The sequence below is a fragment of the Modestobacter sp. VKM Ac-2979 genome (assembly GCF_026967995.1).
In the GTDB taxonomy this organism is placed as follows: Bacteria; Actinomycetota; Actinomycetes; order Mycobacteriales; family Geodermatophilaceae; genus Modestobacter.
On sequence record NZ_JAPVBO010000008.1, the window covers coordinates 56,769 to 112,819 of the forward strand.

The 56,051-nt window shown below is 73.7% G+C and carries 55 protein-coding genes and 2 pseudogenes (1 of these 57 only partly in view); 28 read left to right on the top strand and 29 right to left on the bottom strand.

Going from position 1 to position 56,051, the window contains the following annotated elements; all coding sequences use genetic code 11:
* Together O2W15_RS21275 and O2W15_RS21280 are read right to left on the bottom strand one after the other, a co-directional pair.
* Positions 1 to 324, bottom strand: the start of a protein-coding gene (locus O2W15_RS21275) for an arginase family protein (RefSeq protein ID WP_269180882.1). 498 nt of this gene lie to the left of the window's left edge; 324 of the gene's 822 nt are visible here — the first part of the coding sequence; the start codon lies at positions 322 to 324; the stop codon falls past the left edge of the window.
* Between the two features lie 59 nt (positions 325 to 383).
* Positions 384 to 998: a GDSL-type esterase/lipase family protein gene (locus O2W15_RS21280; RefSeq protein ID WP_269180883.1), complete on the bottom strand. Its 615-nt coding sequence runs from the start codon at positions 996 to 998 to the stop codon at positions 384 to 386.
* A 303-nt stretch (positions 999 to 1,301) separates the two neighbouring features.
* Between O2W15_RS21280 and O2W15_RS21285 the strand changes: the two genes are divergently transcribed.
* Positions 1,302 to 1,598, top strand: a complete 297-nt coding sequence (locus O2W15_RS21285; RefSeq protein WP_269180884.1) for an ArsR/SmtB family transcription factor — start codon at positions 1,302 to 1,304, stop codon at positions 1,596 to 1,598.
* A 20-nt stretch (positions 1,599 to 1,618) separates the two neighbouring features.
* Positions 1,619 to 1,982, top strand: a pseudogene (locus O2W15_RS21290) (VOC family protein).
* Positions 1,983 to 2,006: 24 nt separating this feature from the next.
* Here the strand turns inward: O2W15_RS21290 and O2W15_RS21295 are convergent.
* The gene (locus O2W15_RS21295; protein ID WP_269180885.1) at positions 2,007 to 2,468 is read right to left on the bottom strand and encodes a DUF6194 family protein; all 462 of its coding nucleotides are present in this window, start codon (positions 2,466 to 2,468) and stop codon (positions 2,007 to 2,009) included.
* Between the two features lie 65 nt (positions 2,469 to 2,533).
* On the opposite strand from O2W15_RS21295, the gene O2W15_RS21300 reads away from it, so the two are divergent.
* Positions 2,534 to 3,445, top strand: coding sequence for a MerR family transcriptional regulator (locus tag O2W15_RS21300; protein WP_269180886.1), 912 nt, complete (start codon positions 2,534 to 2,536; stop codon positions 3,443 to 3,445).
* Here O2W15_RS21300 and O2W15_RS21305 read toward each other — a convergent pair.
* Positions 3,341 to 3,931: a TetR/AcrR family transcriptional regulator gene (locus O2W15_RS21305; RefSeq protein WP_269180887.1), complete on the bottom strand. Its 591-nt coding sequence runs from the start codon at positions 3,929 to 3,931 to the stop codon at positions 3,341 to 3,343. The two genes, O2W15_RS21300 and O2W15_RS21305, sit on opposite strands and share 105 nt — an antisense overlap.
* 111 nt (positions 3,932 to 4,042) lie before the next feature.
* Here O2W15_RS21305 and O2W15_RS21310 point away from each other — a divergent pair, with 111 nt between their 5' ends.
* Complete coding sequence (locus O2W15_RS21310) at positions 4,043 to 4,615, top strand: dihydrofolate reductase family protein (RefSeq protein WP_269180888.1); 573 nt, start codon at positions 4,043 to 4,045, stop codon at positions 4,613 to 4,615.
* A gap of 56 nt (positions 4,616 to 4,671) precedes the next feature.
* Here O2W15_RS21310 and O2W15_RS21315 read toward each other — a convergent pair whose 3' ends face one another.
* Positions 4,672 to 5,160, bottom strand: a complete 489-nt coding sequence (locus tag O2W15_RS21315) for a winged helix-turn-helix transcriptional regulator (protein ID WP_269180889.1) — start codon at positions 5,158 to 5,160, stop codon at positions 4,672 to 4,674.
* A 328-nt stretch (positions 5,161 to 5,488) separates the two neighbouring features.
* On the opposite strand from O2W15_RS21315, the gene O2W15_RS21320 reads away from it, so the two are divergent.
* The 6 genes from O2W15_RS21320 to O2W15_RS21345 all read left to right on the top strand — a co-directional run bounded on the left by O2W15_RS21320 (position 5,489) and on the right by O2W15_RS21345 (position 10,960).
* Positions 5,489 to 6,052, top strand: a complete 564-nt coding sequence (locus tag O2W15_RS21320) for an alpha/beta fold hydrolase (RefSeq protein WP_269180890.1) — start codon at positions 5,489 to 5,491, stop codon at positions 6,050 to 6,052.
* 240 nt (positions 6,053 to 6,292) lie between these two features.
* Positions 6,293 to 7,372 carry a VanZ family protein gene (locus tag O2W15_RS21325; RefSeq protein ID WP_269180891.1) on the top strand — a complete coding sequence of 360 codons (1,080 nt, stop codon included), beginning with the start codon at positions 6,293 to 6,295 and terminating at the stop codon, positions 7,370 to 7,372.
* 160 nt (positions 7,373 to 7,532) lie between these two features.
* On the top strand, positions 7,533 to 8,231 hold the full coding sequence (locus O2W15_RS21330; protein ID WP_269165024.1) for a response regulator transcription factor: 699 nt from the start codon (positions 7,533 to 7,535) through the stop codon (positions 8,229 to 8,231).
* Positions 8,228 to 9,355, top strand: a complete 1,128-nt coding sequence (locus O2W15_RS21335) for a sensor histidine kinase (RefSeq protein ID WP_269180892.1) — start codon at positions 8,228 to 8,230, stop codon at positions 9,353 to 9,355. The genes O2W15_RS21330 and O2W15_RS21335 overlap by 4 nt, the downstream gene beginning before the upstream one ends.
* Entirely contained in the window at positions 9,352 to 10,566 is a 1,215-nt protein-coding gene (locus tag O2W15_RS21340; RefSeq protein WP_269180893.1) for an MFS transporter, read from the top strand. The genes O2W15_RS21335 and O2W15_RS21340 overlap by 4 nt, the downstream gene beginning before the upstream one ends.
* 43 nt (positions 10,567 to 10,609) lie before the next feature.
* Positions 10,610 to 10,960 (top strand): DUF6578 domain-containing protein, encoded by a 351-nt coding sequence (locus O2W15_RS21345; protein WP_269180894.1) that lies wholly within the window; start codon positions 10,610 to 10,612, stop codon positions 10,958 to 10,960.
* A gap of 26 nt (positions 10,961 to 10,986) precedes the next feature.
* Here O2W15_RS21345 and O2W15_RS21350 read toward each other — a convergent pair whose 3' ends face one another.
* Positions 10,987 to 11,190, bottom strand: coding sequence for a zinc-ribbon domain-containing protein (locus O2W15_RS21350; RefSeq protein WP_269180895.1), 204 nt, complete (start codon positions 11,188 to 11,190; stop codon positions 10,987 to 10,989).
* Positions 11,191 to 11,401: 211 nt separating this feature from the next.
* On the opposite strand from O2W15_RS21350, the gene O2W15_RS21355 reads away from it, so the two are divergent.
* Positions 11,402 to 12,637: a lycopene cyclase family protein gene (locus O2W15_RS21355; protein ID WP_269180896.1), complete on the top strand. Its 1,236-nt coding sequence runs from the start codon at positions 11,402 to 11,404 to the stop codon at positions 12,635 to 12,637.
* Here the strand turns inward: O2W15_RS21355 and O2W15_RS21360 are convergent.
* Entirely contained in the window at positions 12,627 to 13,706 is a 1,080-nt protein-coding gene (locus tag O2W15_RS21360; RefSeq protein WP_269180897.1) for an SDR family oxidoreductase, read from the bottom strand. The genes O2W15_RS21355 and O2W15_RS21360 overlap by 11 nt on opposite strands.
* Before the next feature lie 103 nt (positions 13,707 to 13,809).
* Positions 13,810 to 14,490 carry a TetR/AcrR family transcriptional regulator gene (locus O2W15_RS21365; protein WP_269180898.1) on the bottom strand — a complete coding sequence of 227 codons (681 nt, stop codon included), beginning with the start codon at positions 14,488 to 14,490 and terminating at the stop codon, positions 13,810 to 13,812.
* A 162-nt stretch (positions 14,491 to 14,652) separates the two neighbouring features.
* On the opposite strand from O2W15_RS21365, the gene O2W15_RS21370 reads away from it, so the two are divergent.
* Both O2W15_RS21370 and O2W15_RS21375 read left to right on the top strand, forming a co-directional pair.
* Positions 14,653 to 16,587 carry a bifunctional sugar phosphate isomerase/epimerase/4-hydroxyphenylpyruvate dioxygenase family protein gene (locus O2W15_RS21370; RefSeq protein WP_269180899.1) on the top strand — a complete coding sequence of 645 codons (1,935 nt, stop codon included), beginning with the start codon at positions 14,653 to 14,655 and terminating at the stop codon, positions 16,585 to 16,587.
* Positions 16,584 to 17,378, top strand: coding sequence for a hypothetical protein (locus O2W15_RS21375; RefSeq protein WP_269180900.1), 795 nt, complete (start codon positions 16,584 to 16,586; stop codon positions 17,376 to 17,378). Before O2W15_RS21370 ends, O2W15_RS21375 begins: the two co-directional genes overlap by 4 nt.
* A gap of 16 nt (positions 17,379 to 17,394) precedes the next feature.
* On the opposite strand, the gene aroQ is transcribed toward O2W15_RS21375, so the two are convergent.
* From aroQ to O2W15_RS21405, 6 genes are all read right to left on the bottom strand, one after another.
* Entirely contained in the window at positions 17,395 to 17,853 is a 459-nt protein-coding gene (gene aroQ, locus O2W15_RS21380; RefSeq protein WP_269165014.1) for a type II 3-dehydroquinate dehydratase, read from the bottom strand.
* The gene (locus tag O2W15_RS21385) at positions 17,850 to 18,887 is read right to left on the bottom strand and encodes a phosphotriesterase family protein (protein WP_269165013.1); all 1,038 of its coding nucleotides are present in this window, start codon (positions 18,885 to 18,887) and stop codon (positions 17,850 to 17,852) included. Before O2W15_RS21385 ends, aroQ begins: the two co-directional genes overlap by 4 nt.
* Entirely contained in the window at positions 18,884 to 19,915 is a 1,032-nt protein-coding gene (locus tag O2W15_RS21390) for a DctP family TRAP transporter solute-binding subunit (RefSeq protein WP_269180901.1), read from the bottom strand. The genes O2W15_RS21385 and O2W15_RS21390 overlap by 4 nt, the downstream gene beginning before the upstream one ends.
* Positions 19,916 to 19,986: 71 nt before the next feature.
* Entirely contained in the window at positions 19,987 to 20,892 is a 906-nt protein-coding gene (locus O2W15_RS21395; RefSeq protein WP_269180902.1) for a shikimate dehydrogenase, read from the bottom strand.
* A complete protein-coding gene (locus O2W15_RS21400; RefSeq protein WP_269180903.1) occupies positions 20,889 to 22,163 on the bottom strand; it encodes a TRAP transporter large permease in 1,275 nt (424 codons plus the stop codon). Before O2W15_RS21400 ends, O2W15_RS21395 begins: the two co-directional genes overlap by 4 nt.
* A complete protein-coding gene (locus O2W15_RS21405; protein WP_269180904.1) occupies positions 22,160 to 22,645 on the bottom strand; it encodes a TRAP transporter small permease in 486 nt (161 codons plus the stop codon). The genes O2W15_RS21400 and O2W15_RS21405 overlap by 4 nt, the downstream gene beginning before the upstream one ends.
* A gap of 179 nt (positions 22,646 to 22,824) precedes the next feature.
* On the opposite strand from O2W15_RS21405, the gene O2W15_RS21410 reads away from it, so the two are divergent.
* Entirely contained in the window at positions 22,825 to 23,829 is a 1,005-nt protein-coding gene (locus tag O2W15_RS21410; protein WP_269165008.1) for a LacI family DNA-binding transcriptional regulator, read from the top strand.
* Between the two features lie 21 nt (positions 23,830 to 23,850).
* On the opposite strand, the gene O2W15_RS21415 is transcribed toward O2W15_RS21410, so the two are convergent.
* On the bottom strand, positions 23,851 to 24,708 hold the full coding sequence (locus O2W15_RS21415; RefSeq protein WP_269181058.1) for a DUF2332 domain-containing protein: 858 nt from the start codon (positions 24,706 to 24,708) through the stop codon (positions 23,851 to 23,853).
* Entirely contained in the window at positions 24,705 to 25,544 is an 840-nt protein-coding gene (locus O2W15_RS21420; RefSeq protein ID WP_269165007.1) for a helix-turn-helix domain-containing protein, read from the bottom strand. Before O2W15_RS21420 ends, O2W15_RS21415 begins: the two co-directional genes overlap by 4 nt.
* A 126-nt stretch (positions 25,545 to 25,670) precedes the next feature.
* Here O2W15_RS21420 and O2W15_RS21425 point away from each other — a divergent pair, with 126 nt between their 5' ends.
* Positions 25,671 to 26,414, top strand: coding sequence for an SDR family oxidoreductase (locus O2W15_RS21425; RefSeq protein WP_269165006.1), 744 nt, complete (start codon positions 25,671 to 25,673; stop codon positions 26,412 to 26,414).
* A 12-nt stretch (positions 26,415 to 26,426) separates the two neighbouring features.
* Here the strand turns inward: O2W15_RS21425 and O2W15_RS21430 are convergent, their stop codons facing one another.
* Entirely contained in the window at positions 26,427 to 27,788 is a 1,362-nt protein-coding gene (locus O2W15_RS21430) for an amidase family protein (protein WP_269180905.1), read from the bottom strand.
* 10 nt (positions 27,789 to 27,798) lie between these two features.
* Between O2W15_RS21430 and O2W15_RS21435 the strand changes: the two genes are divergently transcribed.
* From O2W15_RS21435 to O2W15_RS21445, 3 genes are all read left to right on the top strand, one after another.
* Positions 27,799 to 28,515 carry a hypothetical protein gene (locus O2W15_RS21435; RefSeq protein ID WP_269180906.1) on the top strand — a complete coding sequence of 239 codons (717 nt, stop codon included), beginning with the start codon at positions 27,799 to 27,801 and terminating at the stop codon, positions 28,513 to 28,515.
* 114 nt (positions 28,516 to 28,629) lie between these two features.
* Positions 28,630 to 29,907: a HupE/UreJ family protein gene (locus O2W15_RS21440; RefSeq protein ID WP_269180907.1), complete on the top strand. Its 1,278-nt coding sequence runs from the start codon at positions 28,630 to 28,632 to the stop codon at positions 29,905 to 29,907.
* Between the two features lie 109 nt (positions 29,908 to 30,016).
* The gene (locus tag O2W15_RS21445) at positions 30,017 to 30,304 is read left to right on the top strand and encodes a hypothetical protein (protein ID WP_269180908.1); all 288 of its coding nucleotides are present in this window, start codon (positions 30,017 to 30,019) and stop codon (positions 30,302 to 30,304) included.
* On the opposite strand, the pseudogene O2W15_RS21450 reads toward O2W15_RS21445, so the two are convergent.
* From O2W15_RS21450 to O2W15_RS21460, 3 genes and pseudogenes are all read right to left on the bottom strand, one after another.
* Positions 30,226 to 30,765 (bottom strand): annotated as a pseudogene (locus tag O2W15_RS21450) (SDR family NAD(P)-dependent oxidoreductase); the annotation flags it as partial. The gene O2W15_RS21445 and the pseudogene O2W15_RS21450 sit on opposite strands and share 79 nt — an antisense overlap.
* On the bottom strand, positions 30,762 to 31,700 hold the full coding sequence (locus O2W15_RS21455) for an alpha/beta fold hydrolase (protein WP_269165001.1): 939 nt from the start codon (positions 31,698 to 31,700) through the stop codon (positions 30,762 to 30,764). The pseudogene O2W15_RS21450 and the gene O2W15_RS21455, both read right to left, overlap by 4 nt.
* Complete coding sequence (locus O2W15_RS21460) at positions 31,697 to 33,190, bottom strand: flavin-containing monooxygenase (RefSeq protein WP_269180909.1); 1,494 nt, start codon at positions 33,188 to 33,190, stop codon at positions 31,697 to 31,699. Before O2W15_RS21460 ends, O2W15_RS21455 begins: the two co-directional genes overlap by 4 nt.
* A 111-nt stretch (positions 33,191 to 33,301) precedes the next feature.
* On the opposite strand from O2W15_RS21460, the gene O2W15_RS21465 reads away from it, so the two are divergent.
* The 6 genes from O2W15_RS21465 (at position 33,302) to ppsA (ending at position 40,433) form a co-directional block, all read left to right on the top strand.
* A complete protein-coding gene (locus O2W15_RS21465; RefSeq protein ID WP_269180910.1) occupies positions 33,302 to 34,534 on the top strand; it encodes a PucR family transcriptional regulator in 1,233 nt (410 codons plus the stop codon).
* 53 nt (positions 34,535 to 34,587) lie between these two features.
* Positions 34,588 to 35,370, top strand: a complete 783-nt coding sequence (locus tag O2W15_RS21470) for an ABC transporter ATP-binding protein (protein ID WP_269180911.1) — start codon at positions 34,588 to 34,590, stop codon at positions 35,368 to 35,370.
* On the top strand, positions 35,367 to 36,128 hold the full coding sequence (locus tag O2W15_RS21475; RefSeq protein ID WP_269180912.1) for an ABC transporter permease: 762 nt from the start codon (positions 35,367 to 35,369) through the stop codon (positions 36,126 to 36,128). The genes O2W15_RS21470 and O2W15_RS21475 overlap by 4 nt, the downstream gene beginning before the upstream one ends.
* Positions 36,129 to 36,158: 30 nt before the next feature.
* Positions 36,159 to 36,932 carry a MerR family transcriptional regulator gene (locus O2W15_RS21480; protein WP_269164996.1) on the top strand — a complete coding sequence of 258 codons (774 nt, stop codon included), beginning with the start codon at positions 36,159 to 36,161 and terminating at the stop codon, positions 36,930 to 36,932.
* Between the two features lie 178 nt (positions 36,933 to 37,110).
* Positions 37,111 to 38,016: a pyruvate, water dikinase regulatory protein gene (locus tag O2W15_RS21485; RefSeq protein WP_269180913.1), complete on the top strand. Its 906-nt coding sequence runs from the start codon at positions 37,111 to 37,113 to the stop codon at positions 38,014 to 38,016.
* Positions 38,013 to 40,433 carry a phosphoenolpyruvate synthase gene (gene ppsA / locus O2W15_RS21490; protein WP_269180914.1) on the top strand — a complete coding sequence of 807 codons (2,421 nt, stop codon included), beginning with the start codon at positions 38,013 to 38,015 and terminating at the stop codon, positions 40,431 to 40,433. Before O2W15_RS21485 ends, ppsA begins: the two co-directional genes overlap by 4 nt.
* Before the next feature lie 46 nt (positions 40,434 to 40,479).
* On the opposite strand, the gene O2W15_RS21495 is transcribed toward ppsA, so the two are convergent.
* A complete protein-coding gene (locus tag O2W15_RS21495; protein ID WP_269180915.1) occupies positions 40,480 to 42,693 on the bottom strand; it encodes a diguanylate cyclase domain-containing protein in 2,214 nt (737 codons plus the stop codon).
* Positions 42,694 to 42,926: 233 nt separating this feature from the next.
* On the opposite strand from O2W15_RS21495, the gene O2W15_RS21500 reads away from it, so the two are divergent.
* Positions 42,927 to 44,144 (top strand): 3-deoxy-7-phosphoheptulonate synthase, encoded by a 1,218-nt coding sequence (locus O2W15_RS21500; protein WP_269180916.1) that lies wholly within the window; start codon positions 42,927 to 42,929, stop codon positions 44,142 to 44,144.
* A 12-nt stretch (positions 44,145 to 44,156) separates the two neighbouring features.
* On the opposite strand, the gene O2W15_RS21505 is transcribed toward O2W15_RS21500, so the two are convergent.
* Positions 44,157 to 44,435 carry a hypothetical protein gene (locus O2W15_RS21505; protein WP_269180917.1) on the bottom strand — a complete coding sequence of 93 codons (279 nt, stop codon included), beginning with the start codon at positions 44,433 to 44,435 and terminating at the stop codon, positions 44,157 to 44,159.
* 340 nt (positions 44,436 to 44,775) lie between these two features.
* On the opposite strand from O2W15_RS21505, the gene O2W15_RS21510 reads away from it, so the two are divergent.
* Positions 44,776 to 47,145, top strand: a complete 2,370-nt coding sequence (locus O2W15_RS21510; protein ID WP_269180918.1) for an excinuclease ABC subunit UvrA — start codon at positions 44,776 to 44,778, stop codon at positions 47,143 to 47,145.
* 11 nt (positions 47,146 to 47,156) lie between these two features.
* Here the strand turns inward: O2W15_RS21510 and O2W15_RS21515 are convergent, their stop codons facing one another.
* From O2W15_RS21515 to O2W15_RS21540, 6 genes are all read right to left on the bottom strand, one after another.
* Positions 47,157 to 47,849 carry an IclR family transcriptional regulator gene (locus O2W15_RS21515; protein WP_269180919.1) on the bottom strand — a complete coding sequence of 231 codons (693 nt, stop codon included), beginning with the start codon at positions 47,847 to 47,849 and terminating at the stop codon, positions 47,157 to 47,159.
* Positions 47,850 to 47,918: 69 nt separating this feature from the next.
* The gene (locus O2W15_RS21520; RefSeq protein ID WP_269180920.1) at positions 47,919 to 49,367 is read right to left on the bottom strand and encodes an aldehyde dehydrogenase family protein; all 1,449 of its coding nucleotides are present in this window, start codon (positions 49,365 to 49,367) and stop codon (positions 47,919 to 47,921) included.
* A 47-nt stretch (positions 49,368 to 49,414) separates the two neighbouring features.
* Complete coding sequence (fahA, locus tag O2W15_RS21525; RefSeq protein WP_269180921.1) at positions 49,415 to 50,611, bottom strand: fumarylacetoacetase; 1,197 nt, start codon at positions 50,609 to 50,611, stop codon at positions 49,415 to 49,417.
* Positions 50,608 to 51,813 (bottom strand): homogentisate 1,2-dioxygenase, encoded by a 1,206-nt coding sequence (locus O2W15_RS21530; RefSeq protein WP_269180922.1) that lies wholly within the window; start codon positions 51,811 to 51,813, stop codon positions 50,608 to 50,610. Before O2W15_RS21530 ends, fahA begins: the two co-directional genes overlap by 4 nt.
* Before the next feature lie 63 nt (positions 51,814 to 51,876).
* Positions 51,877 to 53,472, bottom strand: a complete 1,596-nt coding sequence (locus tag O2W15_RS21535) for an FAD-dependent monooxygenase (protein ID WP_269180923.1) — start codon at positions 53,470 to 53,472, stop codon at positions 51,877 to 51,879.
* Positions 53,473 to 53,479: 7 nt separating this feature from the next.
* On the bottom strand, positions 53,480 to 54,442 hold the full coding sequence (locus O2W15_RS21540) for an MBL fold metallo-hydrolase (RefSeq protein WP_269164984.1): 963 nt from the start codon (positions 54,440 to 54,442) through the stop codon (positions 53,480 to 53,482).
* A gap of 184 nt (positions 54,443 to 54,626) precedes the next feature.
* Between O2W15_RS21540 and O2W15_RS21545 the strand changes: the two genes are divergently transcribed.
* Positions 54,627 to 55,025 carry a YidH family protein gene (locus O2W15_RS21545; protein WP_331253888.1) on the top strand — a complete coding sequence of 133 codons (399 nt, stop codon included), beginning with the start codon at positions 54,627 to 54,629 and terminating at the stop codon, positions 55,023 to 55,025.
* Positions 55,022 to 55,366, top strand: coding sequence for a DUF202 domain-containing protein (locus tag O2W15_RS21550; RefSeq protein WP_269164983.1), 345 nt, complete (start codon positions 55,022 to 55,024; stop codon positions 55,364 to 55,366). The genes O2W15_RS21545 and O2W15_RS21550 overlap by 4 nt, the downstream gene beginning before the upstream one ends.
* 21 nt (positions 55,367 to 55,387) lie before the next feature.
* On the opposite strand, the gene O2W15_RS21555 is transcribed toward O2W15_RS21550, so the two are convergent.
* Positions 55,388 to 55,885 (bottom strand): hypothetical protein, encoded by a 498-nt coding sequence (locus O2W15_RS21555; RefSeq protein WP_269180924.1) that lies wholly within the window; start codon positions 55,883 to 55,885, stop codon positions 55,388 to 55,390.
* Positions 55,886 to 56,051 lie beyond the last annotated feature (166 nt).

The window sequence follows — 56,051 nt, forward strand, 5'->3', positions numbered from 1 at the left end:
CACCCGTGCTCCGGGGTGGTGCCGGACGACGACGGGGACGGTGGACAGGGCCACGGTGCACCGGCTGAGCGCGGTCACCGGTACCTGGCCGGCCGCGAAGATGTCCTCGTAGCGGGCCGCCATCTGCCGCAGGACCGGCATCGCGGCGTCCAGCTCGGTCTGCCAGTCGGCGTCCAACGCCGGTTCCGGCGATCCCACGGTGACCGGTGCGAGGTGCAGCCGGTCGGCGAGCTCGGCGGCCAGCAGTGGCCCGCCGGTCATCGCGCGGTCGTTGTGGTCACCGGCGCGGCCGTTGAACAGGGTCAGGGCGAGGCGGTCGGGCACGGGAGCTCCTCCGGGTGTCATGGGCGGGTGGCGCTGCGGTCGTCGATCGCCTCGGCGGCTCAGGCCGGCCGCGAGTGCACCGCGTCCCGGCGCGTCAGCTCACCCAGCCAGTCGCGGACGACCGGCGTGACGATCGCCGCCAGTCGGCCGTAGCCGGCGGTCGAGGGGTGGAAGGCATCTCCGGCGGCTACCTCCGCCACCCACACCGGGTCCTCGGCCAGGGCGCCGACGTCGACGAACCGCACGTCCCGATGGGCGCACACGGCGGCCATGTCGACGACCAGGTCGCCCGCCCGGGCGCTCATAGCGGTGTCCAGCACCGGCGGCGGGCCGACCACCAGCGGTGCCCAGCCGGCGGTGTGTGCGTCGTCCAGCATCTGCGCCAGCAGGTCCAGGGTCCGCTCGCGGGGGACCCGCCGGCGTCCCTCCTGCTCGTCGACGTCGTTGGTGCCGAAGGCCAGGACGACGCCGAACAGGTCGCCGTCCTTCAGCCGGTTGCGGGCCTCGCCGGACCAACGCCGGGCGATGTCCACCGAGGTGTCCCGGCGTACGCCGAGGTTGTAGACCGTCAGGCTCCAGCGGGGATCCTGCGCCGCGGCGGTGACCTGGCCGACCCAGCCCGCTCCGGTGCGGTCACCGACCCCAGCGGTGAAGGAGTCCCCGAAGACGCACACGCGCACATCGGGCGATGCGATCACGACGTCGCGGGACAGCCGCTCCAACTCAGGCTGCGGCGGCGTCGCGGCACGAGCGTGCACGCGGCGACGGCCAGAGCAGATAACGGGGGACACGGCATGACCGGAGCATAGTCATGCAAGGCCCTGCATGGTCAACCTCAGGCGTCGGCCGGTCCGGCAACGGGCGGACCGGGGGACCGGGTCGGGGCCTGGCCCCAGGGTGTCGTGGCGGCGGAACGTGCGACGTGACCAGCGGCGACTCCATTGACAGGCAAGCGACAACTTGCATATAAGGGACGCGTGGACGCGGACCCCGACCTGTACAAGGCCATGGGTGACGCGACGCGACGCGCGATCCTGGACGAGCTCATCGACAGGGACGGTCAGACGCTGTTCGAGATCTGCGGTCGGCTGACCATGAAGCACGGTCTGGCCTCCTCGCGCCAGGCCATCTCGCAGCACCTCGCAGTGCTCGAACAGGCCGGCCTGGTGCGCACCCGGCGACAGGGTCGCTACAAGTTCCACCACATCGACACGAGCCCGCTCCGCTCGATCGTCGAGCGGTGGCCCATCGAACGAGAGGTGCCAGACCCGTGATCCGCATCAACATCACCAGCGTGTTCGTCGACGACCAGGCCGAGGCGCTCGCCTTCTACACCGAGAAGCTGGGGTTCATCGCGAAGACCGATGTGCCCGTCGGTGAGCACCGTTGGCTCACCGTGGTCTCCCGCCGACCCGGACGGTGTCGAGCTGCTGCTGGAGCCGACCGGCCACCCGGCGGCGGGTCCGTTCAAGGAGGCGCTGGTGGCCGACGGCGTCCCGTTCACCCAGTTCGCCGTCGACGACGTGTACGCCGAGGTCGAGCGGCTCAAGGGGTTGGGCGTGCAGTTCACCCAGGACGCGACCGACTTCGGGCCGGTGGTCACTGCGGTCCTCGACGACACCTGCGGCAACCTGATCCAGCTCGCCACCATGAAGTAGTCGCCGGAGCACGGTCTGGTCGGTTCACCGGGACGGGCGTTCGGTCCTGTGGCGGCGCTGCCAGCGGCCCCAGGCGGCGGCGTGAGCCGCTTCGAGCAGGGCCATGACCCGCTCACCGGTCCGCTCGCCTGGGTTGACGACGGCGAGCCAGCCGAGGTCTCCGTAGACCGGGTGGGGCATCAACAGGTCCCGCGAGCTCGGGTCGGGTGCGGTGCTGGGGCTGGGCCCGGTGGGCTGGCGGTGGTCGCCCGCGGCGATGTTCACGCGGTAGGCGTCCGCGCCGTCCAGTCCGGAGCTGGGCTCGCCGGGGTAGTCCTTGGTGACGATGGTCGCGAACGGCTGCCCGCTGGGGACGATCCCGTCCGGGGCGACGTAGAAGAAGACGTCGCCCCAGCTGAGCTCGGGTGAGCCGTCGCCGGGACCGGGGCGAAAGGCGAGGACCCCCTCCCAGGCGGAGACGCGGTCGACGATCTCGTGCATGTCCATGGCTCCAGCGTCACACTCATGTCCCTGTGGAGACCTCGGGTGACGTGAGCAGGGCCGATGGTGTGGTGAGCCTCCACCGCGGGCTGCGCACGATCGACGTCGCCCGCCGTGTCGGCTGCTCGGTGCAGCACCTGCGCGACCTCGAGCGCGACGGCGTCATCCCACCCGCGGCGCGCACGCCCTCGGGCTACCGCTCCTGGAGCGCTGTCCACGTGCGCTCGGCGGTGGCCTACCGCGAGCTCACGCAGGCCGTCGGTCCGGTCCGGGCCAAGGAGCTGCTGCAGGCGCTGCACGATCAGCCCTTGGCGGCGTTCCTCGCCATGCTCGACGACGCCCACGCCCAGCTCGCTCGTGAGCGCCGCGACCTGCAGGCGGCGCGCGAGGCGGTGGCGTCCATCGCGGCCGAGCCGCTCGGGGAGCCCCGCCCCTCGGATGCCATGACCATCTCCGAGCTCGCCGAGGCCCTGGGGACCACCCCGGCCACGCTGCGGCACTGGGAAGCAGAGGGACTCCTGGCCCCGGATCGGGAAGGGAGCGGTCGCATCCGCACCTACTCCGCCGTCCAGGTCCGCGACGCCCGTGTGGTCCATCAACTGCGCATCGCCGGCCACCCGATCCCGCAGCTGCGCGCGGTCCTGAGGCAACTCCTGGACCCGGGGGTCTCGGGTGAGGCGCTGCACACCGCCTTCCGCGTCCGGGACCAGCAACTCACGCGTCGGTCCCACGCCCTCCTCCGCGCCGCTCCCGCGCTGACCGACGTCCTGGCGAGCAAGCAGTCGCTCATCGGCCCGGACGGCGGGCACCAGGACGTCGACTGGTCCGGCGAGAGGTGGACCGGACCAGTGGGACCCGGACAGCCGGCACGGGTGTGGTCAGCCCTCGGGGGTGGTGGCCAGGATCCGGTGGACGACGGCGGTGGTGATGGCCTCGGCGGACAGTCCGCCGAGGCCGTCGAGGACCTCGGGCAGGGTGAGTGACTCGACGACGAGCCAGTTGACGGCCAGGTACAGCAGGACGGCCGTGGTCGTGTCCCCGGGCAGGTCGGTGTCCAGGTGGTAGGCGATGGTGGCCTCGAGGTCGGCGCGCACGGTGGCGGTGAGGACCGCTCGCAGCGCCGGGCGACGGGTGGCCTCCAGGCGTAGTTCGAGCAGCGCCAGCCAGCCGGTGCGGTAGGCCTGGATCCGTTCGGTCACCGCGGTCACCAGCTCTTCGACGCGCTGCCGGTCGCGGGGGCCGGTGCGGCTGCCGGCCATCGTGGCGGCGTCCGGCGTCAGTCGTTGGTAGATGCGTCCGCCGGCCTGGGTGAGCAGGTCGTCCCGGTTCGGGAAGTAGTTCGACGCGGTCCCCGGCGGCACCCCCGCCTGGGCGTCGACGGCCCGGAAGGTGAGCCCGCGGGCGCCCTGACCGGCCAGGACCTCGATCGCCGCGTCGATGAGCGCCTGTCGCCGCGAGACGTTGAGCACGCGTTCTCCTCTCCCTGACAACCCACGTCGGCGGTGGTGCACCAGACCGCCGGGTCACTACTATGCCTGTAGTGGTTGCGTCCAGGCGCCACGGGTGAGGAGTGATCTGACGTGCGTGCGCTGACCTACTACGTGGGGGTGACCCTGGACGGGTTCATCGCCGCCCCGGACGGTTCCTACGACTTCTTCCCCGTCACGGAGCCGCTGCTGGAGTTCATCGCCCAGGAGTTCCCCGAGACGCTGCCCGCGCACGTCCGGAGCCAGCTGCAGATCACCGCCCCGGGGACGCGCTTCGATGCCGTGGTCATGGGGCGGGCCACCTACGAACCGGCCCTGCAGGCCGGGATCACCAGTCCCTATGCCCACCTGGCCCAGCACGTCGTCTCGACCACGCTGCCTGCGGACGTCGACCCGGCGGTGCAGGTCAGTCGGGACCCGGTCTCGCTCGTGCGCCGGCTGAAGGGCGAACCCGGCGCCGGGGTGTGGCTGGCCGGTGGGGGAGCGCTGGCCGGTGCGCTCCTGGACGAGATCGACGTCCTGGTGCTCAAGCGCTACCCGATCGTCCTGGGCGCCGGCATCCCGTTGTTCGGCGCCGGTGCGGCCGAGGCCCGCCCCTTCGACGTCGTGGACGAGCGCACCCTCAGCGGCGGGACCCAGGTCAGCACGTACGCGCGGCCTGCCTGACCCGAGGAGAGGGGTGCCGGGGGAGCCGGCCGCCTCCTTCCTGCTGCGCAGGAGCGTCAGTCGAGCAGGCGTGCGCCCGAGCCGGGGCGGGGGGCGATGTCGAGCACCGACAGGTGGTCGTGCCCGGCCGCGCAGCTGAGTCCGACGTCGACCGGCGACTCGCAGTCGCGATGGACCATCTGGACGGCGGGGCCCTCCGGGTCGCTGTAGTAGCGAGCTCCCCACTGGGCGAGCGCGGTGAGCACGGGGTAGAGGTCGAGGCCCTTGGCGGTCAGCCGGTACTCGTGGCGGGGGCGCGAGCCGGTCGCCTGGTAGGTGACCTTGGTGAGGATGCCCTCGGCCACCAGCAGGGCCAGCCTGTTCGAGAGCACCTGCCGTGACACGCCACTGTGCCGGTGGATCTCGTCGAAGCGACGGACGCCGACGAACACCTCGCGCAGGACGACCATGGAGTAGCGCTCGCCGAGGACCGCCATGGCGCGCTCGACCTGGCAGTTCGCAGTCGAGTAGGCCAGCGCCAGCGGTTCCTCGGGCGACACGGTCACCGGCACAACATACCGAGCGCTGCGTCTGCTTGACAGACCCAGCCGTGCCGGTGAGGCTGCGTGCGTGATCGAGACCCAGACTGTGCAGCCCGTTCCGCCGCCTGCCACCCCCGGGCCGACCCGGCCGGCTCGCGGGCGTGTCCACCGGTTCGCGGGCTGGACGGGGGCGACCTCCCGTGCCGAGCCGGACTCCTGGCGACCCGGGGCAGCGGAACTGGCGAGGCCGCCGCGGCCCCGTATGCCGCGTGAACTGTGGGGTGCCGCCGGGACAGTGCGCCTGGCCGCAGCTGTGCCGCGACTGGCCCGCGCACCGCGCGGTGACGGTCACGTGGTCGTCGACGTCCCGGGGTGGAAGGCGCCCGAGTTCGCCGGCGCGCCGCAGCGCCATTACCTCCGTCGCCTCGGCCACGACGCGCGTCCCTGGGGTCTGGGCGTCAACACCGGGAACCCCGAGCGTGACGCCGACCTCCTGGCCGAGGAGGTGCTGCGGCTCGTCGCGGAGACCGGGCGCCCGGTCTCCCTCCTCGGCTGGTCGCTGGGCGGGCTCATCGTCCGGGAGGTGGCGCGGCAGCACCCCGATGCCGTGCGCCGGGTCGTCACCTACGGCACGCCCGTCGTCGGCGGACCGTCCTGGACGGCCGGAGCCGGCGCCTGGAGCCGGGAGGAGACCTCGCGGATCGCGGATCTGATCGCCCGGCTGGACGCGGAGGAGCCGATCCAGGTGCCGCTCACCGTGATCTACACGCGCCGCGACGCGATCGTCGCCCCGGCGGCCTGCATCGACCTCACCTCACCCCGAGCCGACCACGTCGTCGTCGGCTCGACCCACCTGGGGCTGATCACGGACCCGGACGTCTGGGCCGTCGTGGCCCACCGCCTCGCCCTGCCCTGAGCGGTTCCGCGCACGGCTGATCGAGGCGACCGCGGCAGCCGCCGGTCCGGACGTCCGGCCGACGCAGCCGCTCTGCCCGGCGTCCCGAGGACGTCGCTGTCCCACGACAGGTGCGGCCCGGGATGTCGTGGGCGTATGCGGAATCGGAGACGCCCGGGCAACGGCGGCCCGCGTGCACTGGGAGCTGTCCACCAGTTCTCGATGCCGCACCGGCTCTGCCGCGCGGGGAGGAGTCCTCCCATGACGACCACCCACCACCTGCCCGCCGGCAGGGCGCCCGGCGCCCCGTCGGGCTCGCGGCGAACGGGCATCCTCGTGCTGGCCGCGGTCGCTGTGCTGGTCGTGGTCGGGGGCATCACGCTCGGTCCGACCGGGTTCGTCGCCGACGCCCGCAGGGCGGTGGTGGCCGGGGTCGAGGCCCTCGCCGCGCCCTGGCCGGGCACCGTGTCCCGGACCCAGGTCGAGGCCGCGGCGAACGCGCTGCTCTTCGTCCCGGTGGGTGCGCTGGCCGCCCTGGTCCTGCGGCGCTCCGGTCCGGAGCTGCCGCTGGCGCTCGGTGCCGCGACCTCGGTGCTGATCGAGCTGGCGCAGACCGCGCTGCCCGGCCGGGTGCCCGACCTCGTCGACGTCGCCGCCAACACCGCCGGCACGCTGGTCGGGGTCGCGCTCACCACCGTCTGCCTGGCCGTCGCGCGCTGCTCCGGGCGAGCCGGCGCGCGCCGTCCCCGGCGGGGGATCGTCGCGACGCTGGTCACCGCACCCCTGCTGATCGCGGGCCTGGCCGGGTGCTCGTCGGCCGGTCCGTCCGTCCCCCCGGGGTCCAGCGCGTTGGCCGGTGTCGCCGGCACACCGGCCCCGGGTGCGTCGGGCGGGGGGGCCATGACCGTCGAGAACGGTCACGTCGCCGACGGCGAGGAGCTGTCGGCCTTCGCCGACGTCCCGGCCATCACCGGGCTCGACGGCGCGCTGCGCACCGCCGTCCAGGACGCGGCCCGGGACGCGACGGCCGACGGGGTGGACTTCCACGTGGCAAGCGGGTGGCGCAGTGCGGCGTACCAGCAGGCGCTCTTCGACGCCGCGGTGGAGCAGTACGGCAGCCCCGAGGCAGCCCGGGAGTGGGTGCTCCGTCCCGAGGAGTCCTCCCACGTCACCGGCGACGCGGTCGACATCGGTCCCACGGACGCCATGTACTGGCTGTCCCGGTACGGGTCCGACTACGGCCTCTGCCAGACCTACGGCAACGAGATGTGGCACTACGAGCTGGCCGTCGAGCGCGGCGGTCAGTGCCCCGCGCCGGCCGCCGACCCCACCGCCGGCTGACCGCGTGACGGCCACCCGCGAACCGGCCAGCGTCGTCGCGGCCCGGCAACTCGCCGCCGAGGCGCACGCGCGTCGTCGGGTGCCCGCCCGGCGGGTCGCCCCGTCCGCCGCCCAGCGCGCCGATACGTCGAGGAGACACCCGGCTCCCTACCCTCGCCGCATGCGCGTGCTGATCGCCGAGGACGAGCCCTACCTGGCCGACGCCATCCGGGACGGGCTCCGGCTGGAGGCCATTGCCTCCGACGTCGTCCACGACGGGGACAGCGCGCTGGAGAACCTGGCCGTCAACAGCTACGACGTCGTCGTGCTCGACCGTGACCTCCCCGGCACCTCCGGGGACGAGGTCGCCCGGCGGATCGTCGCCGAGAGCCTGCCGTGCCGCATCCTCATGCTGACCGCGGCCGACCGGCTGGAGGAGAAGGTCGCCGGCTTCGAGCTCGGCGCCGACGACTACCTCACCAAGCCCTTCGCCATGCGGGAGCTGGTGGTGCGGTTGCGTGCGCTGGGCCGCCGTCCGCTCGAGGGTGCGCCCCCGGTGGTGGAGTTCGCCGGCCTCACCCTCGACCCGTTCCGCCGGGAGGTGTACCGCGACGGCCGGTACGTGGGGCTGACCCGCAAGCAGTTCGCGGTGCTGGAGGTGCTGATGGCCGCCCGCGGCGGGGTGGTCAGCGCGGAGTCGCTGCTCGAGCGGGCGTGGGACGAGAACGCGGATCCGTTCACCAACGCCGTCCGGATCACCATCTCCTCGCTGCGCAAGCGCCTCGGCGACCCGTGGCTGATCCACACCGTTCCCGGCACCGGCTACCGGGTGGGCGAGCCGACGGCCGACGACGCCGCGAGCGGTCCCGGCCTCCGGTGAGTGCCCGGCTGCGGCTGACCCTGAGCTACGCAGGCTTCCTCGGCGCCGCCGGTCTCGGCACGGTCGCGCTGTTGGCCTACGTGCTGCACTTCGTCCCCGAGGGGAACCTGAGCGACGCCGACGGCGTCCCCGTCCCGGACCGCGGCGACCTGGTGACCGCGCTGGTGCCGAAGCTGGTGGTGGTGCTCGCCCTGCTGGCGGTGGTCGGGTTGGTCGGGGGCTGGGTCCTGGCCGGCCGGATGCTCCGCCCGCTGCACTCCATCCACGGCGTGGCCCGGCAGGTGGCGGCCGGCTCGCTGGAGCACCGGGTGCGCCTGCAGGGCACCCCGGACGAGTTCGGTGAGCTCGCCGACACCTTCGACACGATGCTCGACCGGCTGCAGGCGTCCTTCGAGGAGCACCGCCGGTTCGCCGCCAACGCCTCGCACGAACTGCGCACCCCCTACGCCGTGGAGCGCGCGATGCTCGACGTGGCGCTGGCCGACCCGGCCACCGTGGACGTGCCCCGGCTGCTCGCCCGGCTGGACGAGACCAACCGCCGGGGCACCGAGACCGTGGAGGCGCTGCTCGCCCTCGCGGCCCTGGACCAGGGGCGCATGCCGCCGCGCACCCCGGTCGACCTCGCCGAGGTCACCGGGGGCGTCGTCCGGGACCTGGCCCCGCTGGCCGACCGGGCGGGCGTCGGCGTACACACCGATCTCGGCGAGGGCGACCTCGACGGTGCCGAGCCGTTGGTCCGGCAGCTGGTCACCAACCTGGTGCTCAACGGCATCCGGCACAACACCGGCCCGGGCGGGACCGTGCAGGTGACGACGGGAAGCACGAGCGAGGGCCGGGCCGAGCTGCGGGTGACCAACACCGGCCCGCGGGTGCCCCCGGACGTGCTGGGCACGCTCACCGAGCCGTTCGTCCGAGGCGGAGGACGGACGTCGGTCGGCGGCGCCGGGAGCCACGACCCCGCTCAGCCCGGCAGCGGGCTCGGGCTCGCGATCGTGGCCCGGGTGGCCGAGGTCCACGGCGCGGCCCTGGAGCTGTCCGCGCCACCGGAGGGCGGCCTGGACGTGCGCGTGGGGTTCCCCGCGCCCGGGGCAGACGGTGGGCTGCTCTCGGGCGTGTCCGGGTGAACGCCGCACCGGAGCCGCCGGGACCGGGCGCACTCGACCTGCAGGACGGTCCGCGGGCCTGGTCGGTCGTGGCAGCGGCCTTCGTCGCGATGTTCACCAGCTTCGGGGTGGCCTACAGCTTCGGGGCGTTCCTGCTCCCGATGAGCGCTGAGCTCGGCTCCGGGCCCGGGGGCACCGCCGCCGTCTTCTCCCTGACCACCCTGGCCATCTTCGGTCTGGGCGCCCTCTCCGGCCCGGCGGTCGACCGGTTCGGTCCCCGCCGGGTGGTGCTCGTGGGGGCCCTCGCGATGGGGCTCGGCCTCGTGCTCACCTCCCGCGCGACGGAACTGTGGCACGCGTACCTGGGACACGGCCTCGGCGTCGGGCTCGGAGTGGCCTGCAGCTACGTGCCGTTGGTGGCCGTGGTGGGTGGGTGGTTCACCCGGCGCCGCACCCTCGCGGTCGGCATCACGGTGTCCGGCATCGGGTTCGGCACGCTGCTCGTCGCCCCGCTGGCCGCCGACCTCATCGCCCGCTACGGCTGGCGGGAGGCCTACCTCCTCCTCGCGGCCGTCAGCACCATCGCACTCGTCGGGTGCGCCCTGTTCGTCCGCGCTGCCCCGGTGACCACGCACGACGACCCGGCGCCGTTGCTGTCCCGGCTGCGGACCCCGGCGTACCTGCGCCTCTACGTGAGCGGGCTGCTGCTCTCGATCGTGCTGTTCATCCCGTTCGTGCACCTGCCGGCGTACGCCGCGAGCCGGGGCGCGGGAGACGTCGCGGCGGCGACCCTGGTCGGGGTCATCGGTGCGGCCAGCATCGTCGGGCGGCTGGCCCTCGGCGCCGCTGCGGCCCGCACCGGAGTGCTCCGCACGTACCAGGCCTGCTTCGCGCTGATGGCCGGCAGCTTCCTGCTCTGGCTCGGCGCGCCCGGCTACCCGCGCCTCGTCGTCTTCGCCGCCCTGCTCGGCATCGGGTACGGCGGGTTCGTCGCGCTCGGCCCGGCGGTGGCCGCCAGCCTGTTCGGGGTGCGGGGACTCGGTGGGCTGCTCGGCGTCCTCTACACGTCGGCCGCCCTGGGGTCCGCGCTCGGACCCCCTGCCGCGGGCGCGGTGATCGGCGCGACCGGGGAGCACCTGCCGGTCGTCCTGGCCGCCGTGGCGATCGGGGCGCTTGCCACCGGCGTGGTGCTCACCGTCCGGGCTCCTGCCCCGGTGGACTCGAGCTCGTAGCGGGTGCGGTGACCGCCGTCGCCCAGGACGATCTGTACCCCTGGTGGACGTCGTCGTCGAGGTGGGTGGCTGGGAACACCAGTGCTGTGGGGAGGCCATCGAGCGGGACCAGCTCGTCGACCTCGAGTGCATCCGGCACAGGGGAGCGGACGGTCGCGAGCGCCTCGTCGAGTCCCACCACGACCACCCCGTCGACGAACGGGTCCGGGGACGGGTGGTCGACGTGCAGGTGGTGCACCACGGGGGAGTCGCTCGACACGTTCTCCGCCTGCCGAGCGGGGGAGCCCTGCGGGGCGTCGACGAGGACGACGACGGGCACCTGGAGGACCCGTGGACCGGTGAGGTGATCCCCTCGACCGAGGAGTTCCTCGTGACCGTCCGGACGCCCGGCTGACCGCTCCTCGCTCCCTCGGGCGTGGCTCAGACCGCGACGGTGGTGCCGCAGATGCCACAGACCTCGACCTGCCGGCGCTTCCACCGGGCGACCGGCACGAAGAAGAGTGAGAACTGCTTGTACTGCTCCACCCGAGCCCACTGCGAGGTGTTGTTGCAGTTCGGGCAGGTGCGGGTCTCGCCGGGGCCGAGGTGCTGCCGCTTGGTGCCGAAGCCGAAGAGGAAGAACATCACGTCAGCGTAGGGAGCGGCGGACATCTCGGGCGGCGAATGGTCGTCCGCAGCCGAACCGCGGAGTACGGCTAGCGTGTCCTCCGACCGAGGAGACGAGAGCACCCGTGACCCGCTGGCTGTCCCGCAGTGCCGTCCGCCGTCGTCCCCGACGGGACACGCATGCCCCGTCCTGCCGGCGCACCTCATCGCCCGCGCACGTCGAGCGCTCGTGAACCCCGTCGCGCCGCGACCGCACTGGGACGTGGTCGTCGCCGGCGCCGGGCCGGCCGGGCTGTCGGTCGCTGCCGCCTGCGCCGCTCGGGGGCTGGGCGTGGTGGTGGTCGCCCCCCACCTGCGGCCCTGGCACCAGACCTACGGCATGTGGGCCGACGAGCTCGATGCCGTGACCACGGCGCTGCTCGGCGACACGGCCCGGACGGAGGGACCTCCGCCGCTGGGTCGCCGGTATCCGGTCACCGTGGTGCGCACCACCTCCGGGAGCCAGGACATCGGTCGTGCCTACGCCCGGCTCCACAACGACGTCGTGCACGGTCTCCTGCTCGGTCAGCTGCGCGCCGGTGGCGGTGCGACCCGCACCGGGTCGGTCGCCGCCGTCCACCAGGACCCGGCTGGTCAGGTCGTGACGCTCACCGACGGCAGCACCCTCACCGGCGGCATCGTCGTCGACGCCCGCGGCGGCGGTCCCGGCAGCGCCCACCAGCGGGCCTGGGGGGAACGGGTCACCGGAGACCTCGGCGGCCTGGTCCCGGACGGGGGTGCACTGCTCATGGACTGGGCGGTGCTGCGCGAGGACGGCGTCGCACAGCCGCCCGCCTTCCTGTACGGGATGGGCCTGGACGACGGCACGACCCTGCTGGAGGCCACCTCCCTGGCTGCCCGGCCGCCGGTGGCACTGCCGCACCTGCGCGACCGCCTGCACCGGCTGATCGCCGAGGCCGGTCTGCGCACCGCCGACCGTCCGGAACGGGTGGCGATCCCCCTGGACGCCGCCGTCCGACGATCCGTCGGCGTGCCCATCGGGGCGGCCGCCGGGCTGGTGCACCCGGCGACCGGGTACAGCGTCGCCACCTCACTGCGGGCGGGCAGCGCGATCGCCGACGCCGTGCTGGCCGGGGCCGATGCAGCCGCGGTGCGGGCACTGGTCCGCAGTGCGCGGCAACGCGCGACCCTCGGCATGCTCGGCCTGGGGCGTGAGGTCCTCCTCGATCTGGACGAGGCAGAGACCGACGCCTTCTTCCAGGCCTTCTTCAGCCTCCCGGAGCAGGCGTGGGTGGCCTACCTCGACGTCGGGTCCGCACCGACGTCCATCGCGGCCACGATGCTGCGCGTCGCCCGAGCACTCCCACCGCCGGCCCGTCGCCGCCTCGTCGCCACCGCCGTCCGCGTCTCGCTGCCCCGGTTCGCGTCGCGGCGTGCCGCGCCCGCCGGACCCGTCAGGGGATGATCCGCGCCGCGCGGTACCGCTCGACGTAGCGGAAGAAGCTGTCGCGGGAGTCCCGGCTCTCGGTGAAGCCGGCCTTGCGGCTCTTGTTCATGTCGGTCAGCACCTCGATCTCCCGGCCGAGGTCGCTGTCGGTGTGCCACCAGGAGGCGATCCGGCCGAGGTCGGGCTCGACCAGCCCGTGCTCCGCGGCGATCCCGGCCCAGACGTCCTCGGTGCCGGCCATGCTCTCGGTGAGCGGGCGGACCCGTCCCTCGTGGCCCTCCCACTCCAGGCCGAAGTGGGCGGCGATCTGCGGCCACAGCCAGCGCCAGCGGAAGACGTCGCCGTTGACGGTGTTGAAGGCCTGGTCGTGTCCGGCCTCGGTGGCGGCGGCCCAGATGATCTGGTCGGCCAGCAGGTCGGCGTCGGTCACGTCGGTCACGCTGTTCCACTGGGTGCTCGACCCGGGGAACACGAACGGCCGGCCCGTCTGCTTGCAGATCGCGGCGTACGCCGACAGCGTCAGCACCATGTTCATCGCGTTGCCCACGGCGAAGCCGAACACCGTGTGCGACCGGTGGACGCTCCAGGTGAACCCGGCGCGGGCGGCGGCGGCGAAGAGCTCGTCCTCCTGCGCGTAGTAGAAGTTCGGCGCGTCCAGACGGGGCTCGTCCTCGTGGAAGGGCGTGTCCGGCATCTCGCCCTGCGCGTAGGCCTCGAACGGGCCGAGGTAGTGCTTCAGCCCGGTCATCAGCGCCGCGTGCCGCACCGACCCGGCCGGCTCGAGCGCCTGCAGCACGTTGCGGACGGCGGCGCCGTTGACCGCGATGTTCTCCGCCTCCGTGGCCTGCCGGGTCCAGGCGGTGATCGCGACGAGCTCGGGCGTCAGGCCCGCCAGCGCGGTCGCCAGTCCGGCGGGGTCGGCCAGGTCCGCCTGCACGGGGTGCACGCCCGCGCCGGGGGCCCGCCCGCTGCGGGAGAGCCCGTGGACCTCCCACCCCTGGGCGGTCAGTCGCTCCGCCAGGTTCTGGCCGACGATCCCCGTGGCGCCCACGACGAGGGCCTGTCGTGGTCCGGCTGTCGCAGTCACGTGTTCGGTGTCTCCTGTCGGTCGTGCACGCCGTCGGACGGCCCCGGCGAGTGGTCGCCGGGGCCGGTGCACGTGTCCTGCCGAGCGTCGCACCGCCCGGGGCTCAGCGTGTGGTGAGGTGGGCCACCACGAGGTCGCCGAGCAGCTTCCGCTGGTGGGCGCGGGTCGCCGGGTCGAGCATGTCGCGGTCGAAGATGGCCCGGAAGGTGTGCCGGTTGGCGGTCCGGAACACGCAGAACGCGCTGATCACCTGGTGCACGTCGAGCGCGTCGACGTCGTCCCGGAACAGCCCGTCCTCCCGGCCGCGCTGCAGGATGGCGCCCAGGACGTCGACCGCCGGGGCGGCCAGGCCGGCCAGTGCCGGGGAGCCGGCCAGGTGCTCGGCCCGGTGGATGTTCTCGATGCTCACCAGCCGGATGAACTCCGGGTGCGCCTCGTGGTGGTCGAAGGTGAGCCCGGCCAGCTCGCGGAGCGCCGCCACCGGCTCGAGGTGCTCGACGTCCACCTGCTGTTCCAGCGCGCGGATCCGGCCGTAGGCCTGCTCCAGCACCGCGACGTAGAGCTGCTCCTTGCCGCCGAAGTAATAGTAGATCATCCGCTTGGTGGTGCTCAGCTTGTCGGCGATCTCGTTGACCCGGGCCCCGGCGTACCCGCGGTCGGCGAACTCCGCGGTGGCCACGGCGAGGATCTCTGCCCGGGTCCGGTCGGCGTCCCGGGTGCGTTCCACCGGGCGCGCCGTGGCCGTGTCGGTGCCGAGCTCGCTGTTCGGGCGGGGCGCGGTCACGGTCTCCTCCTGCGTGGGCGGGCGTCCGGCGGAGCCTATGCACACCCCGCGCCGAGCGGCTGCGGCGACCGGGTGCCCGGCGTCGGCGGGGACTGGCGCACCGCCGTCCGATGTGGTCGGGTGTCGGTAACTCACCGCTTGGTACATAGGAGAGCAGGGTCCATGCCACCAGCCCGTCCCGCAGACGGCGCCACCCCCTCCGCGCGGCCGCGCCGGGGGATCGCCACGGTCTGCCTGTCTGGGACCCTGGAGGACAAGCTCACCGCGGCGGCGGCCGCGGGCTTCGACGGCATCGAGGTGTTCGAGCCCGACCTGATCGCCTCCCCGTGGTCCCCGGCCGAAGTGGCCACCCGCTGCGCCGACCTCGGCCTGTCGATCGACCTGTACCAGCCCTTCCGGGACCTGGACTCGACCGACCCCGCGCGGTTCGCCGCCAACCTGCGGCGTGCCGAGCGGAAGTTCGACGTGATGGGCGCGCTCGGCGTGGACACCGTGCTGGTCTGCTCCTCGGTCGCTCCCGACGCCGTCGCCGACGTCGACCAGCTCGCCGAGCAGCTGTCGACCGCCGCGGCCCGGGCCGAGCTGCGCGGCCTGCGGATCGCCTACGAGGCGCTCGCCTGGGGCCGGCACGTCTCGACCTGGGACGCCTCCTGGGACGCCGTCCGCCGGGCCGACGTCGCTGCGCTCGGGCTGTGCCTGGACAGCTTCCACGTGCTCTCCCGCGGCGGGGACCCGAGCGGCTTCGCCGCGGTGCCGGGGGAGAAGGTCTTCTTCCTCCAGCTCGCCGACGCCCCGCAGCTGACCATGGACGTGCTGCAGTGGAGCCGGCACCACCGGCTCTTCCCCGGGCAGGGCGCCTTCGACCTGCCCGGCTTCCTCGGCGCCGTGCTCGCGACCGGTTACCGCGGGCCGCTGTCGCTGGAGGTGTTCAACGACGTGTACCGCCAGTCCGACCCGGCCCGGACCGCCGTGGACGCCATGCGCTCGCTGCAGTGGCTCGAGGAGGCGCTCGCGCTGGTCGACCCCGCCGCCGGCCTCCGCCCGCCGCCGGCCGCACCGGAGCTGTCCGGCTGGTCGTTCACCGAGCTGGCCGTCGACGGGGTCTCCGGGCCGCAGGTCGGGCAGGCGTTGACCGCCCTGGGGTTCACCCACACCGGTCAGCACCGGTCCAAGCCGGTGCAGCTCTGGGAGCAGGGGGCGGCGCGGGTGCTGCTCAACGCCTCCGTCGTCCGGCCCGGCGCGCCCGGGGAGGCCGCGGTCTCCGCGCTGGGGCTGGAGAGCAGCGACCCGGGGCGCTCGGCCGTGCGCGCCGAGGCGATGAGCGCGCCGGTGCTGCCGCGGACGCGCGGCGCGGCCGAGGCCGAGCTGTCCGCGGTGGCCGCGCCGGACGGCACCGAGGTGTTCTTCACGCGCACCGGGCCCGACGGCTGGCCGGCCGACTTCCTGCCCACCGGTGCCCCACCCGCGCCGGGCGCCGGCCTCACCGGCATCGACCACGTCGCCCTGACCCAGCCCTTCGACGCCTTCGACGAGGCCGGGCTGTTCTACCGGGCGGTGCTCGGCCTGGAGCCGCAGCAGGTCACCGAGCTGGCCGCGCCCTTCGGGCTGGTGCGCACCCGGGCGGTGACCGGGCCCGACCGGGCGGTGCGGCTGACGCTCTCCGCCTCCTCACTGCGCCGCGGCGGCTGGGCTCCCCGGGTCCTCGAACCCCAGTACCTCGCCTTCGCCACCGACGACGTCGTGGCGACGGCGGAGCGGCTGCGAGCCGCCGGCGCCCCGCTGCTCCGGCTGCCGGAGAACTACGCCGACGACCTCGAGGCCCGGTTCGACCTCCCGGCCGACCTGCTGGCGGCCGTCCGCGAGCACGGCCTGCTGTACGAGGAGGACGCGCACGGCGCCTGCCTGCACCTGGCCACCGAGGTGCTCGGCGACCGGCTCTTCGTCATGGTCGTGCAGCGGCTGGGCGGCTACGACGGGTACGGGAACGCCGATGCGCCGGTCCGGATGACCGCCCACCGCCGTCAGCGGCGCGCGCCGGCCGTGCCGGCGGGAACGCCGGTCGGCCCCGCCAGGATCGAGAGGACGGACGTGTCGTGAACCGGTTGGCCGTGCACCAGTCCGTGGTGCACCCTCGCAGTCCCGTCGAGCTCACCGAGCTGCTGGCCGGCACCGGCTGGGACTCGATCGGCCTGCACGTCGGCGCCGTGGCCGAGGTGGAGCCCTGGTGGTCCGGCGGGGCGGGCGAACGGAACCTGCAGCGGCTCGTCGAGGAGCTGCTGGAGACCCGGGTGACGGTGCTCGACGTCGGCCGGGTCCAGCTCGGCGGCAGCCTGCCCGACGACCACGTGCACGCCACCCACGGGCGGGTGCTGGACCTGGGCGCCCGGTTCGGGGCCCGCCACGTGACGGCCCGGTTCGGCCCGGACGCCGCCGCGGGGCAGGGTCTCGCCGAGCAGGTCGACGTCTTCGGCCGGCTGGTCGAGCAGGCCCGGCCGTACCGGCTCCTGCCGCTGCTCGCGCCGCTGCCGGTCGACCGCCCGGACCTGCTCGCCGGCGCGGCGGCCGTCGTGCGTCCCAGTGGTGGCGGCGTCGTCCTGGACGTGCCGGTGGACAGCTGCACCCCGGCCGAGGTCGAGGCAGCCGTCGACGTGCTCGGTGAGTCCCTCGGGTACGTCCGGCTCAGCGCCCGGCAGGTCGAGCGTGCGGGTGCGGCCACGGCCGGGCTGCTCGCCACCCTCCCGCCGCACGTCCCGGTCGCGCTCGGCGGCGACGACTCCGTCGGCGTGCTCACCGACGACCCCACCGCCCGGCTGCACCGGCTGCACGGCCTGGTCGACGAGATGCTCGAACACCCCCGGGCGCGCGCCCGCCGGCTGGCCGCCGGCTGATGCCGGGGGCCCGCGGTCAGCGGGGCTGTCGGGCCAGCTCGGCGAGGCCGGTCAGCGCCAGGGGGTAGCCGAGGACGCCGAGCCCGACGACGACTCCCCGGGCCACCGGGGAGATGTGGGAGTGGTGCCGGAACTGCTCGCGGGCGTGCACGTTCGAGATGTGCACCTCGACCACCGGCAGCTCCACCCCCTCGATCGCGTCCCGCAGGGCGATGGAGGTGTGCGCGTGGGCGCCCGGGTTGTAGACGGCGCCGATGGCCTGGCCGTCCCGGACGCGCCGGCCCCACTCGTGCACCCAGTCGATGAGCTGACCCTCGTGGTTGGACTGCCGGAACTCCACGTCCAGCCCCAGCTCGGCCGCCCGCACCCGGCACAGCTGCTCGACGTCGGCCAGTGTCGCCGAGCCGTACACCTCCGGCTTGCGGGTGCCGAGCAGGTCCAGGTTCGGGCCGTTCAGCACGAGCACCGAGCTCATGACGTCCTCCTCGGGTGCGGCGTGAGCAGTCGGGCCGGGTTGACCACCGTCATCTGGTGGACGTCGTCCTCGGTGGCCCCGCCGGCGAGCAGCATCGGGACCACCCGGGTCGGGATGTTCTCGAAGCGCCAGTGCGGTGCGCGGGCGGCGCGCCACGACGGTGGCGTGACGCGGCTGAAGCAGGCCGCGTCGTGCGAGAGCACCATCCGGTCGGCGTACCCGAGCCGCAGCAGCGCCAGCACGGTGGCGACCCGGCGCTCGTCGGGCAGGACGTGCTCCATGCCGAACCGGTCCATGCCGATGGTCGAGCCGGCGTCCATCAGCACCCGGAGGTAGGTCAGGTCCTCGGTGTCCCCGGAGTGGCCGATGACCACGCGGTCGAGCGGCACGCCGCGCTTCCGCAGGAACGCCTGCTGGTCCAGCCCGTTGCGCAGCGCCGGCCGGCTGTGCGTGGTGATCGGGACGCCGGTCTGCAGGGCGGCCACCGCGGCGGCGGTCATCACCCGGGCGACGTCCTCGGTGATGCCCTCCTCGTCGGTGACGACCTTGAGCATCCCGGCCCGCACGCCGGTGCCGGCGATGCCCTCCTCGATGTCGTGCAGGAAGAACTCGATGAGCGGGTCGGGGCCGTCGACCAGCAGCCCCGGCCCGTGGGTGCGGAAGAAGGGTGGCAGCACGTCGGCGGTGTAGTAGCCGGTCGAGGCGATCAGGTGCACCGGGGCGCGTTCGGCCACGGGCAGCAGCCGGGCGACGTCCCGGCCGAGGCCCAGAACGGTCAGGTCGACCACCGTGCGGACGCCGAGGTCGCGCAACCGGGTCAGGGCGGTGACGGCCCGGTCGACGGCGGTGTCCGGCTCCCACTCCGGGTGCGGGTGGTTGAGGTCGAGCTCCGGGCTGCCGACGAAGACGTGTTCGTGCACCAGGGTCGACCCGAGCTGCTCGGGGTGCACCGGGCCGCGGAAGGTCTGCACCACCGCCCCGGGGCGCTCCTGCGCGGAGTCGCCCCGGGGGTGGGTGCGGAGAGCGTCGGTCACTCGGCCGAGTCGCGGATGGCCTCGTAGACGCTGAGCTGCTCCTCGCTCAGGTTGGCCCGCAGGTACTCCTCGGCCTGGGTGCGGAAGGCGTCGACGTCCACGTCCTCCACGACCTCGAACTCGCCGCCGGAGGTCCACTCGTCGAGGACCTGCTGCTCGTCCTCCGCGACGCACTCGGGCACCTGCTCGACGGCTGCCGCGACCGCGGCGTCGAGCGCCTCCCGCTGCTCGTCGGACAGCTCCTCGACCCCCGGGCCGGCGATGACCAGGTTGGAGTTCTCCTGGTGGGCGGACAGGCTCAGGTAGTCCTGCACCTCGCCGAGGTTCTGCGCGTCGATGTTGACGATCGGGTTCTCCTGACCGTCGACGATGCCCTGCTGCAGAGCCAGGTACAGCTCCTCGTAGGCCACCTCGGTCGGGTCCGCGCCCAGGGCGCGGGCGTTCATCAGGTACTGCGGCGAGTTGGGGAACCGCATCCGCAGGCCCTCCAGGTCGGCGGGCTCGCGGATCGCCTGGCCGGCGGTGAAGTGCCGCGCGCCTGCGGACCAGGCACCGAGCACGCTGGCACCGGTGGAGTCGGCGAACCCCTGGGTCAGCTCGTCGGAGGCGTCGCTGCCGAAGAACCGGGCGAGGTGCTCGCCGTCGTCGAAGGCGTAGGCCGCGTCGACGACGCTCATCGGCTCGTGGACCGCCCCGAGCGCCGAGGCGCCCTGGATGTCGAGGTCGATGTCACCGGAGATCACCGACTGGATGCGGTCGGCGTCACCACCGAGCTGGCTGCTCGGGAAGAGCTCCACAGTCACGCCGACGTCGGCGGCCTCGACCTCGTCGGCGATGACCTGCGCACCGCAGCGGTGCTGCGGCTGGGCCTCGGTGTAGCTGTGCGCGAGCGTCAGCTCCACCTCGCCGCCGCCACCGCCGGAGTCCCCGCCGCCCGCGTCGTCGCCGCCACAGGCGGTGGCGAGCAGGAGCGGGAGCAGGGCGGAGGCCGCGAGGAACGGGCGCTTGGGGAGGGGACGGTTGGGCATGGTCTTTCCCTTCGTTGGGATCACGTGCTCGGTCGGTGCTGGTGGAGCGGTCCTGCAGGGGTGGGGTCGGGTCAGGCGTCGATCTCGGCGGCGACCAGCTGGTCGAAGTCGGCGAACATGGCCGGTCGCGCCGCGGCCCGGCCGAGGAACAGCTCGAAGGAGTCGGCCGCCTGGTTGACGGCCATCCCGGCACCGGTCATCACCCGGCACCCGCGGGCGGTCGCCTCCCGCACGAGCTGGGTCAGCAGCGGGCGGTAGACGATGTCGGCGACCCAGAGGTCGGCGCGCAGCAGGTCGACGGGCACCGGGGTGCCGGGGTGGGCCGCCATCCCCATCGGGGTGGCGTTGACCAGGCCCGAGGCGTCGGCGAGCAGGCCCGGCAGCTCCTCCGGCGGGAAGACCGCCGCCGGCACCTGGCTGCCGGCTGCCGCCAGCCCGCCGATCAGCTGCTCGGCCCGTACCGCGTCGCGGTCCACCACCGACAGCTGCTGGACGCCCTGGCTGACGAGGGCGTGCGCGACGGCGCCCCCCGCACCGCCCGCCCCGATCAGGACGACCCGTTCGAGCGGGACCCCGGGCAGCCCGGCCTGCAGGGCGGCGCCGAAGCCGGTCACGTCGGTGTTGTGACCCCGGGTGCGCCCGTCCTCGATCACGATCGTGTTGATCGCGCCGATGGCGGCGGCCTCCGGAGCCAGCTCGTCGACCAGCGGCGCCATCACCTGCTTGACCGGGTGGGTGACGTTGAGCCCGTCGAAGCCGAGCTCGACCGCGGCGCGCAGCAGGCTCCGCAGGTGGTCGGGCTGCAGGGCGTCGTCCGGCAGCTCGACGGTCTTGTAGGTGTAGCGCAGGCCCTGCCGGGCGCCCTCCCGCTCGTGCAGCTCGGGGGAGAGCGACGGCCCGATGCCCTGACCGAGGAGCCCGGCGAGGAAGGACCGGCGCGGAGCGGGGGCGCCCGTCTGCGGTGGCGAGTCGGTCACAGGCCCAGCACCCCCGGCAGCCAGAGGACGGCGTCGGGGAAGGCGATGATCAGGCCGAGGATCACGACGAGCGGGACCATGAACGGCAGGCAGCCGCGGAAGACCTCGCTGACCTTCGTCTCGGCCACCGAGCTGAGGACGTAGAGCACGGTGCCGACCGGTGGGGTCAGCAGCCCGATCATCAACGCGACGATCATCAGCACGCCGAGCACGATCGGGTCGACCCCGAAGCTGGCGCTGATCGGCAGCAGGATCGGCACCACCAGCACCAGGACGGCGGTCGGGTCCACCACCGTGCCCAGGACGAGCATCAGGATCGCGGTCATCAGCAGGAAGACCGTGGCGTTCTCGGTGAACCCGAAGACGTTCTCGGCCAGCAGCTGGGGAACCCGCTCGCGGGCGAGGATGTAGCCGAGCAGCGACGCGGAGGAGACGATCAGCATGATCGCCCCGGTCGTCGTCACGGTCTCGGTGAGCACCTTGGGCAGTTCCCGGACCTTCAGGCTCCGGTAGGCCAGGCAGAGCACCAGCATGTAGGCGACGCCGACGGCGGCCGCCTCGGTGGGCGTGAAGAAGCCGCCCAGGATGCCGCCCAGGATGATCACCGGGGCGAGGATCGGGCCGATCACCCGTCGTCCGGTGACGACCAGCTGGCGCATCGAGAAGTCGGTCCGGACGATGTCGGGCTGCTTCCGCACCAGGAAGAAGACGACGACGCACAGGCCGAAGGCCATCAGCAGCGCCGGCACGACGGAGGCGGCGAACAGCCCACCGGTCGAGACCGCGGCCAGCCCGGCGAAGATGACCGCGGGGATGCTCGGCGGCATCACCGGGGCGATCAGCGAGGCCGCGCCGGTGACGCCCAGCCCGAAGCGGAGCGGGTAACCGTTGCGCACCATGGCCGGGATCTGGATCTTCCCCAGGGCGGCGGCGTCGGCCACGGCCGAGCCGCTCATCCAGGAGAACCCGAGGCTGACGCCGACGCTCACGTAGCCCAGCCCGCCGCGCACCCGGCCCAGCAGCGCCAGGGCGAAGTCGAAGAGCCGGTCGGCGATGCCGCCCCGGTTGGCGATGACGCCGAGCAGGATGAACAGCGGCACGGCCAGCAGCGGGAAGCTCGCCGTCGCGTTGACGATCAGCCGCAGGCTGAGGCCGAGGGACTGCCCGGTCAGCAGCATGTAGGCCAGCGAGGGGCCGAGGAAGGCGAACGCCACCGGGACGCGGACGAAGAGCAGGGCGACGATCGCGAGGGTCAGCAGCAGGAGGCTCATGCCGGCCGCACCTCCGTCGTCCCGACCGGAGCCGGCACGCCGCGGACGGCGAAGACCACCGCGGCCACGGCGCCCCGGACGGCGGTGCTGAGGAAGCCGAGGAAGGGGAAGAGGTACAGGAAGGTCAGCGGCATGCGCAGGGACGGCGACTTGAGCTGCCCCTGCGAGGACATCAGCTCCCACGCCTCGGCCGCGAAGCCGGCGCCGATGACAGCGACGATCGCACTGGCCAGGACCCGCACGAAGCGGACGACCTTCGGGTTCTTCACGTTGTCGACCAGCTGCAGCGCGATGTGGGAGTCGGTGGTGACGAGCACCCCGGCCACCGTGAACGTGACCCACACCAGGCAGAACCGCGCCAGCTCGCCGGTCCACGACCAGCCGCCGACCGGCAGGTAGCGCTGGGCGGCCTGCACGAGCACGAGCAGGAACAGCACCGCCAGCGCCGTCGCGGCCAGCCCGAGCTCCACCTTCGTGATCACCGAGATCCACGCCGGTCTGCGCCGGGCGGTGGTCCCTCCGTGAGCTCCGGTCATCGCCAACCTCTCTCTGCCCTTGTGCTGCCCGTCACAGCACCGGGGGACCGTACGAAGCCGTCAGGTGCCACGGCAAACGGTTGCCATTTGTTGCCATGCCCTCGTAACCTGACCGTGATGTGCAGATGAGGAGCTCGACGATCTACGACGTCGCCCAGGCCGCCGGCGTCGCGACCTCCACGGTGTCGCGGGCCTTCAGCAACCCCGACCGGGTCGGGGCGGCGACCCGGGAGCACGTCCTCGAGGTGGCCCGCCGGCTCGGGTACCAGCCCAACCCGCACGCCCGGGCGCTGGTGTCCCGCCGGACCCGGACCGTGGCGATGGTGGTCTCCGACATCACGAACCCGCACTTCTTCGAGCTCATCCGGGGCGCGGAGATGCGGGCCAAGGCCTCCGGCTACACGCTCGTGCTGGTCAACGCGGAGGAGTCGCCGCGGATCGAGCTCGAGCAGATCCACCGGCTGACCCGGTCGGTCGACGGCTTCCTGCTCGCCGCCAGCCGTCAGCCGGAGGAGGACCTGCTGCAGCTGGCGGCCAGCCACCGGGTGGTCGTGGTCAACCGCCGGGTGCCCGGTCTGGCCAGCGTCGTCCTGGAGCACGCCGAGGGGTGCCGGCAGATGGTCGGCCACCTGGCGTCCCTCGGGCACAGCTCGGTCGTCTACCTCGCCGGCCCGCGGAGCTCGTGGATGGCGGCGAGCCGCTGGGCGGCCATCCGCGGGGCCGCGGCGGAGCTGGGTCTGCGCGCGCAGCGGATGGGCCCCTTCGCCCCCACCGTGGCGAGCGGGGGCGCGGCCGCCGATGCGGCGCTGACCACCGGCGCGACGGCGGCCATCGCGCACAACGACCTGCTGGCCATCGGGGTCCTGCGGCGGCTGGCGGACCGCGGTGTCCAGGTGCCGGCGGACGTGAGCGTGGTCGGGTTCGACGACATCTTCGCCGCCGACCTGTGCACGCCGACCCTGACCACGCTCGGCGGTGCGCACGCCGACGTCGGGCGTGCGGCGGTGGAGATCCTGCTGAACTCGATGGAGCAGCCCCGGGACCACGCCCCGGAACTGGTCGTGCCCTCGGAGCTCATCCTGCGCAGGTCGACGGGCAGCCCAGGTCGCAGCGCCGGACCTGCCCGCTGACCTGGCCGAGCACGCCTCGCGTCACGGTGTCGGCGACCCGGCAGGGGCCAGCCAGGACAGCAGGCGGCCGCGGGACCAGCAGCGGCCGACGGCCTCGGCCCGCAGCGTCGACTGCTCGACCAGGGCCAGGCCGATGATGCTGTGGCCGGACGCGCGGCGGTCGCCGAGGGTCGGGACCGCCGGCGCGACCCCGACCCCCTCGGCGGAGACCCACGCCACCGGGCGACCGGCCGCCGCGTCGTCGAGCCGGTGCAGGAAGCGCAGGCGCTGCTCCAGCGGCAGCTGCGACAGCGCCCACGTCGTGGTGACCACCGCCAGGGCGTCGGCGGGCACCCGGGCGACGGCCTCGGGGAGCAGCTCGACGGGGTCGCCGCGCAGCAGGAGCGGTGGGGCCGTCGCCGCCAGCGCCAGCTCCACGTCGAGCCTCGCAGCCTGCTCCGGCTGACCCGGCGCCAGGCAGGCGTGCAGCCGGCGGACGACGGCGGCGTCGGTGACGTCGAGCGGATCGCGATCGATGCCGATCCGGGCGACGACGTCGGGGATCGCCCGTGCCGGGAGCCGCCGGTCTCCGCGGAGCAACGCCGACAGCTGCACGGGGGACGAGGGGTCGCCCAGCACCTGGCCGTTGCCGTACGTGAGGCCCACCCGGTCGACCTGGAGGTCCAGCCCGGGCGAGCAGCCCACGTCGACCAGGCCGACAGCAGCTGCGCCCACCCGGTGCGCCGCCTCGGCGATCGCCGGGTACAGCACGGCGCAGCGGGCGGTCTCGAACGTCTGAGTCCGCCGGCGCACGTCGATGCTCACCTCGTCGGTCATCCGGAGCAGCGTGTCACCCGCCGCGCCGGGGGCAGCATCGCCGTCCCCGTCGGGTGGTGTCAGCGCTCGCGCACTCCCTGCTCCCGGTCGGCGGCGAGCGTGCCGAGCAGCCGGACGGCGTCCGCGTCGGTGGAGCCGGGCTCGGCGAGGTAGACGACGAGCTGCTGCCCCGGGGAGCTGCGGACGTCGAGGGTCTGCATCCGCAGGGTCAGCCGGCCCACGTCGGGGTGCAGGAACGTCTTGACCTCCGCGCTCTTCCCCCGCGCCTCCTGCCGGGCCCAGATGCGGGCGAAGTCGGGGCTCTGGTCGGTCAGGTGGCGGACGAGGTGCCGGGCACGCGGATCACCGGGCACCGCCCCGGACTGCAGCCGGAAGCCGGCGACGGTGTTGACCGCCGCCCGCGACCAGTCGGCGTAGAACCGCCGGGCGGCCGGGTCGAGGAACACGTTGAGCAGCAGGTTGTCCGAGTGGGTGAACGGCGCGAGGAGCACCGCGCCCAGTCGGTTGCGGGCCAGCACGTCGTAGGTGCGGCCGAGCACGAACGCGGGGTTCTCCGGCCAGGCGTCCATGAGCTGCACGAGGTCGGGGTCGACGCGCTCCGGGGACGGGTCGGTGACCGGCCGGGGTGCGATGTCGGCCAGCCGGTAGAGGTGCAGCCGGGCGTCGTCGTCGAGCAGCAGCACGCCGCTGAGCGCGTCCAGCACCTGCACCGACGGGCGCCGCTCGCGGCCCTGCTCCAGCCGGACGTAGTAGTCGACGCTCACCCCCGCCAGCAGCGCGACCTCCTCGCGCCGCAGCCCCGGCACCCGACGGTTCAGCCCCGGCGCGAGGGCCACCTGCGCGGGCGTGACCAGCGCGCGGTGCGCGCGGAGGAACTCACCCAGCTCGCCTGCTGACATGCCCTCGACCGTAGGGCCCGCGGAACGCGCCCGGGTGGGTGCCGTGCACCCAGGAGGACCGCGGCACCCCGGAGCCGATCGCGCCGGACGACGGTGAAGCCACACCCCAGACGCAGGAGGAACACCATGACCACCACCACCCCGGTCGCCGCGCGGGTCGTGCTCGTCACCGGCGCCAGCAGCGGCATCGGCGCGGCGACCACCCGGCGGCTCGCTGCCGAGGGACACCTCGTCGTCGCAGCCGCGCGCCGCACCGAGCGGCTCACCCAGCTGTCCACCGAGTGCGCCGCGACCGGCGGCCGGGTCGAGCCGCTGGAGCTCGACGTCACCGACCGGGCGGCGACGGCCGCAGCGGTCGCGGGCATCGTCGACCGGCACGGCCGGCTGGACGTCCTGGTCGCCAACGCCGGGCTGATGCCGCTGTCCCGGCTTGACGCGCTGCTCGTCGACGAGTGGGACCGGATGATCGACGTCAACGTCCGCGGCCTGCTGTACGGCATCGCTGCGGTCCTCCCGCACTTCCAGCGGCAGGGCAGTGGCCACCTGGTCACCCTCGCCTCGATCGGCGCGCACGCGGTGTCGCCGACGGCCGCGGTCTACTGCGGCACGAAGTACGCGGCCTGGGCGATCACCGAGGGGCTGCGCCAGGAGGCCGACCCGAGCATCCGGGTCACCACGATCACCCCGGGCGTGACCGAGTCCGAGCTCGCCGGCACCATCTCCGACCCCGGGGCCCAGGAGCTGATGCGCAGCTACCGGGCGAACGCCATCCCGGCCGACGCCGTGGCCGGCGCGATCTCCTACGCGCTCGCCCAGCCCGCGGAGGTCGACGTCAACGAGATCGTCCTCCGCCCGGCGGCGCAGCGGTGAGCACGCGGCTGCTCAGCTGACCGTGGCCCGGCCACGGTCCAGGGCGGCCTCGACCAGCCGGGCGCTGGCCAGCAGGGCGGCGTCCTCGCCGGGCAGGGCCTCCAGCGAGATCCCGATCGGGAGGCCGGCGCGCGTCGTCCCGGCCGGCAGGGAGATGGCGGGCATGCCCGCGGTCGAGCCGGGCCCGGTGTTCCGGATGGTGGTCAGGAAGACCGGCACCTGATGCCCGTTGAGCTCGGTCGTGTCGTCGTCCCCCAGTGGGGGAGGGGGCAGGGGCACGGTGGGGTAGACGAGCGCGTCCAGCCGCTGGACGCCGGCGGGCTGGAGGGCCGCGGCGTAGGCGGCGCGCAGCCGGTCGCGGGTGGCCATCGCCTCCCGGTAGACCTCCTCGGTGACGACCCCGCTCAACACGGCCTCGAGCGCACCCCGGACGTCCGGCGACGCCACCTGCGCCAGCACGTCGGCCAGCGTGAGCCCGCTCTCCGGGCCGGGCAGCGTCGCCAGGTAGGCCGGCAGGTCCTGCGCGATCTCGAAGAAGACGATCGGGAAGCCGCACTCCGCGTCCAGCGTGTGCCCGCCGACGACCTGGACCTCGACCAGCTCGACGCCGGCGGCGGCCAGGCGGTCGAGCGCCTCCTCGGTGCAGCGGGCGACCTCCGGGTGGAGGTCGTCGTAGAAGCCCTCCCGGGGGACGCCCAGCCGCAGCGGGCGGCCGGACGCCGCCGCGGCGGGCTCGCCGGTCACGACCTCGTCGACGAGCGCCGCGTCGGCGACCGAGGTGGCGAGCACGCCCGCGGTGTCCCGGGTGCGGGAGATCGGGACGGTCCGGCCGGTGCCCCAGCGACCGGTCGTGGGACGCCACCCCACGACCCCGCAGTGCGCCGCCGGCACCCGCAGCGACCCGCCGGTGTCGGTGCCCAGGGCGATGGGCACGACCCCGGTCGCCACCGCGACGGCGGACCCGCCCGAGGAGCCCCCGGCCGAGCGGGTCGGGTCGTGCGGGTTGCGCACCGGCCCGAAGGCCGCGTTGTTGCTGGTGATGCCGAGGGCGAGCTCGTGCAGGTTCGTCTTGCCGATCACGGCCGCGCCGGCCTCGCGCAGTCGTGCCAAGGCGTGGTGGTCCCGCCCCGGCCGGGAGTCCCGGAGGGCCGGCGTCCCGCCGGTGGTGGGCAGGTCGCGGGTGTCCAGGTTGTCCTTGACCGCGAGCGGGACACCGGCCAGCAGCCCCTCGCCCGGCTGCGGGTGCTCGGCGAGGGAGAGGAAGACGCCGAGCTCCGCGACCTCCCGGGCCCGCTGCCCGCTGGCCGCGACCACCGCCTCGGCCGAAGACGCGATGACCTGCTGACGCACCTGGTCCAGCGACGAGGACTCCACATACGGGATCGTGGCACGTCCCGCCGCTGTCAGCCCCTGCACGCCGGTCGGGTGCGGGGTCCCGGGATCAGGCGTCCAGGCCGGAGTACGTCGGCGTCGCCTCCTCGCCGTCCCAGGTGACCCGGAACTCGAAGGCCGCCTCGAGGTCGGCGAGGTACTGGTCGGCCTCTTCCTGGGTGATCGTGCCGTCGGCCAGCAGCGTGTCGATCGCCACGCCGTACTTCGCGACCATGCCGTCGATGAGCTCCTGCGGGTTGACGCCGAGGTCCTCGGCGACCTCGGCCAGGCCCTGCCCGGCGTCCATCCGGACGTGCAGTTCCTCGTGGGAGATGCCGAGCACCTCGTCGAGGACGTCCTCCACCGGCTGGTGACCGCGGTGCAGGTCGAGGCCGGGGTCGCCGTAGGCGTCCTGGACGAGCTCGACGAGCTGCTCCTCCGTGGTCACCGAGGAGACGTCGACGGACCCGCCGGGGCCACCCTGACCGCCGCCTGGCATCCCGCCGCCAAAGCCGGTCGTCTCGGACGTCGAGTCGGTGGAGGTGGTCGACTCCGTGGAGGTGGTCGACGTGCTGGCGGCGGCCGAGTCGTCGGCGGTCCCGCAGGCGGCCAGCGGGAGGGCGAGGGAGACGGAGAGGGCCAGGGCGGCGACGGTCGTGCGGATCTTCACGGTGGAGTCCTGTCGGTCGGGTCGTCGGAGGACGACCGGGGGATGTGCCGACCACGCTGACCCCCGGGGCTCTGTGCGCCACGTGCGCTGCCTGTGCGCTTCCTGAGCACTGCCTGGACGGATGCACACGACGTCCTCAGCCACCGCACAGCCGGCCCGGCCACGGTGGACACCATGACGACGCGTCCCACCCGTGCCCTGGCCGTCACCGCCCTGACCGGGGTGCTGACCGGTGGTCTGGCCCTGCTCACCGCGGGCACCGCCCAGGCGCACAGCCTCACCAGCAGCACCCTGGCCGTGCGGGTCGGCGAGGAGTCCGTCGAGGCGACCGTCTCCGTCGCCGCCGACACCCTCGACACGGTGCTCGGCGGCCCGGCGACCGATGCGGAGGTGGCCGGCTACCTCGCCGAGCACCTGACCGTCACCGGCAGCGACGGCAGCACCTGGCCCGAGACCTGGTCCTCGGTGGTGCGCGAGACGGTGGAGGGCATCGACTCCTACCGCGTCGACGTCGTGCTGGACCCCGGCGGCGCCGACCCGTCCGCGTTCACCCTCGGCTACGACGGCGTCATCGCCGCCGACGCCTCGCACGAGGCGGTGGTCGTGCTGACCGACGCCGCCGGGGAGATCTCGACGGCGGGCGTGCTCACCGCCACCGACGACACCCTCACCGTCGGCGACCCCGGGGCCCTGGGCACCGGACTGACCGACATGGTCGGGTACGGGCTGCACCACGTGCTGGAGGGCGCCGACCACCTGCTGTTCCTGCTCACCCTGCTCCTGGTCGCACCGGTGGCCGCCGTCGCCGGCCGGTGGCGCCGGCGGGACGGGATGCGGCCCACCGCACGCTCGGTGCTGGCCGTGGTCACCGCCTTCACCGTCGGGCACTCGCTGACCCTGCTGGCCTCGGCGCTGGGCTGGGTGACCGCGCCCAGCGCGCCGGTCGAAGTGCTGATCGCGGTGTCGGTGGGGGTCGCCGCCGTGCACGCGCTGCGCCCGCTGGCCCGCCGCGGCGAGGTGCTGGTGGCCGGGGGGTTCGGTCTGGTGCACGGGCTGGCGTTCGCCGGCATCCTCACCGACCTGGGGCTGGGCGGGGTGACCTCGGTGCCCGCGCTGCTGGCGTTCAACGTCGGTGTGGAGCTGGCCCAGCTGCTCACCGTCGCGCTGGTCTTCCCCTCGCTGTACCTGCTCTCCCGCACCCGCTGGTACCCCGCCGTCCGCACCACCGGCGCGCTCATCGCGCTGGTGGCCGCCACGACCTGGGCGCTGGACCGGCTGGGCTGGCTGGCCGACCCGCTGGCCGGGGTGGAGGAGACGCTGATCGCGAACCCGTGGTGGGTCGTCGCCGCCCTGGCCCTCCTGGCCCTGGTCGCTCGCACGACCGAACCGTCGGTGCCGGAGCACGACGCCACCCGGACGACCGACCGTCCCGCCCTCGCCCGGCTCGGGTGAGGGACCGAGGCCCGAGCAGGCCCGGAGCGCGCGCCGCTGGACCAGGGCCGCCAGCCGCGGGTAGCTGGCGGGGAGCAGCCGCACCAGCAGGTCGACGACCTTCGCGTCGGTGCCGACCAGCACCCGCGCCCGGCCCGCTTCGACGCCGTCGACGATGATCCGGGCCGCCTGCTCGGCGGGCATCCGGAGCAGCTTCTCGTCGTACATCCGCGCCCGCGCCTCGTCCTCCGGCGTGACCAGACCGTGCTGCCGGGAGTGCTCCAGCGCCGCCTTCGAGATGTCGGTGCGCACGCCACCGGGGTGGACGACGGTCACCCGCACCGGGTGCCCGGCGAGCAGCATCTCGCTGCGCAGCGCCTCGGTGAACCCGCGGACGGCGAACTTGCTCGCGCTGTAGGCGTTGATCGACGCCTGGCCCATGATCCCGTTCAGGCTGGACACGTTCACCACGTGCCCGTCGCCGGAGGCCACCAGGTGGGGGAGGAACGCCTTGGTGCCGTGCAGGACGCCGAAGAGGTTGATGCCCAGGATGCGGTCGTAGTCGGCCCACTCGCTCTCCAGCACCGTGCTGCCGCCCGCGACCCCGGCGTTGTTGTAGACCTGGTGCACGACGCCGAAGTGGCCGGCCACCGTGGCCGCGTGCGCCAGCACCGCGCCCCGGTCGGCGACGTCGAGGACGGCGCTGTGCACCTCCGCACCCAGCGCCCGCGCGCGGGCTGCGGTCTCGGTCGCCCGGGCCTCGTCGATGTCGGACACCGCCACCCGGGCACCCCGCCGGGCCAGTTCGAGGGCCAGCTGCCGGCCGATGCCGGAACCGGCGCCGGTGACGACGGCGACCTTGCCCTGCACGCTGCTCATCGGGGGTCTCCTGTCGGGGACAGCGGCGCCAGCGGGGCGCCGGTGCTGCGGGCGAGGTCGGTGGTGAGGTCGACGAGCTGGTCGACGACGCCGGGGGCCAGGTGGTGCCCCAGGTCGGGGAGCTCGACGAACCGGGAGCCGGGGACGGCGGCCGCGGTGGCCCGGCCGCCGCTCGGGTGCACCATCCGGTCGGCCGACCCGTGCACGACGAGGGTGGGGGCGGTGATCCGCCGCAGCTCCGCCGTCCGGTCGCCGGAGGCCTGGATCGCGCTGATCTGCCGCGGCACACCGGCCCGGGCGCGCACGCCGCCGCCCCGCTCCCACAGCCCCAGCGCCCACGCCCGCTCGAGGTCGTCGTCGGGCAGGGCGGTGGGGGAGCCGATGTGCCGCAGCAGGGACAGGTGACGCTCGACCGACTCCTCGACCGTGCGCGCCGGCGCCTGGGCCAGCCGCGCCAGGGTGGAGCGGGCCGGCTGCCCGAGCCGCCGGTTGCCGGTGGTCGAGAAGATCGACGTCAGGCTGGCGACCCGGTCCGGGTGCCGTGCGGCCAGCGTCTGGGCGATCATGCCGCCCATCGACATGCCGACCAGGTGGGCGCGGTCGACGTCCAGGTGCTCCAGCAGCCCGTGGGTGTCCGCCGCCATGTCCGCGAGGTCGTAGGCGTCCGGCCGTGGCCGGGCCAGCAGCTGGCGCAGCCGCCCCGGAGATCGGGTGCCGCTCGAGCTGGACCGCCCGATGTCGCGGTTGTCGAGGCGGACGACACGGAAGCCGGAGCCGGTGAACCCGTCGACCATCCGCTGCGGCCACGAGGTGAGGTCCAGGCCGAGGCCGGCGATCAGCAGCAGCGGGACGCCGTCGTCCGGGCCGTCGGTGCGGTAGCACAGCCGCGGCCCGGCGGGCAGGTCGACGAACCGGTCCAGGTCCGCGGCGCTCACGCGGCCACCTGCTCGGCCGCGCCGCTGCGGGTGAAGACGAGCTCCGGGTCGACGACGCTGTCGGCCCGGAGCAGCTTGACGTCCGACCGGTAGTCCATCGAGGTCAGCCAGGGCATCCGGTCACCCTGCCGCGGCAGCTGGTGCACCGCCCGCTGGACGTAACCGGCGGCGAAGTCGAGGAACGGTCGGGTGGGCATGTCCGGGTCGCGGGGCTCGGGGCGGACGCTGTCGTACCCGTGCGCGTCCAGGTGGCTGAGCAGCCGGGTGAAGTGCTCGCAGAGCAGCCCGATCTTCAGCGTCCAGGAGCTGTTGGTGTAGCCGACCGCGAAGGCGAGGTTCGGCACGCCGGAGAGCATCATCCCCTTGTAGGCGACGGTCTCGGGCAGCCGCACCTCGTTCCCGTCGACGGTGAACTGCACGCCGCCGAACGCCTGCAGGTTCAGCCCGGTGGCGGTGACGATCACGTCGGCCGGCAGCTCCCGGCCCGACGCCAGCAGCACCCCGGTCTCGGTGAAGGTGACGATCCGGTCGGTGACGACCTCGGCGCGGTCCTCGCGGATCGCGCGGAACAGGTCGCCGTCCGGGACGGCGCACAGCCGCTGGTCCCACGGGCCGTACGGCGGGTTGAAGTGCTCGTCGACCGGATAGCCCTCGGGGAGCTGCTTGGCGTTGACCCAGCGGATGAGCTTCCGGGCCCGCTCCGGGTGCCGCTGGCAGAACTGCCAGACCAGCCGGCCCTTGGCGATGTTCTTGCGGCGGATCAGCGGGTGGGCACGCTCCTCGCCCAGCACCCGGCGCAGCCGGTTGGCCAGCTTGTCCTCGGCCGGGACCGGCATGACGTAGCTGGGCGTGCGCTGCAGCATGGTGACGGACGCCGCCGTCTCGGCCAGCGCCGGGACGAGGGTGACCGCGGTGGCCCCGCTGCCGATGACGACGACGCGCTTGCCCGCGGTGTCCAGGTCCTCGGGCCAGTGCTGCGGGTGCACGAGTTGGCCGGTGAACCTCTCCCGTCCCTCGAAGTGTGGGGTGAAGCCCTCGTCGTAGCGGTAGTAGCCGCCGGCGACGAACAGCCAGCCACAGGTGAGCGCGGTCCGCTCGCCGGTGTCGGTGCGCTCCACCTCGACGGTCCACCGCGCCTGCTCGGACGACCACGACGCGGCGACCACCCGGGAGTGGAAGCGCACATGGCCGTCGATGCCGTGCTCGGCCGCCGTGCCGCGCAGGTAGTCGAGGATCCGGTCGGCGCCGGCGATGGACTGCGGGTCCCGCCACGGCGCGAACTCGTAGCCGAAGGTGTGCAGGTCGGAGTCCGAACGGATGCCCGGGTACCGGAACAGGTCCCAGGTGCCGCCGGTCGCGTCGCGCGCCTCCAGCAGCGCGAAGCTGCGCTGCGGGTGGTCGCGCTGCAGGTAGTACGCGGCGCCGATGCCGGAGAGACCGGCACCCACGATCAGGACGTCGAGGTGCTCGACGGGAGTCGGGGTGCTCATGCTCTCTCCAGCTCAGCAGGGGACGGCGCTGTCTCGACCTTCTGTGACCCGAGGGCGTTCTGCCAGCACGATCAGCACCACGGTCACGGGGGAGTGGTGCACGATGAACCGGTGACCCCGGAGTGGCCCACCCCGTCGCCGGCCGTCCGGGAGCTCTTCCGACGCGGCGCGGAGCTCGCCCTCGATCCCCGGGCCGAGTGGGTCGCCGAGATGCACACCGCGGCGTTGAGCGGGTCCGGGATGCGCCCGGTCGCCGAGGACCCGGTGCTCGCCGAGGGGGCCCGGCGGGCCAACCGCGCCAACCTGCTGCGCTGGGCCGCGGCCAACGTGCAGCGCCCCGGGGAGCGGGTGCCGGTCGACCTGGGGCCCGAGGTGCTGGAGGGGGCCCGGGACCTGGTCCGGCGCGGGCTGGACCACCGGGGCCTGGACGCCTACCGCACCGCGCAGGCGGTCGCCTGGCGCCGGTGGATGGACATCTGCTTCCAGCTCACCTCCGACACCGCCGAGCTGCGCGAGCTGCTGGACGTCTCGGCGCGGTCCATCAGCGCGTTCATCGACGACACCGTGGCCGCGGTGTCCGCCCGGATGGCCGCCGAGCGCGCCGAGCTGACCCGCGGTGCGCACGCCGAGCGCCGGGCCACGGTCTCGCTGCTGCTGGAGGGGGCGCCGCTCGCCCGGGCCCGGGCCGAGGTGCAGCTGGGCTACGGCCTGACCGGGCCGCACACCGCCGTCATCGTCTGGAGCGGGTCCGGCAGTGCCGGTTCGGTCCAGCTGGAGGCGGCGGCCGAGGCGGCGATGCGGGCCGCTGGTGCCGCCGGGCGGCTGACCGTCGTGGCCGGAGCGGCCGCGCTGTGGGTGTGGCTGCCGGTCGGCCGGGCGCCCGAGGCGGACTCGGTGGCCGCCGGGCTGGCCGACGCCCCCGACGTCCGGGTGGCCGTGGGGCGGCCGGGGGTCGACGTCGAGGGGTTCCGGCGCAGCCACCTGGACGCGGTGACCACCCAGCAGATGCTCGACCGGCTGACCTCGCCGCAACAGGTCGCCCGCTACGAGGACGTGCAGCTGGTCGCGCTGCTCACCAGCGATCCCGCCCGGGTGGAGGAGTTCCTGACCGACACCCTCGGCGGCCTCCTCGGCGCCGATGCGGTCACCCGCGAGACGGTGCTGGTCTACCTCCGCGAGCTCGGCAACGCCTCGCGGACGGCGGCGCGGCTGTACACCCACCGGAACACCGTGCTCCGCCGGCTGGCCCGGGCCGAGGACCTGCTGCCGCGGCCCCTGGCGGAGAACGCCGTCGCCGTCGCCGCGGCGCTGGAGGTGCTGCGCTGGCGCGGTGCCCGGCCGTGACGTGCGAGACCGGGCTTGACCTTGACGCAGGGTCAGGGCTGGACGCTCCCGCCATGACCACCACACCAGCCATCGAGCTCACCGGGCTCACCAAGTCCTACGGCGACCACGCGGTGCTCTCCGGCGTCGACCTGAGCGTCGCCCCCGGCACCGTCCTCGCCCTGCTGGGCGCCAACGGCTCCGGCAAGACCACCACGGTGAAGATCCTGTCCACGCTGCTCCGGGCCGACGGCGGCACGGCGACCGTCCACGGGCACGACGTCGCGACCGCGCCCGGCGAGGTCCGCGCGTCGATCAGCCTGACCGGGCAGTTCGCCGCCGTCGACGAGGTGCTCACCGGGCGGGAGAACCTGGTGCTCGTCGCGGAGCTGCGCCACCTCGACGACGCCGGCGGCATCGCCGACCAGCTGCTCGCCCGCTTCGAGCTGACCGACGCGGCCGGACGCCGGGTGGCGACCTGGTCGGGCGGGATGCGCCGCCGCCTCGACATCGCGATGAGCCTGATCGGCGACCCACCCGTGCTCTTCCTGGACGAACCGACGACGGGGCTGGACCCGCAGTCGCGGATCGAGGTCTGGACGACGGTCCGCGAGCTCGTCGCTCGAGGCAGGACGGTGCTGCTCACCACCCAGTACCTGGACGAGGCCGAGCACCTCGCCGACCGGATCGCGGTCCTGCACCAGGGGCGGATCATCGCCGAGGGCACCCTCGCCGAGCTCCAGCAGCTGCTGCCGCCGGCCGAGGTCGAGTACGTGCAGAAGCAGCCGACCCTGGAGGACGTCTTCCTGGCGATCGTCGGCCAGGACGGCGCCAGCGAGAAGGGGGCCGACCGATGACCGCCGCCGTCCTCCGGGACACCGCGACCCTGTCGAAGCGGTCGCTGCGCCACGTCCTGCGCAGCCCGGACACGATCATCACCACGGCCGTCACGCCGATCGCCATGCTGCTGCTGTTCGTCTACGTCTTCGGTTCCGCCATCGACGTCGGCGAGGGCCGGTACGTCGACTACCTGCTGCCCGGGATCCTGCTCATCACCGTCGCCTCCGGGATCGCCTACACCGCCTTCCGGCTCTTCACCGACGTCTCCGGCGGGCTCTTCGAGCGGTTCCGGTCCATGCCGATCGCCCGGTCGGCGGTGCTCTGGGCGCACGTGCTCACCTCGGTCGTCGCCAACCTGCTCGCGCTCGCGCTCGTCGTCCTGGTCGCCGTGGCGATGGGGTTCCGGACCGGTGCGGGCGTGCTCGCCTGGCTCGCCGTCCTCGGGATCCTGGTGCTGTTCACCCTGGCGCTGACCTGGCTGGCCGTGGTCCCCGGGCTGACCGCGAGGTCGGTCGACGGCGTCAGCGGGTTCTCCTACCCCCTGGTCTTCCTGCCGTTCATCAGCTCGGCGTTCGTCCCGACCGACGGCATGCCGGGCCCGGTGCGCTGGTTCGCCGAGAACCAGCCCGTCACCCCGATCGTGGGCACCATCCGCAGTCTGTTCGCGGAGCAGCCGGTCGGGGACGACGGTCGGCTGGCAGTCGCCTGGTGCGTGGGCCTGCTGCTCGTCGCGTACGCGCTGGCGATGAGCACCTACCGTCGGAAGACCGGCTGACCGGGACGACGGAGGAGGGACCCCGACGCCATGCTGACCATCAGCCAGCTCGCGTCCTACGCGGGCGTGACGGTCCGCGCCGTGCGGCACTACCACGCCAAGGGGCTGCTGCCCGAGCCCGAGCGGGACCACTCCGGCTACCGGCGCTACGACGCCGCGGCCGTCGTGGAGCTGATCAGGATCCGCATCCTGGCCGAGGCCGGCGTGCCGCTGTCCCGGGTGCGCGAGCTGCTGGCCGCAGGGGACGAGGGATTCGCCGAGGCCATCGCGGACATCGACCGTCGGCTGCGAGCCGAGATCCGTGACCGCCAGCGTCATCGGGAGCGGATCTCCCAGCTCGCCGCCGGCGACAGCCTGGCGCTGCCGCCCGAGGCGGTCGCCTACCTCGACCGGATGCACGAGTTCGGGTTCCCGGAGCGGTTGATCGAGATCGAGCGGGACAGCTGGATCCTGCTCGCCGCGCAGCTGCCGGACCAGGTCTCGGCGTTCATGGCGATCAAGCACGCCCAGATCGAGGACGAACCGCTGCGCCGGCTCTACCTCGACATCGGTGACCTCGCCGACTGCGCGGCGGACGACCCGCGGCTGCCGGCGCTCGCGGACCGGGTGGTCGCCTTCCTCGAGGCGGCGGCAGCCCAGTCTGCGGGGATGGCGGAGGACGAGCCGATCAGCGCCGACCTGATCGCGCTCCTCGACGCGGCGTTCGTCGAGGCCTTCCCGTGCGCACCGCGCCTGTTCCAGCTCCTAGAGGCGCGGGGCTTCACCGGCTGGACCGGCATCAGGCGCATCGACCCGGCGGGCTGAGGTCCCGGCCGTGGGTCTGCGGGGACCGTTGCGCGACCGCGCAGGTGCGCGCGGGGCACCCGGCGGGGGATGCTCACCCCGAGCTCGCTCCTCTCTGCAACGACGCGGAAGACCAGAGGTGCCGTATGACGCCTGACCTGCCGGGGCACTGCGCCGGGAACCGCCACCGGGGCGCCCGGTGACCGACGCGGGTCCCGCGGACCGCGACCCGGACGCCGTCGTCCCGGTGTTCTTCCTCTCCGACAGCACCGGGATCAGCGCGGAGACGATGGGCAACGCCCTGCTCATCCAGTTCCCCGACGTGCACTTCGAGCGCACCCTCATCCCGTTCATCTCCTCGGTCGAGGAGGCCCGCGAGGTGGTGGCCCAGCTCGACGAGGCGATGGAGGGGCCGGTCACCCCGCTGGTCTTCACCACCGCCGCGGTCGACGAGGTCCGCGAGGAGCTGCTGCGGACGAAGGCCCCGATCATCGACTTCTTCGGCATCCACATGGACCGGGTGGAGGAGCAGCTGGGCACCCGCGGCCTGCGGGAGGCGCGGCGGCTGCACGGGGTCGGCGACGTCCGGCGCTACAACAGCCGGATGGCGGCGATCGAGTTCGCCATCGAGCACGACGACGGGCTGAGCCCGCGCGGGCTGGACCGGGCCGACGTCGTGCTGCTGGCGCCGTCCCGGTGCGGCAAGACGCCGACCGCGATGTACCTGGCGCTGCAGCACGGCCTCTTCGTGGCCAACTACCCGCTGGTCGACGAGGACCTGGAGACCACCGACCTGCCCCGTCCGGTGAAGGGCCTCCGGGAACGGTGCTTCGGGCTGACCACCACGGTGACCAGGCTCAGCCGGGTCCGGCAGGAGCGGCGCCCGGACTCGCGGTACGCGTCCGAGGACCAGTGCCGGTACGAGCTGCGCCGGGCGACGGCGATGTACGAGACCCACTCCCTGCCCACGGTCGACACCTCGGCGGCCTCCGTCGAGGAGATCGCCGCCGTGGTGATCCAGACCCTGGCCCGGCAACGGCGCAGCTCCGGCGTGCCCTCGATGTCCGGCCACGACCTCCGGCGAGGAAGGACCCCCCGACCATGAGCACCGACACCGCACCCGAGGTCCCGGCCGGCAGCACCCCGGACGACGGCGACAACGTCCGCTGGTTCGCCGAGCTCGGGCTCGGCGACCTGGAGGTCGTGGGCGGGAAGAACGCCTCGCTCGGCGAGATGATCTCCCACCTCGCCGACGCCGGGGTCAGCGTCCCGGACGGCTTCGCGACCACGGCCGCGGCCTACCAGCGCTTCCTCGGCGACACCGGGCTGGCCGCCCGGATCGCCGACCGGCTGCGCACGCTGGACACCGACGACGTCCGGGCGCTCTCCGCCGCCGGCACCGAGATCCGCCGGGAGGTGGTCGACCAGCCGTTCCCGCCGGCGCTGGAGGCCGACATCCGGGCCGCGTACGAGCGGCTCGCCGGGGACGACGCGGAGGCCTCCTTCGCGGTGCGCTCCAGCGCCACCGCCGAGGACCTGCCCGACGCCTCCTTCGCCGGCCAGCAGGAGACCTTCCTCAACGTGCGCGGCATCGACGCCGTCCTGCAGGCGGTCCGCGAGGTCTACGCCTCCCTCTACAACGACCGGGCGATCGCCTACCGGGTGCACCACGGCTTCGACCACGAGTCGGTGTCGCTGTCGGCGGGCGTGCAGCGGATGGTCCGCTCGGACGTCGGGGCGTCGGGCGTGCTGTTCACCATGGACACCGAGTCCGGCTTCCGGGACGCCGTCTTCATCACCTCGGCCTACGGGCTGGGGGAGGGCGTGGTGCAGGGGGCGGTCAACCCCGACGAGTTCTACGTCTACAAGCCCGCCCTGCGCGCCGGCCGCCCGGCCGTGCTCAAGCGCGGCGTGGGGGAGAAGGCCACCAAGATGGTCTACACCGCGCACGCCGAGGTCGGCCGGACGACGGAGTTCGTCGACGTCGACCCCGCCGACCGCCGGAAGCTGTCCCTCACCGACGACGAGGTCCTCGAACTGGCCCGCCAGGCGCTGAAGATCGAGGAGCACTACGGCCGGCCGATGGACATCGAGTGGGGCAAGGACGGCCGCACCGGGGAGCTGATGATCCTGCAGGCGCGTCCGGAGACGGTGCAGTCCCGCGCCGGGACCACCTCCGAGCGCTACCGGCTCACCGGCACCGGGGACGTCGTGGTCGAGGGGCGGGCGATCGGGCAGAAGATCGGCGCGGGTGCGGTCCGGGTGCTCACCGACATCGACGAGATGGACTCCTTCACCCCCGGCGACGTGCTGGTCGCCGACATGACCGACCCGGACTGGGAACCGATCATGAAGCGGGCCTCGGCGATCGTGACCAACCGCGGCGGCCGCACCTGCCACGCGGCGATCATCGCCCGCGAGCTCGGCATCCCCGCCGTCGTCGGCACCGGCACCGCCACCCGGGCGCTGTCCGACGGCGACCCGGTCACCGTCTCCTGCGCCGAGGGCGACACCGGCCTGGTCTACGCCGGCGAGGTGGGCTTCGAGGTCGCCGAGACCGAGCTGGACGCGATGCCGGAGATCCCCACCAAGATCATGATGAACGTGGGGACGCCGGAGCAGGCCTTCGCCTTCTCCCGGCTGCCGCACGCCGGGGTCGGGCTGGCTCGGCTGGAGTTCATCATCAACCGGCAGATCGGGATCCACCCCCGCGCCCTGCTGGAGCTGGACACCCTGGACGCGCCGCTCAAGGCGGAGATCGAGGAGCGGATCGTCGCCTACCCCTCGGCGCGGGACTTCTTCGTGCAGCGGGTGGCCGAGGGCATCTCGATGATCGCCGCGGCGTTCGCGCCCGAGCCGGTGATCGTGCGGATGAGCGACTTCAAGTCCAACGAGTACGCCAACCTGCTCGGCGGCGAGGCCTACGAGCCGCACGAGGAGAACCCGATGCTCGGCTACCGCGGGGCGTCGCGGTACCTGTCGGCCGACTTCGCCGACTGCTTCGCCATGGAGTGCGAGGCGCTGCGGTACGTGCGCGACGAGATGGGGCTGACCAACGTCAAGATCATGATCCCGTTCGTCCGGACCGTGGCGGAGATCGAGGGCGTGGTCCGGCTGCTCGGCGAGCACGGGCTGCGCCGCGGGGAGAACGACCTGTCGGTGGTGATGATGTGCGAGCTGCCGTCCAACGCGCTGCTGGCGCACGAGTTCCTCGACCACGTCGACGGGTTCTCCATCGGCTCCAACGACATGACCCAGCTGGTGCTCGGCCTGGACCGCGACTCCAGCCTGGTGGCCGGCAGCTTCGACGAGCGCAACCCCGCCGTCCTCGCCGTGCTGGAGATGGCGATCAAGGCCTGCCTGGAGCGCGGCAAGTACGTCGGCATCTGCGGCCAGGGCCCCAGCGACCACCCCGACCTGGCCGAGTGGCTCGTGGCCCAGGGGATCGAGTCGATGTCGCTGAACCCGGACACGGTCGTTGACACCTGGCTGCACCTGGCGAAGACCGCGCGCCCGGCCTGACGGCGGGGCGGCCGGTGCCGTGGGCGCCGGGATGGGGGTGCGGCCCTCAGTCCCGGCGGCCCGCCGGCCCGCGCTTGGTCCGGTACATGGCGGCGTCGGCGCAGGCGAGGAGCGATGTCGGGTCGTCGGCGTCCGCGGGGAAGACCGCAGCCCCGGAGCTGGCGCGGATCCGCAGGGCCGTCCCGGGCAGCTGGAGCGGCACCTCGAGCGCGGTGCGCAGGTGCTCCTGCACCCGCCGGACCAGCTCCTCCGCAGGTGGGCGGCTGCCGTCGTCCGGCCGTGCCCGGCCGGTCGCGGGGAGGCCGGCGAGGACGACCAGGAACTCGTCGCCGCCCAGCCGGCCCAGCAGGTCGCCGGAGCGGACGGCCGAACGCAGCCGGCCGGCCGCCCCGACGAGCGCGGCGTCGCCGACGGCGTGACCGAAGCGGTCGTTGATCGCCTTGAAGTCGTCGAGGTCCAGCAGCACCGCCGCCACGCTCCCGCCGCTGCGGCGGGCACGGCGCAGTTCCAGGTTCAGGTGCTCGAGCACGTGCGCCCGGTTCGGCAGGCCGGTCAGCTCGTCGTGGTGGGCCAGGTACGCCGTCCGCCGCTCCCGGTCGACGCGTGCCGTCACGTCCAGCTGGCTGCCGATGAGGTGCGTGACCTCGCCGTGCGTGTCCCGGACGGCGCTGACGTGCAGTTCGTTCCAGAACGCCGAGCCGTCGCGCCGGTAGTTCAGCAGCACCGTGTCGACGCCCCGCCCGGCGAGCAGCCGCCGCCTGATCGGGTCCACCTGGTTGCGGTCGGTGTCGGCCCCCTGCAGGAAGCGGCAGTTGCGGCCGAGCACCTCCGTTTCCGGGTAGCCGGTCATCCGCAGGAACGCGTCGTTCGCGTAGACCAGCGGGAGGTCGGGGAGGCGGGCGTCGGCGATCACGATCCCGTTGCTGGCCACCGAGACGGCCCGGAGCATCAGGTCCGGCAGCTCGGCCTCGGTGACCCGCGCGACGGGGTCTCCGACGGCCGGGGCGGGGCGGTGCGTCGGCGGAGCCGTCCCGGCTGGCGGGCGGGTCTTCTCCAGCAGCAGCCCGGCGGCCTCGAGCACCCGCTGCCGGTCGTAGGTCAGCACGTAGTCGAGCCGGCGACCAGCCGAGCGCACCGGGACGGCGGCCTCGGTCGGGTCGCTGCGACCCTCGACCGGGACCTCGCGGGCGGCCAGCGCAGCCGCGAAGTGCGGGCTGACCACGGTCACGACCCACTGGTCGGTCAGCGGGTCGTCGGCCTCGAGGGCGGTGCCCACCACGCCCGGCGCGGGCTCGTCGGGCATCCCCGCGCCGGTCACCGCGGTCAGGGCGGTGAGGCTGCCGAGCGTCTCGTACCGACGGCGGGTGCGCGCGCTCATCAGCTCGGCGTGCTGGAAGTTCGCGAGGACGACGGTCTGCTCGTCCAGCAGGAGTGCCTGGCGCTCGACCTGACGGGTCATCGAGGCGAGCAGCGGCACACCGGCGCGCTGCGGTCGCGAGGCGGCGGCGAGCACCTCGTACGGGGTCCCCGGACCGGTTCCCCCGGCGCCCCGCGCGGGGGTGGCCGGGGGGAGCTGCAGGGCCCGCATGCCGGCCGCCGGCAGGTCCCCCGGACGCCCGAACATCCAGCCCTGACCGAGTCGCGCGCCCATCGCCAGCGCCCGGTCCAGGTGCTCGGTGGTCTCGATCCCCTCGGCCAGGACGAGCGCGCCGGAGCGCTCGGCGTCGGCACGCACGGCGTTGACCACCGCGGCGGCCTGCAGGCTGGTGTGTCCGCGCACCAGGGCCAGGTCCAGCTTGATCACGTCCGGCCGCAGGAACGACACCAGTGCGAGCCCGGCCGGTTCGGCGCCGACGTCGTCCAGCGCCACCCGCCAGCCGATCTCCCGCGCACCCCGCACGCCGCGGACCAGGTCGGCCGGGCGCTCGAGCAGGTCGCGCTCGGTCACCTCCAGGACCACCTGCACCCCGGCCGGCGTCAGCTCGGCGAGGTCGGCCAGGTCGGCGGGGGACAGCGTGGACAGCGTCGCCGGCTCGATGTTCACGAACAAGGTGGTCGGCTCGGCGGCGCCGGCGACCCCGCGCAGCGCAGCGCGCAGGCAGGCGGCGTCCAGCGACGCGGTGGTCCCCGCTGCCGCGGCGGCGGCGAACAGCTCGGTCGGGGACTCCAGCGGCCCCGGCTCGCCGCGGGACAGTGCCTCCACCGCCACCAGCGCGCCGCCGTCGGACAGGTCCACGATCGGCTGGAACAGGGACCGCACAGCGTGCTCTCCGCACACCCGTGGGGTCATGGACCGAGCCTTCCACGCCGGCCCGGTCGGCGCGGGTCGTGCGGCCCCACCTGCCCGAGCATGCGCCCCCAGCCGGGTGAGGAGGGGCACCCGGGACGACACGCCGACCCCCGGCTCCGGGATGCTGTGCCGGTCAGCCCCGCGGGAGCGGGCGCGGCCCCGGCCGGGGCGCTGGCGAGTCGCGAACGACGGAGGAGACCCCCATGCCGGCTGACCAGTTGCTGGACGAGGCGACGCGGATCGCCGATGCGCTGCTCGAGGTCCAGACCCGGGTGAACGCCCAGATCGACGCCGCGCTGACCGACCTGCTGCCCGCGGTGCAGCAGCGACTGGGTGCCGCGCCGGCGGCGGACGTCGACCTGAGCGACCTGGGGAACGCCCGGATCACCGGCCTGAGCGTCGTCGTCACCCCGGCTGCGGTGGCGACCGTCGTCCCGCTGTCGGCGGAGTCCGCCGCCACCACCCGGGACGCGCGCCGCGCCACGACCGACATCGTCGGCGGTGCCGACGACCGGCTGGCCGTCATCGCAGGTCCCTGCTCGATCCACGACGCGGCCGCGGCCCTGGAGTACGCCGCCTTCCTCGCCGACATGCGGGCGAGGCACGGCGCGGACCTGGAGATCCTGATGCGGACCTACACCGAGAAGCCGCGGACCGAGGTCGACTGGAAGGGGTTCGCCTACGACCCGTTCCTGGACGGCTCCAGCCGGATCAGCGTCGGCCTCGTCGCGACCCGGATGCTGATGGGCCGGATCACCGCGCTGGGCGTCCCGGTGGCCGCGGAGCCGCTGAACGCGCTCACGCCGCAGTACGTCGACGGGCTGGTCACCTACAACGGCGTCGGTGCCCGCAACGTCACCGACCAGACCGCCCGGGAACGGGTGTCCGGCTTCTCCTCCGTCGTCGGCTTCAAGAACTCGCCGGAGGGGAGCGTCGACGTGGCGATCCAGGCCGTGCTGACCGCGCGGGCGCCGCACCAGTTCCTCGGCGTCGACCAGCACGGCGTGAGCGCCCAGCTGTCCACGAGCGGCAACGACACCGGTCACGTCATCCTGCGCGGCGCCAAGGACGGCCCCAACTACTCGGCCGCGCACATCGCCGCCACCAAGCGGGCGCTGGCCGCCCGTGGCCTGCCGGAGGTCCTCGTCGTCGACGCCTCGCACGGCAACAGCCAGAAGGACCACCGCCGTCAGGCCGAGGTCGTGCGCGACCTGGCCGGGCAGGTCGCCGGCGGCGAGCAGGCGATCCGCGGGGTGATGATCGAGAGCAACCTCGTGGCCGGGCGGCAGGACCTGGACCAGCGGCACCCCGAGCGGCTGGAGCACGGCAAGAGCGTCACCGACGCCTGCGTCGACCTCAGCACCACCGAGGAGCTGCTGGCAGAGCTGGCCGAGGCCTCCCGGACGCGGCGCGCGGCCTGACCGGCCCCGCCGTCAGGCCGTCGAGGCGAGCCGCCCGGCCAGGGTGACGTCGACCGTCAGCACGCAGGGGAGCCGGTGCAGCCGGGCGACCACCAGGTCCACCTCATCGGGGGTGGCGAGCAGGTCGACGCTGATCGTCCAGCGGTCGGTGCCGGCCTCCTCGGCCGACAGCCGGGTGAAGGCGTGGTGGCGCCCGGTCAGCATGGTGAGGACGCGCTGCAGGCCGAGTGCGTCGGTGACGACGACGCGCACCTTGGCGGCGTCGTGGGCGGAGCTGTGGCGGGGGGACATGGGGAGCCTCCGGGCCGGGTGGCCCTGGTCAGCGGGGGAGCGACCTCGATGGACGTGCCCACGGACCCGCCGGTGCGAGGGTCAGTCGCCGACGGGCCCGCACGGAATCCGCTGCCCAGCCACAGCCGCACGGTAGCCCCGGTGGTCGCCGCGGGACAAGGGGCCCGACCGGTCAGGAACGGAGAAGCGCAGGCGGTGCGGACGTCCCTAGCGTGATGCCCCGGGGAGCACCGCCGGCCGGGCGCGAGCTCCCCACTGCACGCCGATCTGCGGCACGCTGGCCCCGCCGCCGCACCAGGACGCCGCATCTGCGACCACCGGACCCGCCCCGAGGAGACACGTGAGCACCGCACCGGAGCACGCTGCCGACACCCACGACCTGATCCGGGTGCTCGGCGCGCGGGTGAACAACCTCAAGGACGTCAGCGTCGAGATCCCGAAGCGCCGGCTGACGGTGTTCACCGGCGTCTCCGGCTCGGGCAAGAGCTCGCTGGTGTTCGACACGATCGCCGCGGAGTCCCAGCGGCTGATCAACGAGACCTACAGCGCCTTCGTGCAGGGCTTCATGCCGACGCTCGCCCGGCCGGAGGTCGACCTGCTGGAGGGTCTGACGACGGCGATCCTGGTCGACCAGGAGCGTATGGGCGCCAACCCCCGCTCCACCGTCGGTACCGCCACCGACGCCAACGCGATGCTGCGGATCCTCTTCAGCCGGCTCGGCACGCCGTACATCGGTCCGCCCACGGCGTTCTCCTTCAACGTCCCGACCCGCAGGGCGAGCGGGGTGATGAGCACGGAGAAGTCCGGCGGCCGGGTCGAGAAGGCCGTGGTGAAGGACGCCGTCTACCTGGGCGGCATGTGCCCGCGCTGTGAGGGCATGGGCTCGGTCTCCGACTTCGACCTCACGGCGCTGTACGACGAGGGCAAGTCGCTGGCCGAGGGTGCGCTGACCGTCCCCGGCTACAGCATGGACGGCTGGTACGGCCGGATCTTCGCCGGCGCGGGCTTCGACATGGACAAGCCGATCTCGAAGTACACGAAGAAGGAGCTGCACGACCTCCTCTACAAGGAGCCGACCAAGATCAAGGTCGAGGGCATCAACCTCACCTACGAGGGCGTCATCCCCAAGATCCAGAAGTCGATGCTCGCCAAGGACGTCGACGCGATGCAGCCGCACGTCCGCGCCTTCGTCGAGCGCGTGATCACCTTCCAGACCTGCCCGGAGTGCGACGGGACGCGCCTGACCCCGGAGGCACGGTCCTCAATGATCGAGGGCAGGAACATCGCCGACCTCTGCGCGATGCAGATCAGCGACCTCGCCGCCTGGGTCCGCGAACTCGACGACGCATCGGTCGCCCCGCTGCTCACCGGTCTGCGGCACCTCCTCGACTCGTTCACCGAGATCGGGCTGGGCTACCTCTCCCTCGACCGGCCGGCCGGGACGCTGTCCGGCGGTGAGGCGCAGCGCACCAAGATGATCCGCCACCTGGGGTCCGCGCTCACCGACGTCACCTACGTCTTCGACGAGCCGACCATCGGCCTGCACCCGCACGACATCGAGCGGATGAACGACCTGCTCCTGCAGCTCCGCGACAAGGGCAACACCGTGCTCGTCGTCGAGCACAAGCCCGAGACCATCGCGATCGCCGACCACGTCGTCGACCTCGGTCCGGGCGCCGGCACCGGCGGTGGGGAGGTCGTGTTCGAGGGCACCGTCGACGGGCTGCGGACCAGCGGCACGCTGACCGGCCGGCACCTCGACGAGCGCGTCGGTCTCAAGTCCGAGGTGCGCGCCACCACCGGGGCCCTCGAGGTGCGCGGCGCGGACACCCACAACCTGCAGGGCGTCGACGTCGACATCCCGCTCGGCGTGCTGGTGGTGCTCACCGGCGTGGCCGGGTCGGGGAAGAGCTCGCTGGTCCACGGCTCCGTCGCGGACCGGGACGGCGTGGTGGTCGTCGACCAGGGTGCGATCCGCGGCTCCCGGAGGAGCAACCCCGCGACGTACACCGGCCTGCTCGACCCCATCCGCAAGGCCTTCGCCAAGGCGAACGGGGTGAAGCCGGCGCTCTTCAGCTCGAACTCCGAGGGTGCCTGCCCGACGTGCAACGGCGCCGGCGTCATCTACACCGAGCTCGGCGTCATGGCCACCGTGGAGTCCCCCTGCGAGGAGTGCGAGGGGAAGCGGTTCCAGGCCTCGGTCCTCGAGCACACGCTCGGCGGCCGCAACATCGCCGAGGTGCTCGCCATGTCGGTGACCGAGGCCGAGCAGTTCTTCGGCGACGGCGAGGCACGCACCCCGGCCGCCCACACGATCCTGGACCGGCTGGCCGACGTCGGGCTCGGCTACCTCACGCTCGGCCAGCCGCTCACCACGCTGTCCGGCGGCGAGCGACAGCGGCTCAAGCTGGCCACCCGGATGGCCGAGAAGGGTGGCGTGTACGTGCTCGACGAGCCGACCACCGGCCTGCACCTCGCCGACGTCGAGAACCTGCTCGGACTGCTCGACCGGCTCGTCGACTCCGGCAAGTCGGTCATCGTCATCGAGCACCACCAGGCGGTGATGGCCCACGCCGACTGGATCATCGACCTCGGCCCCGGCGCCGGGCACGACGGCGGCCGGATCGTCTTCGAGGGCACCCCGGCCGACCTCGTCGCCGGCCGCGCCACCGTCACCGGGGAGCACCTCGCGGCCTACGTCGGCGGCTGACCGCGGGGGGCTCAGCGCAGGACGGCGGCGACCTTCCCGGCGGCGGCGGCGACCGCCCGGCCCACCTGCTCGACGTCGCTGTTCTCGTCGACGAAGACGACGGCGAGTGCGGCGCGGGCGCCGCCGTCCGGGCCGAGGACCGGTGCGGCGATCGACCGGATGCCGGGGATCACCTCACCGTGCGAGCTGGCCCAGCCGGTCTGGCGGGCCTCCAGGAGGGCCGCACGGTCGTCGTCCGCCGGTGGCTCCGGCATGAGCAGGGCCAGGCCGGGGGCGCCGCGGCCGACCGGGTGCCGGGTGCCCGGCCGGTAGGTGACGTGCGCCCGGGTGTCCTGCGGTTCGACGCTGGTCACCGTCACCGCCTCGTCGCCGGCCCGCACCACCAGGAACGCCGTCATGCCCAGCTCGGTGGACAGCGAGTTGAGCCGGGGGAGCGCAGCGGCGTTCAGGTCCGTGCGCACCCCGCGGGCCAGCGCCGCCACCCCCAGGCCGAGGCCGTAGTGGCCCAACGGGTCGCGTTCGACGAGCTGGTGGTCCTCCAGGGTGCGCAGCAGCCGGTAGGTGATCGACCGGTGCAGGTCCAGGGCACGGCCGATCTCGGTCACCGGCTGCGGGGTGCCCGCGCTCGCCAGGTGCTCGAGGATCCGGATGCCGCGGTCCAGCGTCTGCGACTGCGGAGCACCCCCGCTGTCGTTCGCTGGCATCGCCGTCCCCCTGTGGTCGCCGTCCTCGATGGCGTGGTCCTCACCCTAAGCCGCGGGCACCGGCGCGGGTCAGCCGTTGATCACCTGGGGCACGGCGACGGCCTTCAGGCCCTCGGCGCCGAACTCGAGCCCGTACCCGGACTTCTTGTGCCCGCCGAAGGGGATCATCGGGTGCACCCCGCCGTGGGCGTTGATCCAGACGGTGCCGGCCTCGAGGCGGGCGGCGACGGCGCGGGCGGCGTCCCGGTCGCTGCTCCACACCGAGGCGCCCAGGCCGACGTCGAGCCGGTTGGCCATGGCGACGGCCTGGTCGAGCTCGTCGTACCGGATGATCGGCAGGGCCGGCCCGAACTGCTCCTCGGCGACGAGCGGGTTCTCGTCGTCGATGTCGGCGACCAGCGTCGTCGGGTAGAAGTGGCCCGGCGCGTCGGTGTCGGGGTCACCACCGGTGAGGATGGTGGCGCCGGACTCACGGGCGGCGTCGACCAGCCGCGCGACGATCTCGTACTGGGCGCGGTTCTGCAGCGGGCCGAGGACGTTCTGCTCGTCCAGGCCACGGCCCATCGGCATCGCCTTCGCGACCTCGGTGAGTGCGGCGCAGACCTCGTCGTAGACGTCGGTGTGCACGTACAGCCGCTTGAGCGCGGCGCAGGTCTGGCCGGTGTTGATGAACGCACCCCAGAACAGGTCCTGCGCGATCGCCTTCGGGTCGACGTCGGGGAGGACGATCCCGGCGTCGTTGCCGCCGAGCTCCAGGGTCAGCCGCTTCACGGTGTCCGCCGAGCTCTTGATGATCGCCTGGCCGGTGCGGGTGGAGCCGGTGAACATCACCTTGTCCACGTCCGGGTGGCTGGACAGCCGGGCGCCGACGTCGCCTTCGCCGGCGACGCCGATGAGGACGTCGGCCGGCAGGGCGCCGTTGAGCACCTCCAGCAGCGCGAGCACGCTGAGCGGGGTGTGCTCGGAGGGCTTGACGACCACGGTGTTGCCCATCCGCAGGGCGGGGGCGACCTGCCAGATCGTGATCATCATCGGCCAGTTCCACGGGCCGATGGCGCCCACGACGCCGATGGGCCGGTAGTGCAGCTCGGCGTGGGTGTCCCCGTCGTCGACGACGGTCTCCACGGGCAGCTCGGTGGCGGCGGTGGCGCGCAGCCACGCCGAGCAGGCACCGACCTCGAACCGGGCGTTGGGGCCGTTGAGCGGCTTGCCCTGCTCGCGGGAGAGCAGCTCGGCCAGCGGCTCGGCGGCCGCGTCGATGGCGTCGGCGGCCCGCATCAGGAGGTCGATGCGCTCGGAGTCCGCGCGGGCCGCCCAGGCCCGCTGGGCGGCCCGCGCGGTCGCGACGGCGCGGTCGACGTCCTCGGCGGACCCGAACGCGACCCGGCCCACGACCTCACCGGTCGCCGGGTCGAGGACCTCCCGGCCGTCGGGGTCGGAGACAGCTGCGAGCAGGCGCTCGTAGGTCGGGGTGTCTGCGTCGGTGTCGACGGGCGTGGCAACGGTGGGAGTGGTCATCGTCGGCCTCTCGTGGTGGGGGCGGTGCGGGGGACGGACAGGGTGGGTCAGCGGGCCGGTTCGACCCGGCCGGTGACCTCGCCGAAGGCGATGCGGGTGCCGTCGGGGCCGGGTGCGGTGGCGGTGAGGACGACCTCGTCGCCGTCCTCGAGGAAGGTGCGGGTGGAGCCGTCGGCGAGGGTGATCGGCTCCTTCCCGCCCCAGGAGAGCTCGATGAACGAGCCGCGCTGGTCGGCGCGGGGGCCGGAGACGGTGCCGGAGGCATACAGGTCGCCGGTGCGCAGCGAGGCCCCGTTGACCGTCAGGTGGGCCAGCTGCTGCGCCGGGGTCCAGTACATGAGCTCGAACGGCGGCCGGCTCAGCACCTCGCCGTTGAGCCGCACCTCCAGGCTGATGTCCAGCCCCCAGGGCTCGGCGTCGTCGCGCAGGTAGGGCAGCGGCTCCGGGTCGCGGGCCGGCGGGGCGACCCGGGCCGCCTCGAGTGCCGCCAGCGGCACCACCCACGGGGAGACCGAGGTGAGGAAGGACTTGCCGAGGAACGGGCCCAGCGGCACGTACTCCCAGGCCTGCAGGTCGCGGGAGGACCAGTCGTTGACCAGGCAGACCCCGAACACGTGGTCGGCGAACCGGCCGACCGGCACCGCGGTGCCGAGCTCGGAGCCGACGCCGACGACGAAGCCGACCTCGGCCTCGATGTCCAGCCGCTGGGAGGGTCCGAAGGTCGGGGCGTCGTCGGCCGGTGCCTTGCGCTGACCGCAGGGGCGGACGACGGGGGTGCCGGAGACCTGCACCGTGCCGGCCCGGCCGTGGTAGCCGATGGGCAGGTGCTTCCAGTTCGGGGTGAGCGCTGCGGAGTCCGGGCGGAACATCTTCCCGAGGTTCTCCGCGTGGTGCTGGGAGCTGTAGAAGTCGACGTAGTCGGCGACCTCGATCGGCAGGTGCATGGTCACCTCGGCCCGCGGCAGGAGGTGCGGCTCCACCTCGGCGCGGTGCGAGGAGTCGGTGAACCAGTCGACGAGCTGGGCGCGCAGCGCCGCCCAGGCCTCCGGCCCTCGCGCCAGCCAGGCGTTGAGGGTGCCGGTGGCGTGCACGTCGTCACCGGTGGCCGAGGCGAGGTCCAGCACCTGGTCACCGATCGCGATCCCGGTGCGAGGGGCGGTGCCCGCGGTGGAGAAGACGCCGTGGGGCAGGTTGCCCAGCCCGTAGCCGGTGTCCGCGGGGAGCTCCAGCCAGCTGCCCGTCACGCCGACGGCCCGCGGCCGGACCAGGACCAGGCGTACTTGCCGTCGTCGGAGGCGACGCCGGCCTCACCGAGGTCCAGCGGCCGGAAGGTGTCGACCATGACGGCGGTCTCGTCGAAGTACTCCGCACCCAGCGAGCGCTCCACCGCACCCGGCTGCGGGCCGTGGCTGTGCCCGCCGGGGTGCACGGAGATCGAGCCCTTGCCGATCCCGGAGCCCTTCCGGGCCTCGTAGTCGCCGTCGACGTAGAACATGATCTCGTCGGAGTCGACGTTGGAGTGGTAGTAGGGCACCGGCACCGCGAGCGGGTGGTAGTCGACCTTGCGGGGCACGAAGTTGCAGATCACGAAGTTGTTGCCCTCGAACACCTGGTGCACCGGCGGCGGCTGGTGCACCCGGCCGGTGATCGGCTCGTAGTCGGCGATGTTGAAGGCGTAGGGGTAGAGGCAGCCGTCCCAGCCCACGACGTCGAAGGGGTGCTCGGGCACCACGTGCACGGTGCCGGCGAGCCCGCCGGGGCTGTTGCCGCGGTGTTTGACGTAGACCTCGACGTCGGTGCCCTCGCCCAGCAGCGGCTCGGTGGGACCGCGGAGGTCGCGCTCGCAGAACGGGGCGTGCTCCAGGAACTGCCCGTACCGCGACAGGTAGCGCTTGGGCGGGGCGATGTGCGAGTTCGCCTCGATGGCGTAGGTCCGCAGCGGCTCGGTGCCCGTCGGGACCCAGCGGTGCGTCGTCGTCCGCGGGATGATCACGTAGTCGCCCTGACCGACCTCCAGCGCGCCGAAGGACGTCTCCACCGTCGCCGACCCGCGCTCCACGTAGACGCACTCGTCGCCGGTGGCGTTGCGGTAGTACGGGCTGGTCAGCGAGGAGACGGCGTAGGAGATCCGCACGTCGGCGTTGCCCAGCACCAGCCGGCGCCCGGTGACCGCGTCGGTGGCCTTGTGCTCCTCGCCGGGGAAGAGGTCGTGCAGCTTCAGGTGCCGTGGCACCAGCGGGGCGTTGGGCGTCAGCGTCTGGTCGGGCAGCTCCCACGGCCGGGCGTCGACCAGCGCCGACGGGATGCCGGAGTGGTAGAGCAGCGCGGAGTCGGAGGAGAAGCCCTCCTCACCGACCAGCTCCTCGGAGTACAGGCCGCCGTCGGGACGACGGTGCTGGGTGTGCCGCTTGGGCGGGACGCTGCCCACCTGCCGGTAGAACGCCATCGGGGCTCTCCTTCGGGGCTGGTCCCCACCAAAATGGCCATCTTGGTGGGAGGGAGTGGGTCGTCAGACGGGAGCGGGAACGGGACGGGCGAGCAGCCGGGCCACCGCGGGGGCGACGTCGGCGGGGCGGGTGAGGACGGCGGCGACGTGGGCGTCGGGGCGGAGCACCCAGGTCTCGTCGGGGCGGACGCCCAGCGCCTCGCGCAGCGTGGAGCCGGCGTCCAGGTCGCTGACCCGGTGCACCGCGACCGGCAGGTCACCGGGGAGCGCGTCGGGCAGGGCGGCGTCGTCCCCGACGAGGACGGTCACCCCGGCCCGGGCCAGCTGCCGCAGCCGGACGACGTCCGACCTCCCGGGGACGGTGACCGGGGCGTCGGGCGCCAGCACCCCAGGCGCCGGTACCGGGACGTCACCGCGCGCCGGTCGGCCGGGGAACGGCCGTCGTTCGTCGGGGGTGGTGAGCGGGGAGTCGACGTACCAGAACGGCTCCGCCAGCCGCCCGGAGTCGACCTCCGCCCGGGCCGCGGGATCGGTGGTGGCGCGCTCCAGCACCTCGAGCCGGTGCGCGGCCTCGGCCGGCGTGCCCGGCACCAGGAAGCGCATCGTGGCTCCGGTGACGTCGAGGTTCTCCACGGCCGCGGCGTGCCGCTCGTCGTGGTAGCTGTCCAGCAGCGTCTCCGGAGCCCAGCCACGCAGCACGAAGGCGAGCTTCCAGGCCGCGTTCTCGGCGTCCAGCACCCCTGAGTTCAGGCCGCGGGCGCCGAAGGGGGAGACCAGGTGGGCGGCGTCCCCGGCGACGAGCACGCGCCCGACCCGCATCCGGTCGACCACCCGGGAGTGGAACCGGTAGACCGACTTCCAGACGACCTCGTAGGGCCGGTCGCCGATGACCTGGCGGATCCGCCGGTCCAGCCCACCGGAGGCCTCCTCGGCGGCGAGGTCGAACTCCGGCGGCACCTGCCAGTCGATCCGGAAGGTGGAGTCCGGGCAGGGGTGGATGAGCACCTGGCGGCCGGGGTTCCACTCCGGGTCGAAGTAGAAGCGCCGCTCGGTCTCCCAGCCGGGCAGGTCGGTGCGGATGTCGCAGATGAGGAACTGGTCGCCGAAGGTCTGCCCCTCGAAGGTCAGCCCCAGGGCGGTGCGGACGACGTCGGCCCGCGGGCCGGCGCAGGCCACCGCGTAGCTGCCGGCGACGGTCGTCCCGTCGGCGCAGGAGACCGACACCCCGGCGTCGTCCTGCTCGATGCCGGTGACGTCGTGACCCCAGCGCACCTCGATCAGCGGCTGGGCGGCGATCGCTTCGTCGAGCAGCTCCTCGGTGAGGCACTGCGAGACGTTGACGAAGGGCGGGAACGGGGACTGCCCGCGGTCGACGAACTCGAAGCTGAACAGCTCGGCGTCGCGGTGGAAGGTGCGCGCGGTGGTCCAGGTGACGCCGCGGCGGGCGACCTCGGCCCCGACGCCGACGGAGTCCCAGACGTCGAGGACGTCGCGCTGCTGGCAGATCGCCTTGCTGCCGACCAGGTCCCGCGCGGGGCGGCCGTCGAGCACGACGACCGGGAGACCCCAGCGGGCGAGCAGCAGGGCCGTGGTCTGGCCGACCGGGCCGCACCCGATGACGACGACCGGCGCCGTCCCGGGGCTCTCGGGGGTGGTCATCGCCGGATCAGCCCTGCAGCTCGTCCCACACCTGGCGGTCGCGCTCGGCCGTCCAGATGACCGGGCGCTCGATGCCGCTGAACTCGTCCCACAGCCGCTGCACGTCGAAGGGGAGGCAGTGCTCGAAGATCGGCCAGTGCCCGAACTTCGGCGCCAGGGCGGCGTGGGTGGCCTCGAAGGCCTCCTTCAGCGTGCCCCCGGCGCGGTGTGCGGTGCCGACCGTCTCGTGCATCGTGGTGAGGAAGGCGCGGGTCTGCTCGATCGCGGCGTCGACCTCGTCGCGGCCGCGGGCGATGGCACCCCGGCCGCCGATGAGCTGCTCGGCGCCGAGGGCCTTGATCCGGTCGAGGGTGCCGGTGGCCCAGTCGAAGTGGAAGGCGTCGCCGGTGTAGAGCGCGGCCTGTGACTCCACCAGGTCGCCGGCGAAGAGCACCTTGCTCTTGGGCAGCCAGGCCACGATGTCGCCCTCGGTGTGCCCGCGGCCCAGGTGCTCCAGCACCAGCTCACCGCGGTCGCCGCCGAGTTCGATGGTCAGCTTGTCGCGGAACGTCATGGTCGGCCAGGTCAGCCCGGGGATGGACTCGGGCTCCTCGAACAGCCGCGGCATCCGGCCGTACTCGCTCTCCCAGTCCTGCTGGCCACGCTCGGCGATCAGGCCCTTGGTCTGCTCGGAGCTGATGATGGCCTCGGCGTCGAACGCGCTGGCGCCGAGCACCCGCACGGCGTGGTAGTGGCTGAGCACCAGGTACCGCACCGGCTTGTCGGTGTGCTCGCGGAGCTTGGCCAGCCAGCGGCGGGCCGCGACCGGGGTGGCGAGCGCCTCGAAGCAGACGAGGAAGTCCTCGCCCTCGATGGCGCCGAGGTTGGGGTCGCCCTCTGCGGTGAGTGCGTACACCCCGTCGGCGAGCACCTCGAGGGTCTGCTCCTTGACGCCGAGGTCGGCGGATGAGGCGAAGGGCTTCGCTGCCATGAGAGCTCCCGTGCAGGCTGGGGCATCGCTCGCATATCGAGCGATGCGTTCTCTTACCGGCTCAGCGTAGTGGCCGTGTGGCCTGTGACACAACCCATCCGGAGGGGTTGTGCCGCCGGTGCGGTGCCACGGACCCCGGCGGCCGTCGTGCGAGCATCGCCGGGAGCGGGCGCCGTGACCTGCCGTGGACGAGGGAGCCGAGGACGTGCCGGACGAGGCGCTGACCGACCGCCGGTTCCCCAGGCGGGTCTACCGGGCGGGGCGGGAACCGGACCCCAGGTTCAGCCTGGCGAACGAGCGCACGTTCCTGGCCTGGATCCGGACGTCGCTGGCGCTGGTGGCCGCCGGGGTCGCCCTGGAGGCGCTGGACCTGCCCATCGCCGACGGTCTGCGGCTGGCCGGTGCCCTGGTCTTCATCGTGCTGGGCCTGCTCGCCCCCGCCCAGGCGTGGCTGGGCTGGGCCGCCACCGAGCGGGCCCTGAGGGAGGGGCGGCCGCTGCCCTCGCCACGGCTGGGCCTGCTGCTGGCGGTCGGCACCACCGTGGGGGGCCTGCTGGTCCTCGTGGGCCTGCTGCTGCGGTGACGGACCACCCGGACGCCGTCTTCGACCTCGGGCTCCAGGCCGAGCGGACGGCGCTGGCCTGGCAGCGGACCGCGTTGGCCATGGCGATCGGGGCGCTCGTCGCCGGGCGGCTGGCCGTCCCCGTGTTCGGCGCGGGTTCCCTCGTGGTCGCCGTGCTGGGCGTGGTCGGGGCGGCGGTCGTCCTGGTGGTGTCCCGCCGCAGGTACCGCGCCGTCCACGAGTCGCTCAGCGCCCGGGGGGACCTCGCCGCCGTCCGCTCGGCCGGTGCCCCCATTGCCGCGCTGGCCGGCGTCGGCCTGCTGGTGGCCCTGCTGGCGCTGGCCTTCGTCCTGCTCCGCTGACGAGGGGAGCGGTGGCCCGAGCTACTCGGCCGAGGCCTCGACGACCGTGGCCAGCAGGAACGGCTGGTCCTCCCACTCCCCGTACTGCTCGTCCTCCAGGTCGACCCCGAGCTGGCCCTCGACCTCGGCGAGGTCGAACTCCAGGGTCGCGGTGGCGGCCACCGTCACCGGCAGGCCCGGCTCGAGCCCCGGGACCTCGTCGGCGACCACGACCAGGAGTGGTTCGACCGAGGTGTCGTCCGGGCCGACGATGGTGAAGGAGTTGGGGCTCAGCACGTCCTCGACCTGGGCAGCCACGGTCACCTCCGTGCCGGCGTACACGTCGACGTCCTCGCGGAACGCCTCGTCGTACTCACCGGTGTAGGGATCGGTGAGGTCGTCCTCGGACCGGACGTCCGAGACGTCGGTCTCGCCGACCGCGAGCTCCTCCTCGCCGCAGCCGGACAGGCCCAGGAGGACGGCAGTGGTGAGGCCGAGAAGAGAAGCGCGGGCGATCGGCTTGCCGGGGGACGACAGCATGACGGAACTCTCCTCGAGGACGCGTTCGTTCGACGTGGACCGTTCCGCTGACCCCTTCCCACCGGGGTCGCGGGGCCAAACGGGCGTGGGCGCGGCGGGGAGAGCACACCGGCGGAGGGGGCTCATCCCTCGGGCGAGGGTTGCTCCCTCCGCACCTGCGCCTACC

Bases quoted from the DNA above. Each gene is read 5' to 3' on its own strand.
- O2W15_RS21295 (WP_269180885.1), bottom strand. From the start codon at position 2,468: ATGGACATGCACGAGATCGTCGACCGCGTCTCCGCCTGGGAGGGGGTC.
- O2W15_RS21325 (WP_269180891.1), top strand. From the start codon at position 6,293: ATGACGACCACCCACCACCTGCCCGCCGGCAGGGCGCCCGGCGCCCCG.
- O2W15_RS21330 (WP_269165024.1), top strand. From the start codon at position 7,533: ATGCGCGTGCTGATCGCCGAGGACGAGCCCTACCTGGCCGACGCCATC.
- O2W15_RS21350 (WP_269180895.1), bottom strand. From the start codon at position 11,190: ATGTTCTTCCTCTTCGGCTTCGGCACCAAGCGGCAGCACCTCGGCCCC.
- O2W15_RS21370 (WP_269180899.1), top strand. From the start codon at position 14,653: ATGCCACCAGCCCGTCCCGCAGACGGCGCCACCCCCTCCGCGCGGCCG.
- aroQ (WP_269165014.1), bottom strand. From the start codon at position 17,853: ATGAGCTCGGTGCTCGTGCTGAACGGCCCGAACCTGGACCTGCTCGGC.
- O2W15_RS21390 (WP_269180901.1), bottom strand. From the start codon at position 19,915: ATGCCCAACCGTCCCCTCCCCAAGCGCCCGTTCCTCGCGGCCTCCGCC.
- O2W15_RS21400 (WP_269180903.1), bottom strand. From the start codon at position 22,163: ATGAGCCTCCTGCTGCTGACCCTCGCGATCGTCGCCCTGCTCTTCGTC.
- O2W15_RS21410 (WP_269165008.1), top strand. From the start codon at position 22,825: ATGAGGAGCTCGACGATCTACGACGTCGCCCAGGCCGCCGGCGTCGCG.
- O2W15_RS21420 (WP_269165007.1), bottom strand. From the start codon at position 25,544: ATGTCAGCAGGCGAGCTGGGTGAGTTCCTCCGCGCGCACCGCGCGCTG.
- O2W15_RS21425 (WP_269165006.1), top strand. From the start codon at position 25,671: ATGACCACCACCACCCCGGTCGCCGCGCGGGTCGTGCTCGTCACCGGC.
- O2W15_RS21440 (WP_269180907.1), top strand. From the start codon at position 28,630: ATGACGACGCGTCCCACCCGTGCCCTGGCCGTCACCGCCCTGACCGGG.
- O2W15_RS21460 (WP_269180909.1), bottom strand. From the start codon at position 33,190: ATGAGCACCCCGACTCCCGTCGAGCACCTCGACGTCCTGATCGTGGGT.
- O2W15_RS21470 (WP_269180911.1), top strand. From the start codon at position 34,588: ATGACCACCACACCAGCCATCGAGCTCACCGGGCTCACCAAGTCCTAC.
- O2W15_RS21475 (WP_269180912.1), top strand. From the start codon at position 35,367: ATGACCGCCGCCGTCCTCCGGGACACCGCGACCCTGTCGAAGCGGTCG.
- O2W15_RS21480 (WP_269164996.1), top strand. From the start codon at position 36,159: ATGCTGACCATCAGCCAGCTCGCGTCCTACGCGGGCGTGACGGTCCGC.
- ppsA (WP_269180914.1), top strand. From the start codon at position 38,013: ATGAGCACCGACACCGCACCCGAGGTCCCGGCCGGCAGCACCCCGGAC.
- O2W15_RS21500 (WP_269180916.1), top strand. From the start codon at position 42,927: ATGCCGGCTGACCAGTTGCTGGACGAGGCGACGCGGATCGCCGATGCG.
- O2W15_RS21505 (WP_269180917.1), bottom strand. From the start codon at position 44,435: ATGTCCCCCCGCCACAGCTCCGCCCACGACGCCGCCAAGGTGCGCGTC.
- O2W15_RS21515 (WP_269180919.1), bottom strand. From the start codon at position 47,849: ATGCCAGCGAACGACAGCGGGGGTGCTCCGCAGTCGCAGACGCTGGAC.
- O2W15_RS21520 (WP_269180920.1), bottom strand. From the start codon at position 49,367: ATGACCACTCCCACCGTTGCCACGCCCGTCGACACCGACGCAGACACC.
- O2W15_RS21530 (WP_269180922.1), bottom strand. From the start codon at position 51,813: ATGGCGTTCTACCGGCAGGTGGGCAGCGTCCCGCCCAAGCGGCACACC.
- O2W15_RS21535 (WP_269180923.1), bottom strand. From the start codon at position 53,472: ATGACCACCCCCGAGAGCCCCGGGACGGCGCCGGTCGTCGTCATCGGG.
- O2W15_RS21540 (WP_269164984.1), bottom strand. From the start codon at position 54,442: ATGGCAGCGAAGCCCTTCGCCTCATCCGCCGACCTCGGCGTCAAGGAG.
- O2W15_RS21555 (WP_269180924.1), bottom strand. From the start codon at position 55,885: ATGCTGTCGTCCCCCGGCAAGCCGATCGCCCGCGCTTCTCTTCTCGGC.